Here is a 57,671-nt window from a genome sequence, read left to right as displayed (position 1 = left end):
TGACTCAACATGCTCTCCCCACCAAGCCATCATTTCCCTACGTTGTTCCAGATATTGAGCTCGATTGTAGGCTCTCCTGACTTCATTAGTATCGATATGCGCTAACGCTGCTTCGATCACATCAGGGGGAAATCCTTTTTCATTGAGGATGGTCGAAGCAATGGCTCTCATTCCATGAGCTACCAGCATATCTTTGAAGCCCATACGTTTGAGTGCCATGTTCGCGGTCTGGCTGTTCATTGGCTCAAGCGGGTTACGATATCCGGGGAAAACATAATCCCTGTGCTTACTGATGGGCTTCATGACTTTCAGAATCCCCAGCGCTTGCTCTGAGAGCGGGATAATGTGCTCACGTTTCATCTTCATGCGACCGGCAGGAATACGCCATTCTTTTGCGTCAAAATAGATTTCATCCCAGCGCGATTCGGCGGCTTCGGCTGGTCTGGTCATAGTGAGTAATTGCCATTCGATAAGACAACGGGTTTGTCTCCCAATGCTGGCAAATGACAGTGTTTTCATCAGAAGTGGTAATTGCTCTGGCAAGAGGGCAGGGCGATGCTTCACCTTCGGCTTATGAAAAGTGCGTCCGATTCGGGCGGCTGGATTTACTGAGACCAGACCAGACCAGAGTTGAGGGCATAATCCATGATTTCATTGATACGCTGACTCAGACGTTTAACAGTTTCAAGTCTGCCTGCGGCATGAGTGGGTTCTAACGCTCCAATAAATCGTTGAGCCGTGATGTTAGCAATCGGCATAGAGCCAATGTGTGGGAATACATACTTGCTCATGGATCGCCAGATATCGTTCAACGTATGTGTTGCCAAACCTGCTGATTCTTTAGTTTTAAACCATTCGGCAGCAACTTTTTCAAATGTGTTCTCTGTGGCATTTTTTTGCCGTGATTGCTCTGCTTGCTTGTGCTCCTGCGGATCAACGTCTTTGCCAAGAAGAAGGCGTGCATCTTCACGAAGCTTACGCGCTTCGGCAAGAGATACCGAAGGGTAAGCGCCAAGGCTAATCATTGCACGTTTGCGAGTGAAGGGTTTGTAGTAGCGAAAACGCCAGAGTTTTGAACCGCTCGGAGTGACCTGTAATTCTAAACCGTCTCCATCGTAGAGGATGATAGCACGGTCAGTTGCCTTGGCGCTTTTGACCTCAGTATTGTTCAGGGGCTTTGTCTGACGTGCCATATCGCTCTCCAATCAAATCCGCAAAGCTGTTTAGGCATAGGATTGAGGCTACATGTTGCGTCGTATGCCTATATCTATGCCTAAAAAGTGTGGATTTCAATGTATCAATATGGAATTCAGTAGACAACAGAAAAACAGCGGGTTTATACAACCCACTGTTTGATCTGTTATTTATAGTCTTGTCTGGACTTCTGTAGACAAAACGTTGGGGGAAATTTGGTCGGCACGAGAGGATTTGAACCTCCGACCCCCGACACCCCATGACGGTGCGCTACCAGGCTGCGCTACGTGCCGATGCTATGGGCATTTATACTACCTTTTCCTGACCTTATTGCAATAGCCTGATGGAACGACTGCTTTAGATTTAGGCAGTTAGTTGGCAATAAAGCGCCTTTCGTTCGTTAGTACCTGCAAGAGTAGGGCAAGCTGCGGTTTTTCATCATTCAGCCGATTTCCTGCCATGTCGTAAGCCCGGTAGTTGCCGTTGCTTTCCAATATGATGAGCTGATCCGGCGTCGTGATGAGCAGCGTGCCGCCGTTGCCGTTAATCAACCACGGGTAGCGTCGTTGGGCAGAGAACAGGTCTTCGCCCTGTGAATAATCATCCGTGCTGTTTTTAACGTGGAGCAGGCGCTGCATTAGCGTAGTCATGACGTCTTTGTTGTCCGTCATTTTGGTAATGGTTTGTGCAGGTGTGTTCGGCCAGTGAACAATGAGCGGCGTTTGCCACAGTGTACGGGCAAAACGTGCCGCGTTGCTGGCATTCGCATTCTGGTTTTGTGCAGTTGTTACGATGACGACTGTGTTATTCAGAATGTTTTTTTCCTGCAGGGTATGAATGATTTGCCCAATCTGGCGGTCAACGTCCTGAATATTCATGCGGCCGTTAGGCTCAGCACCTTTGCCATCTGCGGTTTTCGGTGCGCTGCTCAGTTCAACGTAAGAGAACCAAGGTGCCGGGTTATTATCGCGGCTGAGCCATTCCTGCCATTGCGTAATGATGGCATCGCCGCCTTGCTGCTGCGGTGCAGGTAAGGAGAAATCAGAAAGCAGCGCCTGACGATAAAGCGGACTATTGAAGCCGTTCGCCGAAAATAGCCCAAACTGATAGCCCTGTTGGCTTAACGCGGTGATCAAGGCAGAAGGTTTACGCGCACTCAGGATGCCATCCATATAGGTCGTCGAGAGGCCGTAAAACAGGTTAAACAAGGCGGCGTCTGGCTGAGATCCTGAATCGTAATGGTCACTGAAGCGCACGTTTTCTGCGGCGAAACGCGACAGGTTCGGCATCCGATTTTGAATGGCGTCTGGTTGCGTATCGTCGATCATCACCATCAGCAGGTTGTAGCCGCTGCCGCTATCGCGGAAGGTGATGTTATTGAGCGGATACTCCACTGTCATGGCTTCAGGGTTGCCTTGTTGCGTCAGCCGACGCTGATATTCCTGTGCATCCAGCAGACCGTGTTTTTCCAGAAAACGACGCGCCGTCATCGGATAAGACAGCGGCAGGTTGGCGCGCTGCATGGTAATCGGGCGATAAAAATTCGCATCGGCCCAGATGTACATCAGATGTGACGCGAAGAATGCCGAGATGAAAACGCCCGCTAACGGTTTGCCAAAGTGGCGGCGGTTCAGGCTGCGGAGTTTTTGCCAGCACCAGGTGCCGAACAGCATTTCTGCCATGAAAATCAACGGAATGCCGATAAACATCCACTGCCAGTCGCGGGCAATTTCACCCTGTCCCGGATTGACGACGAGTTCCCAAACGGTGCTGTTGAGGTGCAAGTGAAAGCGTGTAAAGACCTCAACATCCACTAACAGTATCGTCAGCCCGGCCGTTGCCAGTGCCGCAGACAGGAACCGTAGCAAGCGCTGTGACATCACAATAAACGTGAGCGGGAAGATGACCAGCAGATAGGCGGCAAAGACGATAAAGCTAAAATGACCAAGCCAGCTAACCAGCGCGTAAAGTCGACCGAACAGGGAGGTCGGCCAATCGGCAACAAACAGGTAGCGGCTACCCAGCCCCAAAGTGAGCAAAATGTTGAATAAGGCGAACCAGTGTCCCCAACTGATCATCTGGGAGACTTTTTCGCGGTATCGCTGACGGTTGGTTACCATACGTTGGTCAAAACTTAGTGAGCTTTATCGGCTTTTTTAATCGAAGCCTGTAAGGCTTCAGCGAAAGAACGCGCCAGAACCTGACGTTGTGCAGGTGCGATGCTGGTGTTAATCAGGTTCGTCACCATGTTACCGAGCACCATCAAAGCAAGATCGGTTGGGGCGTGGTGCTTTTCCAGAACATTGACCATCTCAGAAAGCAGTTGTTCAACGTGTTCGTCACTATAACGGGATGATTGTGGCATAAAATGGCGTATCTCAAGCTGGTAAAGTCGCTTATCTTACCGTATAGGCTTATGCTTTTCTGCACTTTTATCATTAACGTACTTTTATCACTGGCGTACTTTTATCAATAAGTAGTGTAGACGCTTAGTGCGCGTACAGATGTAAAGGGCCAGCTTTAATGTGTTGCGGGTCGTTCGTATCAGTGTTTGAATACGCGCCTTGCCAAAAGGAGAGTTTATCATGAGTCTGGATATCGCCCAGATTGCCCTGCATCAGCTAATTAAACGTGACGAACAAACGCTGGAAATGGTGTTACGTGATTCCCTATTGCCAACCAATGCGGCAGTAGAAGAGATGATGGCTGAACTGCATCGCGTCTACAGCGCCAAAAGTAAGGCCTATGGGCTGTTTAATGAGCAAAGCGAGCTGGCGGATGCGCTGCGAGCTTGTCGCAAAGGGGATGAGGATTTTCTAAGTTTCTCACGCGCCGCGACCGGACGCTTGCGTGACGAGCTGGCGAAGTACCCGTTTGCTGAAGGCGGTATCGTGTTGTTCTGCCAGTATCGTTATCTGGCGGTCGAGTATTTGCTGATATCGGTGCTCAATAGCTGCAACAGCATGCGAGTTAATGAACAGCTGGATATCAGCACCACGCACTATCTGGATATCAATCATGCCGATATCGTTGCGCGTATCGATTTGACGGAATGGGAAGTTAATCCAGAATCCACTCGCTATCTGACGTTCCTCAAAGGCCGCGTCGGGCGCAAGGTATCTGACTTCTTCATGGATTTTCTGGCCGCGTCAGAAGGGCTGGACACCAAAGCACAAAACCGTGGCTTGCTGAAAGCGGTCGATGAGTATTGTGACGAAGCGCAGTTAGATAAAAACGAACGCCAAAATTATCGTCAGCAGGTGTATAGCTACTGCAATGAGCAGTTGCAGTCCGGTGAGGAAATCGAGCTGGCATCGCTGTCGCAGGAGCTGCCACCGCTCGGAGAGAAAACCTTTCAGCAGTTTTCAGCCGATCAGGGCTATGAGCTGGAAGACAGTTTCCCTGCCGATCGTGGGACGCTGCGCCAACTGACCAAATTTGCTGGCAGCGGCGGCGGCATCAGCCTGAATTTTGATGCGCTATTGCTCGGTGAGCGAATTTTCTGGGATCCGGCGACGGATACGTTGACGATTAAAGGCACGCCGCCGAATCTGCGCGATCAGTTACAGCGTCGGACGAGCAGCGGTAAGTAGTCGGCGCCAGAAGATGCTGCCCTTTTTCTTACTTCAGGAAAAGGGCAGTGGCTGATAACGGTTTGAAACGATAGTGATTAGAAGTATTTAAGCCAGCGGATGTCTCTGCGGCGGGCTTTTAGGCGGGCAAACGCGCGAACGGGCGAAAATAACACGACCATCAGCACCAGAGTACACACCCACAATTGCCAGACGGCGGAAAAGCCGAACCACTCCCCCTGATTTTTCCCCCACATCGCGACAGCGGTTAAATACATCCCTTTTAAAACATACAGATGCAGTAGGTAGAAAAACATCGGTGCGGCACCGAAGCTCGCTAGCATCACCAACCAGCGCTTTTGTTGCCGACGCTCGAATATGGCAAGCAGGCAAAGCCCGATGCTCAGCGTCAGACAGAGGAACAGCAGTGATGGCGGGTATTTCATGATGTTGAAATAGCTCATGAGCGTTTGTGTGATGACATCACCCTGTTGCCAGGGCTTTTCGCCATACCGATTGATGCTACGCAGAACGAAGAACAGCGCTAGCGTGATCCCAGACAGAGCGAGCAGGGCTTTCTGACGCTGAAGCGGAAAGACCTCTTTTCGATATAGTGCGCCAGCCGCATAGCCAAGTGAAATGACACCAATCCAGGGAAGTACCGGATATGAAGTACGCATACGGAATGTGTCGCCGATGTCTATCCAACCGCGATCGTGCAGAATCGCCCAGGGAATGGACCAGATGGAGCCTGCGGAAGCCTGCAGAGGGTCCAGTAGGTTATGTCCGCCCACGATAACGATGCCCAGTATCAAAACCAGCCCGGCAGGGAGCCAGAACAGCGCACTGAGGGCCAGCATGCTCATGCCGATTGCCCAGATTACTTGTAAATAGATAACCTGTGGCGGGAATTGGAACGTCCACGCGAAGTTGATTAGCGTGAGCTCAAGAAGGATAAGAATTAAGCCGCGCTGAAATAGAAAGAGGGCGGTTTGTCGGCGATCTTGCACTTTCTGATAGTAAAGCGCTGCGGAGAGCCCAGTTAAAAACACAAACACGGGGGCACACAGGTGCGCCAGCGTACGGTTGATGAAGAGGATGGGGTCGGTACTGGTTACATCAATCGGATCGGCGAGTTGCAGGTGCAGATAAAAGGTTTCCCGCACATGATCCAGTAGCATAAGTACCATAACCAGACCGCGCAGGGCATCGATAGCGATAAGTCGCTGTGAGATATCACGAGACATGTTCACATTCCTTTGTGAATGAATAAATTTTTATAAAAAAAACGCCGCATAAGCGGCGTTCTTCTTTTCCGGCGTCCCGGAAAACAACTTCAGCGCAAACTAAACGCGAACGAAGTCGATGTGAGTCAGTTTTGGCTTGTAAACGTGACGTTGTACAGCCTGAACTTTAACTTGAACTTCTTTGCCATCGATAGACAGGATCACTGTTTCACCATAGAAGCCATCTTTCACTTCTTGGTTTTTTACTGAATCGTGATCCAGTTCGATAGATACTGGTGCTTCTGAACCACCGTAAACGATGGCTGGGAATTTACCAGCTGAACGCAGGCGGCGGCTCGCACCCTTACCCTGACCTTGACGTGCTTCTGCTTTGATAGTAATCATTTTCTTCTCTACTTATATAAAGTAATCCTGCTACAGGCGACCCAGCAGCAGGTTGGGTTATTCAGCTTTTGCGAACAAAAGCGGGCTGAATTCTAGCGGAATATGGCTCTGCGGGCAAATGAATCCCAAAATTACTTAGCCGCGGAGCTCGTTGGCGCGGCGGAAGCGCCCCTGATAATCAAAGAGCTTTTCGCGTATTTGCCAGAATTTTCCGTGTTTGCGGGCGACGACAAAATCAGGCGCGCGTAATAAAGGTTGCTGTGCGATGACGTCAGCGGCATTGTGCCAGTTAAACGGGGTTCCCGGTGCACGTTGGTGAACACGCAAAAATTGTTGCAGGAAGACGTGGCGCTGAGCGGTAGTGTGCAGACGAAAACGTTCGCTAACTTCGGCACCTTCCTCATCGTGGTAGGTAATCTTCAGCCATTCTCCTTTCGCATCCTGCCCCTGCTCGAAACTCATGCCGCTACAGCGCAGAACTAGCGCATCTTTCAGTTTCAGCGCCGCTTTTAGCATATCGTCAGGATCAACCAATACCTCGTCACACTGGTGGCAGCGCCGTGCGGCAATATCATTTTCCGCACCGCAGTGTGGACACACTTTAAACCGAAACCGGAAATTACACTGCTTGCGTTGGCCGCTTTCCGCCATTTCCCAACCCTGACAGCGGCGGCCATAGTGTTCGATGATGTCGCCATCTTGGGTGGTTTTTCCCCAGAATAGATTGGCAAAGCCACATTCAGGGCAGAAGACCTGTACCGGTTGGCTACCAGCATGCGGTTTACTGTTGCCTACCTCGGGCGTATAGAGATCGTGCGGATTACCAGCGTAATCCAGTATCAGGCAGTCCGTTTTCTCCGGATACAAACGTAAACCGCGCCCGACGATTTGCTGATACAGGCTGACGGATTCTGTTGGGCGAAGGATGGCGATGAGATCGACATGCGGGGCATCAAAACCAGTTGTCAGCACCGCCACGTTGACCAGATACCGCAGCGACTGCTGTTTAAAAGCCTCAATCAGCGCATCACGTTCCGCTGCTGGCGTATCGGCGCTGACCAGCGCAGCCTGACCGTTTGGTAGCAAGGCCGTAATTTCTTTGGCATGTTCGACGGTGGACGCAAAAATCATCACGCCGCGCCGCGTTTGCGCATAATCGATGACCTGGCTGATGATGTGCGGCGTAATACGCTGCTGACGTTTGAGTTCGAGGTTCAGGTCGGCTTCGCTGAATAGCCCGTTGCTGCGGGCGACGAGCTTACTGAAATCATATTGCACCACTGGCATATCCAGTCTGTCTGGCGGCACCAGAAAGCCATGCTTGATCATATAACGCAGCGGCAGCTCATAGATGCAGTCGCGGAACAAACTGCGTTCGTCGCCACGGATCATGCCGTGATAGTGATACTGATATATCCAGCCTTTGCCAAGCCGATAGGGCGTGGCGGTTAAGCCGAGCAGCCGAAGCTGTGGGTTAGTCTTTTGCAGGTGCTGAATGATTTGTTGATATTGGCTGTTATCGTCGTCGCTAATGCGGTGGCATTCATCAATGATCAGCAGGGAGAAGGCATTGTCGAACTGGTCGAGATTACGCGCAACGGACTGCACGCTGCCAAAAACCACCTTTCCCTGACTCTCTCGCTGCTGTAGCCCCGCCGCGAAGATATCCGCTTCCAAATCCAAGGCACAGTATTTGGCATGGTTCTGTGCGACCAGTTCTTTGACGTGAGCGAGCACCAGTACGCGACCACGAGCAAGCCGCGCCAGCTCGGCAATCACCAGGCTTTTCCCCGCACCGGTAGGCAAAACAATGACGGCCGGTTGGGTGTGACGGCGAAAATAGTCGAGTGTGGCGGAAACTGCCTCACGCTGGTAAGGCCGTAGTGTGAACGAGGCAGACTGTGTGAACGACATAACTAGTGCTGGCAGATTTTACTGGCGCTGGTGGTAAAGCCTGCATCGTGCGGGATGAATTTCCCGCGCTCAGACAGAAACTGTACCAGCATTGAGGCCGTCATATTTTCGGCGGAACAGGTGTGAAAACGCGCTGCGCGGCCGAAGCGGGCTTCTATAGTGCTAATCAGCTGTTCGGTGGTAAACGACTCATTGGATGCGAGCATCATTTGCAAAACTTCATGACCGTGAATAGATGACATGCGATTGCCCTCAAAAGATAGAAAATTGCCCCTATTATGCCTGTTGATAATACCCGGCGCGAGAGATAAGCAAGGGGAGTGCAGCCTGAAGGTTGGCTAAAAAGAGCAAGTTATGGACGGTGAATTGCAGGACGAGCAGGCAAAGCCCCGTTATACTACGATCTCACAATTTAGGGTCTCACGATTTGAGACTGGCAGTTATTTGAGACAGGTAGTGAGTTTTAATGCGATTGGACAAATTTTTATCCCAGCAATTGGAAATTAGCCGCTCACTGGTAGCGCGTGAACTCCATGCACAGCGTGTTACCGTTGATGGTGAAGTGGTAAAAAGCGGCGCGTTCAAGTTATCCCCTGAGCATAATGTTGAGTTTGATGGCGAACCGCTGAAACAACAGAATGGCCCGCGCTATTTCATGTTGAATAAGCCTCAGGGCTATGTCTGTTCAACGGACGATCCCGATCATCCCACCATTCTGTATTTCATGGATGTCCCGGTGGCGTACAAACTGCATGCAGCGGGACGTCTGGATATCGATACCACCGGATTGGTACTGCTAACTGACGACGGGCAATGGTCGCATCGCATTACCTCGCCTAAGCACCAGTGTGAAAAAACGTATCTGGTGACGCTGGAACAGCCGCTGGCCGAGGACACCGCCGCACAATTTACGGCGGGCGTGCAATTGCATAACGAGAAGAACCTCACCAAACCTGCTACGCTTGAGAAGATAACGGATTATGTCGTTCGACTGACGATTAGCGAAGGTCGCTATCATCAGGTGAAAAGGATGTTTGCTGCGGTGGGGAATCGGGTCGTTGAGCTGCATCGTGAACGAATCGGTGGCATCTGTCTGGATAGCGAACTGGAACCGGGGGAATACCGAGAGTTAAGTGCAGAGGAGATCGCCAGCGTAAAATAATGCATGCATAGCATGACCTTTTTTCTAATCTGGAGTTATTAGTGCAATTACGCCGCTCTTCTCATTTCGGGCTGATTTTTATTCTCGGCCTGATTTCGATGCTAATGCCATTAGCTATCGATATGTATTTACCTGCGTTGCCGACCATTGCTAACGAGTTTGGCGTGGGGGACGGTCATGTCCAAATGACGCTCAGCACCTATGTGCTGGGTTTTGCGATTGGCCAGATGTTTTACGGGCCGATGGCGGACAGTCTGGGGCGCAAGCCTGTCATTCTCGGCGGTACGCTGGTTTTTGCGTTTGCAGGCGTGGCCTGTGCGCTGGCACAAACGGTAGAACAACTGATCTACATGCGTTTTCTGCACGGCGTCTCCGCTGCGGCGGCTGCAGTGGTGATCAATGCCCTGATGCGCGATATGTTCTCGCGGGATGATTTTTCTCGCATGATGTCGTTTGTCGTGTTGGTGATGACCGTCGCACCGCTCATTGCGCCCATTGCCGGTGGCTGGCTGCTGCTGTGGTTTAGCTGGCATTCCATTTTTTGGACGATCTCTGGTGCGGCTTTTCTGGCGTCAGCGCTGATTTTCTTTTTTATCAAAGAAACCTTACCGCCTGCGAAGCGACAGAAATTTCATTTGCGCACCACCATCGGGAACTTTGCCATCTTGTTCCGCCACAAGCGGGTGTTCAGTTATATGGTGGCAAGTGGGCTTTCGTTTTGCGGCATGTTTTCCTTCCTGAGTGCCGGGCCGTTTGTGTATATCAACCTGTATGGCGTTTCTCCTCAGAATTTTGGTTACTATTTTGCCCTTAACGTCGTCTTTCTGTTTGTGGTGACGCTGTTTAACAGCCGTAATGTACGACGGTTGGGTGCGATGGCGATGTTCCGCACGGGGCTGGTCATTCAGTTTGTGATGGGGATATGGCTGGTTATTGTCTGCCTGTTCGATCTCGGCTTCTTACCGCTGGTGTTTGGCGTGGCTCTGTTTGTCGGCTGTATTGCGATGGTGGCGTCGAATGCGATGGCGGTTATTCTTGATGACTTTCCTCATATGGCAGGGACGGCATCGTCATTGGCTGGCACACTACGCTTTGGTCTGGGCGCGATTGTGGGGGTTATCCTTTCTCTGGCCTCATTCAACAGCGCCTGGCCGATGGTGTTATCGATGGCAATCTGTTCGATAGGTGCCTTTATGCTGTATCTGTACGCAACCCGTTCTCCCGCGTCCTGATTTTCCCTTCTTCTCAGATGCAGGAAAGGTGTTCCTGCATCTGAGTCTGTGCTCTCTTATTCCTCATTGTCCTTCTTAAGGCGATACCCAGGCATGGTTTTTTGTTTTGTTAATGTAAAATATTTGACCCAAAAGTGAACGGACGGGCTAAAAAGGGTTGAGATATTAAATGGAAAAGGTTACATATAGCCGGAAAAGAAGAAAGATTCGTGATCGATTTGGCATTAATAGTCCTTGCAATAAAATCTGTTAGCCACTATCACGATATGAAAAAAGTGTGTTTGTTGTTTTTTTGTTCGCTAAAAGTGGCAAGAAATGGTGTGAACACGCTACTATGATAAATATGTTACTATTTTGTGAATTATTACCTGAGGAAAACAGTAGTGGACAGTTTCCAACTTTCGGTAGTTCATCGTTTGCCGCAAAGTTATCGCTGGTTATCGGGTTTTACAGGTATCAATGTTGAACCGATTCCGCTGAGCGGCAGAGAAGAAGAAAACAACCTGATTGGTCTCAAACTATTGAGCCACGATGGCGATATTGCATGGAACATCATGCGCCAGCTGAATCAATCCCTGTCTGAAATACAGGTTGAATGCGCCGTTCTGGAATGGGAAGGCGAGCCGTGTCTGTTTTTACATCGCAATGATGAAAGCACAGCAATGTGCCGTCTTAAGAATGTCGGTGTCGCTATCGCTGAGTCCGTATCGGCACAATATCCCTTTTAAATCGCAGCGTCAGCAGATTGGCGCTGCGGTATCCCCGCATTTTATTCCGACTGCGTTTCCACCGTGTAGGATGAAAACTGTAGCAGTTCCTGCGTGTAATGTTTGGCAGGGTGCGCGAATACCTGTTTGCATTCTCCCTGTTCGACCACTTCGCCTTGTCGCAACACAATAACCTGGTGGCACAGAGAACGGATAACCTGTAAGTCATGGCTGATAAACAGGTAGGCGATTTTGTGCTTTTCCTGTAATGATTTCAGCAGCGCCAGAATTTGCGCCTGAACCGTTCTGTCCAGCGATGACGTGGGTTCATCGAGGATCAGCAGCTCGGGTTGCAGTATCAGGGCGCGAGCGATAGCGATACGCTGACGCTGACCACCGGAAAACTCGGATGGATAGCGGTAGCGGGTTGTGGGATCCAGTCCGACTTCCTGCATCGCCTCAACCACGCGCTGGTCGCGTACCTCTTTGCTCAACTTATGATGGACGGTCAATCCTTCCGCAATAATCTGCTCCACATTCAGCCGCGGGTTTAGCGCGGAATTTGGATCCTGAAAGACAACCTGAATCCGGTGGCGGAAAGGCAGCATTTGCTTGCGGGTTAGTCCTTGCAAGGGCTGGCCGTCAAACCAGATATCGCCGCGTGATTGAATTAGGCGCAGCAGCGCTAATCCAGTCGTGCTTTTTCCTGAGCCGGATTCCCCCACCAGACCCAGACTTTCGCCACGTCGCAAGGTGAAATTGATATTGCTCACTACCTGCTTTTCGTCAACGGTACGGCGCAAAAGGCCACGTTTGATGGGAAACGAAACGTGCAGTTTTTCCACCCGCAAAAGAGGTTCGCCGTCATCCGTTACCGGAAGCGGCTCGCCCGACGGCTCCGCATCCAGCAACTGGCGCGTGTAGGGGTGCTGCGGTGCGCTGAAAAGCTGCTGGCAGCTATTGTGTTCCACTGCCTGACCCGCTTTCATAACCGACACGTTATCTGCCAACTGACGGACAATATTCAGGTTGTGGGTGATGAACAGTAAACTCATCCCCAGTTCCTGCTTCAGCTCGTTCAGCAATTTTAATATTTGCGCCTGAACGGTCACGTCTAGCGCCGTTGTGGGTTCGTCGGCAATCAGCAAATCCGGCTGTGTCAGCAGCGCCATCGCAATCATGACGCGCTGGCGTTCCCCGCCGGAAAGCTGGTGCGGGAAATCATTCAATCGACTTTTAGCCTGCCGAATACCCACGCGATCCAGACAGGTGATGACTTCGCTGCGGGCGGCCTCGGTGAGCATGCCCCGATGGAGCGAAAGCACCTCAATCAGCTGTTTCTCGATGCTTTGCAAAGGGTTAAGCGACACCATTGGTTCCTGAAAGATCATCGCGATCCGATTGCCACGTATCTGACGCAGTGTTTTTTCATCGGCGTGCAGCAACGATTGCCCCGCAAAGCGGATATCCCCTTGCGGATAAACCACGGGCGGGGAGGGGAGCAAGCGCAACACCGATAGCGCGGTGACGCTTTTCCCCGAACCTGATTCACCGACCAGCGCCAGCGTCTCACCTGCGTTTACCGCCAGTGAAAGCTGGTCGACAACGCGCTGCTCCTGACCGCCTTTGCGGAAGGCAATGCTGAGATTATCTATCTGCAATAAAGGTGAACTGGACATATTAATGCGCCTTGCTGGGGTCAAAGGCGTCGCGCACCGCTTCGCCGATAAAAATGAGTAAGGAAAGCACGATGGAAAGCACCATAAATACGGTAATGCCCAGCCACGGTGCCTGAAGGTTATTTTTCCCTTCCAACAATAAGGTGCCTAGTGATGGCGAGCCCATCGGCAGACCAAAGCCGAGAAAATCCAGCGATGTCAGCGTGGTAATCGAGCCGCAAAGAATAAAGGGCAGATAGGTCAGCGTAGCGACCATCGCGTTTGGCAGCATGCAGCGGAACATAATGGCACGGTCGCTGACGCCCATCGCCTGCGCCGCACGAATATAGTCAAAATTTCGGGTACGCAGAAATTCCGCCCGTACCACGCCAACCAGACTCATCCAGCCGAAAAGCACGGTAATGCCTAATAACCACCAAAAATCCGGCTGAATCACGCTGGACAGCAAGATAATCAGAAATAGCGTCGGCATGCCGGACCAGACTTCGATAAAACGTTGCCCCCATAGGTCGAAACGTCCGCCGTAATAGCCCTGCGTCGCCCCGACGACGATACCAATCACGCTGGACAGGATCGTGAGCGCCAGACCGAATAGCAGTGAGATACGGAAGCCGTACATTACCTGGGCGACCACGTCTTTCCCCTGACTGTCCGTGCCCAGCCAGTTCTGCCCGTCTGGTGCAGAGGGGAAGGACGCTGTCGTGGCGTAGTTTATGGTGTCGTAGCTGTAGTGAATCAGCGGCCAAATAGCCCAGCCGTGGCTGCTGATATGCTTGGCGATATAAGGATCGCGGAAGTCAGCGGTGGTATCCAACTGTCCGCCGAACGTCCGCTCGCTGTGGTCAACAAGCACCGGCGTATAGAACTGGCCGTCATACTTCACCAGCAGCGGTTTGTCATTGGCGATCAGTTCGGAAAATAGGCTGACGATAAACAGCACCATGAAAATCCACAGCGACCAGTAACCGCGACGATTACTTTTAAAACGCGCCCAGCGCGCCTGATTAATCGGGCTTAAGCGGCTCATTGGCGTCCCTCAAAATCGATCCGCGGATCCACCAGCGTATAGGTTATGTCGCTGACGATATTCAGCAATAAGCCGATCAGCGTGAAAATGTACAGCGTGCCGAACATGACAGGATAGTCACGTTGCAGCGTGGCGTCATAGCCCAACAAGCCGAGCCCGTTGAGCGAGAACATCACCTCAATCAGCAGCGAACCGGTGAAAAACATACTGATAAACGTGGCGGGGAAACCTGCAATGACTAGCAGCATGGCATTACGGAACACGTGGCGGTAGAGAATGCTCTTTTCATCCAGCCCTTTAGCGCGCGCGGTAACCACGTACTGCTTGCGAATCTCATCCATAAAGGAGTTCTTGGTGAGCATGGTTAAGGTGGCGAAACCGCCAATGACGGAAGCCAGAACCGGTAGGGCGATATGCCACAAGTAATCGGTAATCTTGCTGTACCACGGTAGGGTGTCAAAATTGCTGGAAACCAGCCCTCGAAGCGGGAACCAGTCCAGATAACTGCCGCCTGCGAACAGTACAATCAAAATGATCGCAAACAAAAACGCGGGAATGGCATAGCCGATAATGATTAACGTGCTGCTCCAGGTGTCGAACGGTGTGCCGTTCTTCACGGCTTTTTTGATGCCAAGCGGAATGGAAATCAGGTAAACAATCAGCGTACTCCACAGCCCCAGCGTGATAGAAACCGGCATACTCTCTTTAATGAGTTGCATCACCGAAGAACCCCGGAACAGGCTGTCGCCGAAGTCAAAACGCACGTAATCCCACAGCAGGGTAAAATAACGTTCATGGATCGGCTTATCGAAGCCATAGCGCTTGGTGATTTCCTCGATGACTTCTGGGTCAAGCCCGCGCGAACCTCGGTAAGCGTTCTCGATATTCGGTGCGCCGCTGGTGCCTGTTCGTGCCATTCCGGCATCCATTCCGCTACTGGCGGTGTAACCACTGCCGTGTCCCATTTCAATTGCCGCGATGGCTTGATCTACCGGGCCGCCGGGGGCAATTTGCACAATGAAGAAATTAATTGTGATGATCGCCCACAGGGTTGGAATGACCAGCAAGAGGCGGCGTAACAGATACGTTCCCATTTTTATTCCTTAACGTCGCTCTGCGGGCAGCGTAGCCGCCTGTTTGGTGTCAAACCACCAGCCATCAAAGCCAAGCGAATAGGCCGGGCGTACAGCAGGCATGGCAAACTTGTTCCAATAGGCGAAACGGTCATGATTGAAATACCACATCGGGATCATGAGCTGATTCCAGGTCAAGACCCTGTCCAGCGCGCGGCCTAATGACAGCAGGGGGACTTTCTGCCCTTGATGCTTAACGATTTCCTCGATGAGAGAATCAATCGCGGGATCGCTGACGCCCGGTCTGTTGTAGGTCGAATCGATATACTGCGAGCTCCAGCGGATTTGCAGGTCATCACTGGGGTAAAGGAATGCGCTGTAAACCGTGGCCGTCATATCGAAATCCCGCTTACGGATACGGTTGTTAAACTGCGTGCTGTCGATGTTACGTACGTTCATGGTGATGCCCAGCTTTTTCAGGCTCTGCTGAAAGGGCAGGACATACTGCGAGTTGCCAGCGCTGGGCAATAGCAGTTCAAAGGTAAACGGCTGTCCGGTTTTGCTATTGACCAACTTTTGATCTTTCAATTCCCAGCCAGCCTCTTCTAGCAGCTTGAGTGCCTTCAGCCAGTTTTGCCGATCATAGCCGCTTCCGTCGGAGGAGGGCGGTTGATAACTGGGGCCAAAAACCTCGGCTGGCACCTTGTCCTTCAGCGGCGTCAACCATGCCAGTTCCTCTGCACTGGGTTCGCCTTTAGCAGCATACTCTGTATTCTGGAAATAGCTGTCGGTACGTTGATAGGCGTTGTAATACAGCGCCTTGTTCATCCAGTTGAAGTCAAATGCCAGTGCTAACGCCTGACGAACTCGGCGATCCTGAAACAGCGGTCGCTGGATATTGAATGCCAGCCAGCGCGTATCCTGAGCGGATTGGTTGACCTGATCCTGTTTGATGATGTAGCCGCGCGCAAAGTTGCCGCCCTGATATTGCGTCGCCCAATGCTTTGGCGAGCCTTCTTCACGCAGATCGAAAGCGCCAGCTTTAAAGGCTTCCAGTGCAACGCTGTCGTCGAGATAGTAGTCGTAGCGGATTTTATCGAAATTGTACTGGCCTTTATTTACTGGCAAGTCGGCACCCCAATAGTCTTTCACGCGAGAGTAGGTGACATATTGTCCGGTACGATAGGCGGTGATGCGGTAAGGCCCACTGGCCGGAGGTGGATACGATAGCGGATCGCTGAGTTTATGATTCTTCCAGAATTTCTCTGGCATGATAGGCAATGTCATCAGACTGAACATGCGGTTTTTGTCGGATACGGGAAAATCGAAGCGTACGGTCAGCGGTGCAACGGCCTTGGCGGTGACATCTTTAAAATAGAGGCGAAACTGTGGCACGCCCTGCGTCATAAACATGTTGTAGGTAAACGCGACGTCAGCAGCGGTGATGGGTGAACCGTCATGAAAGCGGGCTTTGGGATTTATCTCGATCTCAATCCAGCGGAAATCCGCCGAATGACGTGTCGTCAGGGCGACCAGCGGATAATAGCTGCCGGGTTCGTCATCAGAGGAGACAAAGAGCGAATCGTAGAGGCGGTTAGTTCGTGCCGCTGCCACGCCACGTAGCGCGTAACGGTTGAAATTGTCAAAGGTACCCAATGAGCTGAGGGTGATGCTACCGCCTTTGGGAGCATCAGGATTGACGTAATCAAAATGGCTGAAGTTCTCGGCATATTTGGGATCCCCCAAAAGTGCAAAGCTGGTGCTGTTTTCAGTCGTCTCGGCATACGCACCAAGATGGGCCGTGCAAAGCAATACGGCAGCGATAACGCGCTTTAACATCTGACGGTAATCTCCTGCGAGTGGACGTTATCTGGCTAGGCATCGTCTGATGTGGACACACCATATCGTAACGTCAACAATGCCGATTTTCGCGGCATAAAGTTCTTGAAATAATTAACATTCCCATCGGGAAGTTACGTGTTTTCTTTTTATCATGAAATCAGGTGATAATCCTACCTTAATCACGGCCTGCTAATGTTTCAGGTTGTTGAGTCAGTCATATTTTGCGCAGTATGCCGCAGAAGAGGGGGAAGCTGCGGTATTTGGGGGCTTTAAATCGGAAGGGTTCGTCTACAAATGCCAGTTTAATGGGGGCGCAAAGACCCCCTCATTCAGGCTATCACCACGGAGTTGCGAGCACTGGCGACGCCTCGTGCGATGGGAAATGTGGTAGTACGTCCTCAGCCAACTCTTGAATGACCTCCGCGGCTGGCCGCTCCGAGAACTGAATACCCAGCGCAGCATGGTTGACACCTGCTTGTTGCCATTCCTCCAGCAAAGCGATGAGACCTTTACGTCCCGTGCGCAAAACATAGCCACCACGCAATGGGGTGCGCGGGTGATCGGGGTCGTCTACCAAGTCTAGCCATTCGTTGGTCATGTGCGGCCGGAATCCACCATCGGGAATCAGGTTGCGCCAGGCTCGGATCTTTTCTGCCAGGCGTTGTGGCCCCTGACGGTTGTGTGTAGCTTCGGGATAGGTCAGCCAGCCATCTGCATGATCGGCGATCCATGCTAGGGACTGGCCGGACGAACTGGTAACGATTAGCGGAATTGCGCCAGTGGTGGGCTTGGGTAAGAACTCTGCACCGTCGATTCGGCCCAGAGGAGAATCAATAGACGGGGTGGCCGCTTGCATCAACTGGCGAAAGTACGCCACTGTCTGCGAAAATCGTTCGCCGCGCTCACTATGTTCTAGTCCATACGCGGGAAACTCGCTGGCTCGGTCACCGGAGGCGATGCCCATCACCAATCTGCCACCCGATAGCTGGTCGATGGTCGTAGATGCCTTGGCTAGGTCGATCGGATGACGTAGGGAAAAGACTGCGCTGCCTGTTGCCAGCGCAATCCTCTGCGTTTTTGCTGCAAGGAAAGCCAGATAGGTGAAAGGATCGAATACCTGTCCTGCATCGCCGAATGACGGGTCAAACAGCGGCACATCGCGCACCCATACGGCGGCGAAGCCGCGACGGTCGATGTCCGTCACCAGGTCCGCTTGCCCAGCCAACACACGCATGTCACCTTTGTAGAAGCGTAGCGGCAAGAAGATTCCGATGGTCAATCGGTCAGGAGCGAACATCCGCCGATAACCCAGATGTGTGGAAAATGCGGCAAAAGAAGCACCGCCTGAAACCTGGATAGCTGTCATGATTAGTATATCCTTGCGTAGTCTCTGATTCATGCGCCCGTTGCGGGGGCGGGGAGCGTGATGCCCTTGCGCACGGCGGGTCTTGCCGCCACACGCTCATGCCAGTCAGTCAGGTGCCGATATGCACTGAAGTCAAAATCGATGACTCGCGCAATGTGCGTCCAACCGAAGTGGGCGATATCTGCGATGGAATAGTCATCGCCAGCCAGATAAGGGTGTTCGACCAGTCGGGCATCTAATGTGGCAAACGCGTCATGGGTCAGGTGACGATAGCGTGCGATGTTGGCGGGCTGCCTATCTTGGGCGAACAGCTCAAAATGCACCCTCTGACCCAGGATCGGCCCAACGCTTGCCGCGTGAAATACCAGCCATTGGATGGCCTCCCAGCGTTTCTTGGGCTCTGCCGGAAGTAGCTGCCCGGTTTTTTCGGCCAGATACAGCAGGATGGCTGCGGACTCGAACAAGGTAATGCCTGTTTCGTCGTCTTTGATCACAGGAATACGCCCGTGCGGATTGAGACGCAGGAACTCGGATTTCCGGTGTTCCCCATTGTCGATGTGGATGTGGTGCAAGGTGTACGGTAAGCCTAGTTCTTCCAGAGCAATGGTGATCTTGAAGCCGTTGGGCGAACTGTCGGTGTAAAGCTGAATCATCGTGCAACCTCCACAACGGCCGTCTTACTCGGCAGGACAAGCGCCGCGCAGGCTAAACCGACCACTACCAAGCTAGCAGACACTAAGACGGCATAGCTGAAGCCTTGCGCAGCGCTGCCCCCATTAGCGAGCACCGCGATGCTGACGGCGACGCCAACTGCCAAGCCGATGGCGGAACCGACCTCTTGTGTTGTCGTGAGCATGCCGCCAGCTACACCGTGATCGACGGCATCAATCCCTTCGATACCGGCCACCGTCCAAGCGGGGAATGCGATGCCGTAACCGATGCCTGCCAACAGGGTGCCGGGCAGGATGGATGTGCTCCATGAGGCATCAGACGTCAGTGATGCGCCCAGCAAAGCTAGCCCGCCGATGAACAACGTCAGGCCGCCCAGAATGACGGGTTTGGTGTCCATCTTGGCGATCAGTGCTGGGCCACCCCAGGCACTGGCCAGCGTGAAGGCCGTTGCCATCGGGAGCAGCCCCAGCCCTGTCTGCGTGGCGGTGAAGCCTAGGATTTCCTGCATGTAGAGCGCAATGACCACGAAGGTCGGGCCTAGAGCGGTATTCGCCAGCAATGACACCAGATTGGCCCCTCCCGTCATACGCCGCCAGAAGATAGAGAGAGGCATCAACGGAGCTTCAACCTTACTTTCCACCCAGATGAACAGCGCCAGCAATCCCAAAGCCAGACCGATTAGCCCGAATGTGATAGGAGAAGACAGACCGACATGCTCGCTATTGGCAAAGGCATAGACCAATGTTGCGGCACCTGCGGCGACCAACAGCGCACCCCCAATGTCCAATTGTCGGGCAACTGTCTTGGTCTCGGGCTTACCATGCGGTAAGGCACCAGCCAAGGCGATGACCAACAGGCCGACAGGGACGTTGATCCACAACACCCAGCGCCAGCCCATCAGGTCGGTAATGATGCCGCCCAGAATCAGACCCGCGACAAACCCACTGGCCGCTACAGCTGTCCAGGCCCCAAGCGCACGGTTACGCTGCTTCTGTTCGGGAAACACGGCCAGAAGTAATGAAAATGCAGAGGGTGAAAACAATGCAGCGCCAAATCCCTGTAAGGCGCGGGTGGCGATCAGCATCATAGGGCTCTGTGAGAAACCGCCAAGCAAAGAACCGACAGTAAAGATTGCCAGCCCAATCAGGAACATGCGCCGACGGCCAAACATATCGGCGGCACGCCCACCCAGCAGTAGGAACCCTGCAATGGCTACACCATAGGCATTAATGACCCACTGCAAGGCGCCCGGCGTGAAGCCTAGGCTGTCCTGAATCTGCGGCAAGGGAATCATGGTGATGGAGAAGTCGAGTAAGGCGACGAACTGCGTCGTGCAAAGCAGAATCAGGCAAAGTCGCCAGCGTGGATTGTTCATATAAGCCCCCAAGTTAATATACTTTATCTAAACCTATCTATTGCTTCTAAACAGGCGGTATGATGGGCGCTAATCTCCGTTATCGGAAACGATCATTTCTTCTCTTGAAATTTAGGAAAACTAAATCTGATGACAATATCGCTCCCACTGTTGGCGTTGCGCACCTTTGTTGAGGTTGGGCAGCGAGGTAGCATCAAGGCTGCGGCTGAAGCACTGAACGTAACGTCTGGCGCAGTTAGCCAACAGATTCGGGTGCTGGAAGAGCGGGTAGGGGTGGTGCTTTTCACACGAGAGCGGCAGGGGCTGCGGCTCACTGAGGCGGGGGCTGATGTTCATCCCTCGCTGCTTCAGGCTTTTGAGCAAATCGAAAAGGCAGTGCAGACTTTAGATCAGATTAAGGCCCGCCAGACCCTGACAGTCAGCACGGTTGCCACTTTTGCAGCATCATGGCTAGTGCCGCGTTTGGGCCGATTCAACCATCGCTATCCGCACATCGAGGTACGGGTCGAGGCGACCTCGGCTGTGGTAGACATGCGGCGAGATCGTGTCGATGTCGCACTGCGACATGGGTTGGGTGTCTACCCTGGTCTGGATGTTACCCGGCTGATGGCACCTGTACTGGTGCCGGTGGCTTGTCCTGGATTGGTTACTACGGATGCTACACTCAAAGAACCTGAAGATTGCCTGGCTTACCCGTTGTTACACGATAGCGATCGTGCAGACTGGCCGCTTTGGCTTGCTGCGCATGGGGTTGCAGAAGACCCTCGCGCCGAGCGAGGAACAGCGTTTGAGGATGACTTCCTGTTGATCCGTGCGGCGGAAGCTGGCCAGGGACTCGCGTTAGTGCCGTTAGAGTATGCGGAAGATGAAATTGCTGCGGGGCGCTTGGTGCAGGTGCTCGACAAGCCGTGGCCCGCGCGGTTCGCCTATTATGTGGTGACGAAACCGGGCGCCATGCAGCGGCAAGAGGTCAAGGCGTTTGTGGACTGGATCTTGGAAGAAGCACAGGGCATTGCATGACGCAATCCGTCCGACAGTGTGGTCAGGTATCACCCTAAGATTTTGATAGTCCTGCTGGGGCAAGTCCAGATAGAGTCGAGCGAATTTCGGAACTGGGTCATCATGGTGAAATAAAAAACGCCGCTTATGGTGATAAGCGGCGTTGATGTTGTCTGGTTTCGTTGGCTAACAGCAAGGTTCTTTTACTAATAAAACAATATCACAGCAAGGGAGCGATATTGTTTAGCTGGTTTTTCCTTTACTCAGGACACGGCGTCCTTCCTGATAACGCTTATTCCAGTAGTCTTCGGTCATTTTAGAAATGATGACACCACTGCTGGTTGACGCGTGGACGAACTGATCGTTGCCGAGATAAATGCCAACGTGGCGCCCGGTTGAACCTGCACGGAACAGAACAAGATCCCCAACGCGCAATTTGCTGCGCTGAATTTGCTGGCCCATCTCTTGCTGTTCATAGGTTGAACGCGGTAAATCCATACCAAACTGTTCGCGGAAGGTGCGCTGAACGAAAGCTGAGCAGTCAATGCCACGGCGACTATCACCGCCTAAACGGTAACGAACACCTTTCCAACTGGCATATTGGTTAAGTAATTTAGACTTGATGTCCACGTTACGAACCAGTGCTTCAAATTCATCCTGAGAGGCTTGCAGTAAAAGACCATCTTTATCATTAACTGCATGCATATCAGTTTGAGCTTTATTGTTGTATGCACTATTACTTCCACAGGCGGAGAGCATCATTGCTACCGCGACGGCAGGCACTGCCCGCCAGATATATCTCAGAATCGGTTGAGACTTGACCATTGTTGTTATGTTCCCTTGCTGTCCTTAACGATAAATATCGCTATGTAGTATCCCCATTTCATTGGGGTATAAATGCCAAACGAAAACGAGACTCAGACTAAATCAGAGTTTCTTCTTAGCCAAACACTCATCGGCGAAAGTGTGCCGGAATGCACATTATTTCTCTTGCCGCCGCTAGTTCAGTGTGCGCTAAAAAGCAAACTTGAACGAGACTACCGTAACAGCAGCAGGATTGCGAGCAGTTTTAACTATTTTATTTATAAGATTTAATGATGTGTTCAGCTAAAAAATGTCGATGTAAAAAATCTGAAATCATGTGAATTTATACTGTCGATTTTTTAGGTAATAGTCGGTTTAACAGGGCAATAGCGGCATCGCTTGCTGGTGTTAATAGCCACCAGCTTAGCCCGACTAGAACAACGGAGAGCGAACCGACGGCAATATCGGTAAACCAATGTGCACCAATCATGATGCGAGGCAATGAGAAAATCACCATGATGGCCAGACCGATAGCGAAAGCGGTACGGGTAAAATAGCGCAGCATAAAAGCAGCAAAGATCATCAGCATCATGCCATGGTCGCCGGGGAAGCTGTCAGATGAAGCATCTTTGGTCGGAATACCGGTTAAATCTGAAACGCGGTTGACATCACTAAAATAGAGGGTCGGGCTGGCGTGTTGCACCGGTAATAAATGTCCTGCCTGATTCAGCACGACGGCAGTTAACAGCATGACAAAACCGAGGATCAACAAACGGCGACGTTCTGTGGGCGTAGCTTTTAGATAAAACGACAGGTACAGCAACCCCATCGCAACGAGCGCACAGCCGTCAAACGCGCGGTTATTCGTAATAGCAACCAGATGTAAAAACGTCGGGCTATCAACCAAGAGGCGGTTGAAATAGAAAAAGATATGGCTGTCGAGCGTGAGCCAAAAACCATGATTTTCCGGTAGATACCAGGATAAAAATAGGCCGATGCCCAATACATTGAGCATTAAAATAGAAGAAAAACGAGCAAATGACATAAGGCAAAACATCCAAACAAAGATGAAAAAACTCCAGTTTAGTCCACGTTAGTTAAACGAGCCTTTAACAATGAGGCTTGTAACGTATTCCATTCTGCTGGTGTTTCATTAATGACTTCGATACGGCTATCAATCGGTGCTGCCGATCGGGTTTCTATATGAAGATCGTGTCCCTGACGGTTCACGACGAGCGTCCCTTCTTTTATACGCATTACCCCTTTAACCCGACTCACGGGAGAAAGGCGGACCCAGTCCAGCAGCGCGGCGGTATCAAAAGCGGTTTCAGGTGCGAATATCCAGCCGCAGGCGTGGTAACCCTGTCCCTGATTGAGAGAGCGGCGCCAGGGTTGCCCACCCAGTAATTGCAGCGCGGCCAAGCCATTTTTGGGCTGATGCGCGTGGTGATGTGCACCATCTGGAAGTTCGCGTATACGTTCTTGCGATGAATGGGGGCGCAGTTGGTCGAGCTGCTGCCGGTCAACGTTTCCCTGACTAGCCTCGATAATTTGCCGACCATTGCCGCTTGCCTGCTGCCACTGTTGTAAGGCCGCGAGATCGTCGGCGGTATAAGTATCGCGCTTGTTGGCGATAATAATGTCAGCGGCGGCAAGCTGATCGCGGAAGTTCTCATTTTCCGTGTAACGGGTCTCTCTTAGCTGACGTGCATCCAGCAGACACAGCGTAGCCTGTAATGTCAGCCAGGGCTGATAGATATCACTCGTTAGCAAGGAGAGAATTTGTTTCGGATGGCCGAGCCCCGTGGGTTCGATGAGCAACCGATGAGGCTTTTTCTGTTGCAGCAGCATATTCAGGCCAACCTGCATCGGCAAGCCGTTCACGCAGCACATGCAGCCGCCGGGAATTTCTTTCAGGACGGCACCGCTGTCCGCCAGTAACGCACCGTCAATGCCCACTTCGCCGAATTCATTGACCAGCACCGCCCAAACTTCGTCCTCAGGCTTTTGCGATAGAAGATGACGAATCGTGGTGGTTTTTCCACTACCGAGAAATCCCGTAATCAAATTGACTTTCGTTAGCATGGCAGGCTCCTAATGCGGGGGAGGGTTGACGTGTGCCGGATTGGTCATCCGGCGACAAGTATTGTGCGGAAAGCACAATGTAGACTGTTAGTCTGCGCGACCCATGTAGCGACGTTCTGGAATATGAATGCGGATCTTTTCACCTGCGCTCAGATATTCTGGAACAGGAATAACCAGACCGGTGCTCATGGTCGCAGGTTTGTTGCGTGAACTGGCGGAGGCACCTTTAATGCCCGGTGCCGTCTCAACAATTTCCAGATCGACCGTTTGTGGCAGTTCCAGCGCGATGATTTGGCCGTCCCAGCTCAATACCTGAATTCCCGGCATCCCGCCTTCAGGGATAAACAGCAGCTCTTCTTCTATTTGATCTTTTTTGAAGAGGTAAGGAGTGTAGTCCTCATCATCCATAAAGACGTATTCGTCGCCGTCAATATAGGAGAAAGTAACCGTGCGGCGCGTCAGCGTGATGGTATCGATAATGTCGTCGCCTTTAAAACGCTCTTCCACTTTCAAACCCGTGCGGACATCAGAAAAACGCATTTTGTACAGCGTGCTGGCTCCGCGGGCGCTAGGGCTCTGGACGTCAATGTCCTTTACCAGCAATAACTTGTCGTTATAGTTAACGACCATTCCGCGTTTAATCTCGTTCGCTCTTGCCATAAAAAGTACCTGCTATAAGGAGTGTGATTTTTGTGGCGACACGTTACTCGCGCCGAAGAATTCAGGCAAGCATAAGATACGTGGTCTTATATTGGTTTTTGGTAGAAGGGCTGTTATGGTGGCGCGCTCTACTTCTTGTCAGCCCACCGGAGAGCTTGCTGATGGACTGTCGCCCCCATTGCGGTGCCTGCTGTATCGCGGCATCGATTTCAACGCCGATGCCGGGTCTGCCGCACGGCAAGCCTGCAAACACGCCCTGTATTCATCTTGATGACGCGATGCGTTGCGGGCTGTTCCATTCTCCATTGCGGCCTGCGGTTTGCGCGGGGCTAAAACCGCGCGCGGATATGTGTTTCAGCCATCGTGATGAGGCGATGATTTACCTGCTGAAACTGGAAGCCGACACCGCCCCTTAATGTGCAGCGATCAGGCGTCTTTGATGCGCCACATACAATAGATGGAACCGGTGATCATCAGCAGCGCGAAGAAGAAGACGGCGTGATAGTTCCAGATTTCAGCAACAATCCCAGCCAGTGAGCCAGAGATGATCCAGCCAACGCGTGTCGTATTGGTAAACAGCGTGGTTGCCGCACCTGCCTGTCCGGGCATCAAGTCCTGAAAGTAAAGCATGCCGATTCCGGCCAGAATGCCAATAAAGATCGCGTTCAGTACCTGTAACGCCAGCAGCGCCATTTCGCCATCAAGAACCAGCAAGCCGCCGAAGAATGGCAAACCCGAGGCAACGGCAAGCCGCATCAGGAAGCGTTTACCGAAGCGTTTGGCAACGTAGCCAGCAATCAGCATCACCGGGATTTCCAACCCTGCGGCTACACCCATCATGATGCCCGCTAGTTTTTCTGGCAGATGCAGCTCATGTACTAGATATAGTGGCATGTTAATAAGGTAAATGCCGTTGCAGGTCCACATCAAGGTACACGCCACGAACAACAAGAGCGTGTCACGGCGGTTACGGCGCGGTGATTCCAGCGTAGAGGTGGTCTTTTCCACGGCTTTGGGCATGGAAGGCAGAAAGAGCTTGACCAGAATGCCGCACAAGATAAAGACGACAGCGGCGGTCAGGTACATCGTCGTGAAGCCGAATCCCAGTGCCAGCGCAAAGGCGATAGGCGGGCCGACAACCCAGGCGAGAGAAATTTGCGCGCGGAGAATGGAGCTGAACATCGCCGCTTCACGACCGGTTTTATCCGCGTGCTCTCGCGCCAGTGCAAAAAGCTGCGGGTTAGCGGTCGAGCCAAAGCTGCTCAGTAACACGCCAATAAAGAGCAGAATAAAGTAGTTACGGTTCCATGCAAACAGCATGCAGGCGAGTGCGCCTAACAGACAGCAGACGAAGATCAGTGATTTGCGATCGCCCTGACGATCCGAACGCGTAGCCAGCATTTGGCTGACGACAATGCCGATAACCGCGCTGCCGGTATAAAACATCCCGACTAAGAAAGGACGAGCCTGTACTTCGCTGGAAAGAAAGAGGCTGAGCGTAGGAAGTTGCAGGGCACCGGCCGTTCCGGTCAGGAAGGCTATAACTAAAAATGCTGACGATGTCAGGTCGAGCGGACGTCGCGTTGTGTTTGCAGGAGTGAACATAAATTGATAGCGCTTGGAAAATAGGCAGAGGCTGTCGAGCGCGACATAGTACTCGGGTTTATAATGAAACAGAAATCTTGTTTCATTATTTTTCGTCAGCACGGCTTCAGCCATTGGGTGATTTTTGTTGGCGGGCAGCGCGTCATCCACGTTAAAATGTGCGTGATGTCAAAATTCTGTTACGTCAGCAGCGCAGAAAGCTTGCATAAATGGCGTAATAGAATAAGACTTTTGAAACGTTTCAGCGGATTTTTTTTGAAACGCCCTAACAATCGACACATTTTTTTCTCATAAAAGCTGAAACGATTCAACTTTCAGCAAGAGAGGAGTGCCATGTTCCAGTTGTCACAGCAAGATATTCATTTGGGCGCAGCGGCCAGTACTAAGCAGGAAGCTATCCAGCTTGTTGCTTCAGCACTGACCGAGGCCGGGTGCGTTAACGCAGGGTATGTCGACGGCATGCTACAGCGCGAACAGCAAACATCCACCTATTTGGGAAGCGGCATTGCTATCCCTCACGGCACAACCGATACCCGCGATCTGGTATTGAAGACCGGGGTTCAAGTATTTCAGTTTCCTCAGGGTATTTCCTGGGGTGAAGATCAAACCGCCTACGTGGTGTTGGGGATTGCAGCCCGTTCTGATGAGCACCTTGCGTTGCTGCGTCAACTGACCCACGTCCTGAGCGACGATCGCGTAGCGGCACGTCTGGCAAGTACAACGTCAGCAGAAGAACTGCGTAGCCTGCTGATGGGCGAGCAGCAACTGGCGGAGTTCCGCTTTGATACCTCACTGATCGCGCTGGATGTGGCAACCGATAATCTGTTGACGCTTCAAGCGCTAAATGCGGGTCGTCTTCAGCAGGTTGGTGCAGCAGACGCCAGCTTCGTCAGCACCGCAGTCAGCAATAAGCCGCTGAATTTGGGACAAGGCGTGTGGTTCAGCGATAGCGCTGTCGGTAACCTCAGCAGCGCGGCTGCGGTGGCACGTCCGGCTACGCCTTTCAGCGTTGACGGCGAAAACGTCGCCTTACTGGTGACGGTAGCTGCGGCTGACGATCAGGCTTTTGCGCCGATTGATTACCTGAGCAACCTGCTGATTGCGCAAAAAGCGGAACGTCTGCTGACGGCTGACGCGCCGACGCTGCTGGCCCTTTTGACCAGCGACGTACCGGAAGAGAGCGAAGTGCTGACGGCAGAATTTAGCATTCGCAACGAACACGGCCTGCACGCGCGTCCGGGCACCATGCTGGTGAACGTGATCAAGCAGTTCAGCAGTGAGATTACCGTCACCAATCTGGACGGCACAGGCAAACCGGCAAATGGCCGCAGCCTGATGAAAGTCGTCGCGCTGGGCGTGAAGAAAGGTCACAAATTACGTTTCACCGCGAGCGGTAGCGATGCAGAACAAGCACTGGCCGCGATTGGCGAAGCGATTACGTCCGGTTTGGGCGAGGGGGCAGCATGAGCAGGAGAGTAGCCACAATCACCCTGAATCCAGCTTATGACCTGGTTGGCTATTGCCCAGAAGTTGAGAAAGGCGAAGTCAATCTGGTTCAGACAGCGGGTCTGCACGCCGCAGGCAAAGGTATCAACGTTGCCAAGGTGCTGAAAGATCTCGGGATTGATGTCACGGTAGGTGGCTTTCTGGGTAAAGACAATCAGGATGGTTTTCAGCAATTGTTCAGCGAGCTGGGCATTGCCAACCGTTTCCAGGTTGTGCCAGGACGTACGCGTATTAATGTCAAATTAACCGAAAAAGATGGCGACGTAACTGACTTCAACTTTTCCGGTTTTGAAGTGACACAGCAGGATTGGCAGCGTTTCGTCAATGACTCGCTGAGCTGGCTGGGGCAGTTCGACATGGTCGCGGTGAGCGGCAGTCTGCCTGCTGGCGTCGATCCTGATGCGTTTACCGACTGGATGTCGCGTCTGCGCACGCAGTGTCCTTGCATTATTTTCGACAGCAGCCGTGAAGCGCTGGTGGCGGGACTGAAAGCCTCTCCTTGGTTGGTGAAACCAAACCGCCGGGAGCTGGAGATATGGGCTGGGCGTAAATTACCTACGCTGGCTGATGTGGTGGATGCCGCCCACGCGCTGCGTGAGCAGGGTATCGCGCATGTTGTGATCTCACTGGGTGCGGAAGGCGCCCTGTGGGTGAATGCATCGGGCGCGTGGCTAGCAAAACCACCGGCTTGTGATGTGGTAAGTACGGTAGGTGCGGGCGACTCCATGGTTGGGGGGTTGATTTATGGCTTATTAATGCGTGAGTCCAGTGAGCACACTCTGCGTTTGGCTACGGCGGTTTCAGCGCTGGCCGTCAGCCAAAGTAATGTTGGTATTACCGATCGTCCTCAGTTGGCCGCAATGATGGCGCGTGTCGACCTCAAACCCTTTAACTGATACAGCAGGAGATAAAAATGAAAACGCTGCTGATTTTGGATAAATCACTGGGCCTGGCGAGAAGCCAACTGGTGAAGAACCTACTCGGCGCTGCCGCTGCGAAAGCAGGGGTGACGTTTACAGAACAGGCTAACGACGCTGAACTGGCGATCGTTCTGGGTGCATCCGCCGCGGCGGATAGCGCACTGAATGGCAAGCAGGTGTATGTCGGTGATATCGAACGGGCTGTTTCGCAGCCGGACGCCTTCTTGGCGAAAGCGCAGGCTGAAGCCACGGTCTATCAGGCTGCGGCGTCAGCTCCCGTTCAGCAGCCCGCAACTGCCAAACGTATTGTTGCGATAACGGCGTGCCCGACGGGCGTCGCGCACACGTTTATGGCGGCAGAAGCGATTGAAAGCGAAGCGAAAAAACGCGGCTGGTGGGTCAAAGTGGAAACGCGTGGCTCTGTTGGCGCGGGCAATGCGATTACCCCTGAAGAAGTTGAACAGGCCGATCTGGTGATCGTCGCGGCGGACATTGAAGTCGATCTGGCGAAATTTGCTGGTAAGAAGATGTATCGCACCTCGACCGGACTGGCACTGAAGAAGACGGCGCAGGAGTTAGATAAAGCGCAGGCTGAAGCTAAAGTATATCAGCCATCCGGGCAAGCCAGTACGTCAAGCGCTAGCGAGTCTGGCCAAAAAGGCGGAGCAGGCCCGTATCGTCACCTGTTGACCGGCGTGTCTTACATGCTGCCGATGGTGGTGGCGGGCGGTCTGTGTATCGCACTGTCGTTTGTCTTTGGTATTGAAGCCTTTAAACAGGAAGGAACGCTGGCAGCGGCGCTGATGAAGATCGGCGGCGGTTCTGCTTTTGCGTTGATGGTGCCAGTGCTGGCGGGCTACATCGCGTTCTCCATTGCGGATCGTCCGGGCTTAACGCCGGGTCTGGTTGGCGGGATGTTGGCGGTGAGTACGGGAGCGGGCTTCCTCGGTGGGATCATTGCCGGTTTCCTGGCGGGTTATATTGCCAGAGCGATCAACAATAAACTGATTCTGCCGCAAAGTTTGACTGCGCTAAAACCAATCCTGATTATTCCGCTGTTCGCTACGTTGATCACCGGTCTTATCATGATTTACGTCGTTGGTACGCCAGTGGCGAAAATCCTGACTGGCCTGACAGGCTGGCTGCAATCCATGGGCACGGCGAATGCGGTGATTCTGGGTGCGATCCTGGGGGCAATGATGTGTACGGATATGGGCGGGCCGGTTAACAAGGTGGCTTACGTCTTCGGTACGACCTTGCTCAGTAGCCAGATTTACGCGCCGATGGCCGCGGTTATGGCTGCCGGTATGGTGCCACCGCTGGCAATGGGCCTGGCGACGGTGCTGGCAAGCAAGAAATTCAACCCGACCGAGCGTGAAGGGGGTAAAGCGGCGTTTGTACTGGGCCTGTGCTTTATTTCCGAAGGGGCGATTCCTTACGCGGCGCGTGATCCAATGCGCGTTCTGCCTTGCTGCATCGTCGGTGGCGCACTGACTGGTGCATTGTCGATGGCGGTGGGCGCTAAGCTGATGGCACCACACGGTGGTCTGTTCGTGCTGTTGATTCCTGGCGCGATTACCCCAGTTATTGGCTACCTGTTAGCGATCATTGCGGGAACCGCAGTGGCTGGCGTGCTGTACGCGCTGCTGAAACGCTCTGATGAACAACTGGCGAAAGTCGCGTAAGCCTGATTATCATCGTGAATAAAAAGTAATGCCATAACACAAGGATGTGGATGAGAGAGCGCCAGTTGGGTAAATCAACTGGCGCTTTTTACTATTATGGAGTCAAGAAGCTAGTTAGCGCTGCGCTTCGGATTTGAGCCAGGCGATTTCGTCGGCCCAGATATCGGGATTGATCGTTTCCAGAATCATCGGGATACCATCAAAGCGGGCATCTTTCATGATATAGCTGAAAGCGGTTTTGCCGATATTGCCTTCCCCTAGGCTATGGTGTCGGTCAACGCGACTGGCGAACGCGCTTTTGGCATCATTCAAATGCATTCCGCGCAGATAGCGAAAACCAACAATGCGATCGAATTCAGAGAAGGTGGCTTCGCAATCGGCTTCTGTCCGCAGGTCGTAGCCACCGGCGAAGGCGTGGCAGGTATCGATACAGACGCCGACGCGGCTTTTATCTTCTACGCCGTCGATGATGGCTGCCAGATGCTCAAAGCGGAAACCCAAATTACTGCCTTGTCCGGCGGTATTCTCAATCACGGCGGTGACGCCATCCGTTTCCGCCAGCGCGATGTTGATAGACTCGGCGATACGTGCCAGACAGTCAGCTTCCTCGATTTGCTTTAGATGGCTGCCGGGGTGAAAATTCAGCAGGCTTAGCCCAAGCTGCTGGCAGCGCGACATTTCATCAATAAACGCGATGCGTGATTTCTCCAGTGCCTCGGCGTCTGGGTGACCCAGATTAATCAGATAGCTATCGTGCGGCAGAATCTGTGCGGACGTATAGGCGTACTGCTCACAGGCGGCTTTAAAACGGTCGATAACCTCTGTGCTGAGCGGCGAGGCCTGCCATTGGCGCTGATTCTTGGTAAATAAAGCGAAAGCCGTCGCCTTTATCTCATGTGCGCGAATCACGGCCTGATCGACCCCGCCAGATGCGCTAACGTGCGCCCCGATGTATTTCATGTTGGTCTCCTCTGGTAACGGAGACATTATGCAGGTTAATGAGACGTTAACAGGTAAATAATTTATCGTTAGCCGAATAAATGTTCGAAAAACAAGTTAATGCCTGCACCGCCAACGACCAGCCAGAGAAACAGAACGAGTGCCAGCAGCAGCGGCTTTGCACCTGCCTGCTGGATGGCGCTGAAGCGGGTCGTGAGCCCTAGCGCAACCATTGCCATGGTCAACAGCACATTATCGAGTTGTACCAGCTGTGTGACGAGTGCAGGAGAAAGTAGCTGGAAAGAATTGAAGGCGGCTACGGCAATAAACCCTAGCGCAAACCACGGAAACATCAGTGGAATAGCATCTTCCTCGTCATTTTTTTGCGTCGTTTTTTTCAGATAAAACCCAAGAATGAGAAGGAAAGGGGCCAGCATCATCACGCGCAGCATCTTGCTGATGACGGCGATGTTCTCTGTTGCACCATCAATGGCATGTCCTGCGGCAACAACCTGAGCGACTTCGTGTATTGTTGAGCCAAAGTACAGGCCGACGATCTGGGGTGTGACGTCAATCCAGTGATGATCGAGATTGAGCTGATAAAGCCACGGGTACAAAAACATCGCCGTCGTACCGAAAATCACCACGGTAGAAACGGAGACTGCAATCGCATTGCTGGATGCTTTGACCACGGGGGCTGTTGCCATGATCGCCGCCGCACCGCAGATGCTGCTGCCAGCACCGATGAGCATCACGGTTTCATTGTCGAGTTTCAGCCAGCGCTTGCCTATCCAGCAGGCGAATAGAAACGTCAACGTGACGACGGTAAGATCGACCACGACACCGGTAAAGCCAACGGCAGCAACTTGCTGAAAGCTGAGGCGAAAACCATAAAGGATGATACCCCAGCGTAGTAAGTGCTGTTTTGCCCACTGTACGCCCGGATCGCACAGAGGATGAAGACGCGGATAAACGCTATTTCCCAGCACGATCCCAATCAGGATCGCTAATGTCAGTGAACCGGGTCCCCAATGAGCGATTTTCGGAATATTTGCCAGCCAGAGGAGCGAAAAAGTTATTAAACTGACTAACAGCAGACCGGGCAATCGCGCTTTTGCTCCATCGAGTGGGGTTATCGTAGGTAATGTCGCAGGAAGAGCCATGGATGTAGTGCCTATTCTGACTGTACCGAAAATTGAGAAGCCAGCTTATAATCCACGAGATTAAAAGAGAAATTGATTATATATTTATAACCTATAAGTATTTTAGATAAAGAGCGCACTATGCATATCACGTTACGTCAACTGGAAGTCTTTGCCGAAGTCCTGAAAAGTGGTTCAACGACACAGGCCTCCGTTGTGCTTGCCCTGTCTCAATCAGCCGTCAGCGCTGCTCTGGCGGATTTAGAAGGGCAGTTGGGTGTTCAACTTTTTGATCGCGTCGGCAAGCGTCTGGTGGTTAATGAACATGGCCGCCTGCTATATCCCAAGGCACTGGCACTGCTTGAACAATCGATGGAAATTGAGCAACTGTTCCGGCGTGATAACGGAGCGCTGCGTGTGTATGCCAGCAGCACCATCGGCAACTATTTATTGCCTGCGATGATTGCCCGCTATCGTCATGACTACCCTGACATTCCGCTAGAGTTGCATGTTGGCAATACGAAAGATGTGATTACCCGCGTGTCTGAATTCAGTGTCGATTTGGGCTTGATCGAAGGGCCTTGCCATCACCCTGATTTGATTACGCAGCCCTGGCTGGAAGATGAGCTGGTGGTGTTTTGTTCTCCTGAACATCCGCTCAGCCGGGGTTCTGTATCATTAACGGCGCTGGCGGATGCGCACTGGATCCTGCGTGAACGTGGATCAGGCACGCGTGAAGTGCTGGATCATCTGCTGCTGACGCACCTGTCGCATTTCCATCTGGTGATGGAATTAGGTAATTCAGAGGCGATTAAACATGCGGTTCGCCACGGGATTGGCATTAGTTGCCTGTCACGGCATGTCATTGCCGAGCAGTTGGCGTCAGGTTCGCTGGTGGAGTTGAAGGTGCCGCTGCCTAAACTCACACGGACGCTGTATCTGGTTCATCACCGACAGAAACATCTTTCAAATGTGCTACAGCGTTTCTTGAGTTATTGCTGCGAAACGGCATAGCGAAAATATTTTCTGCTGCTAATGATCGAGCGCGAGTTATTAACCTCTCTTATAACTCGACGATCTTAACTATTCAGCACAACGCTATTTGCTACAATCCCGCCTCGATTTTTAGCACGAGCACGCAGGATAACAATGGCTCAGCACGATATTCAACAACCTACACAGGGCGCACCGACCCTGCGCCGTGAACTGAAAGCACGGCATTTAACGATGATCGCCATTGGCGGATCGATTGGCACTGGGTTATTTGTCGCTTCGGGTGCAACGGTTTCACAAGCAGGCCCTGGCGGCGCACTTCTGTCTTATGCGCTGATTGGGCTGATGGTTTACTTCCTGATGACCAGTCTGGGTGAATTGGCGGCGTTCATGCCGGTTTCTGGTTCGTTCTCCAGCTACGGTTCCCGCTATGTAGAAGAAGGGTTCGGTTTCGCGCTGGGCTGGAACTACTGGTACAACTGGGCGGTGACCATCGCGGTTGATCTGGTGGCGGCGCAACTGGTGATGGGATATTGGTTCCCCGACGTCTCCGGTTGGATCTGGAGTGCGCTGTTTCTGGCGCTGATGTTCCTGCTTAACTACATTTCCGTGAAAGGATTTGGCGAAGCAGAATACTGGTTCTCACTGATTAAAGTGGTCACAGTCGTCGTTTTCATTGCTGTTGGCGTGATGATGATTACGGGCATCATGAGCGGTGCGGAAAATGCTGGATTCCACAACTGGGAAATTGGCGATGCGCCCTTTGCTGGTGGTTTCTCTGCCATGATCGGTGTGGCGATGATCGTCGGCTTCTCTTTTCAGGGAACGGAACTGATCGGTATAGCTGCTGGGGAATCTCAGGAGCCGAGTAAAAACATTCCGCGTGCCATCCGTCAGGTTTTCTGGCGTATTCTGCTGTTCTACATCTTCGCGATTCTGATTATCAGTTTAATCATTCCGTATACCGATCCGAACCTGCTGCGTAATGATGTAAAAGACATTACGGTGAGCCCGTTCACGTTGGTGTTTGAGAACGCGGGCCTGCTGTCTGCGGCGGCGGTGATGAATGCGGTCATTCTGACGGCGGTGCTGTCGGCGGGTAACTCCGGGATGTACGCCTCTACACGTATGCTGTTTACGTTAGCATCGGAAGGGAAAGCGCCGCGCATTTTCGCCAGGCTGTCAAAAGGCGGCGTGCCGCGTAATGCGCTGTACGCCACCACCGTGGTGGCGGCGCTGTGTTTCCTGTCTTCTTTATATGGCAACCAAACGGTTTACCTGTGGCTGCTGAATACCTCCGGTATGACAGGCTTTATTGCCTGGCTGGGGATCGCGATCAGCCATTACCGGTTCCGTCGCGGCTATGTTATGCAAGGTCATGACCTGAATCGTCTGCCTTATCAATCGAGCTTCTTCCCGCTGGGGCCGATCTTTGCGTTTGTGCTCTGTCTGATCATTACGCTGGGTCAGAACTATCAGGCGTTTCTGGAAGATAAGATCGACTGGTATGGCGTGACGGCAACGTACATCGGTATCCCGCTGTTCCTGCTGATTTGGTTCGGCTATAAGCTGTATCGTGGAACGCGTTTCGTTAAGTATCAGGATATGACGTACCCCGATCATAAAGACTAAATCGTAAGAACGCGGTTAACGGGCGACTCCCAGACGGGCGTCGCCTTTTTTATTTTTTCCGTTTCAGCGTTGCTCTCCATGTTTTTCCTCATCTTGATGTGTTTATTTAAATCAAATTTATTCACCTTGATTTTTCGGGTTATTTCTCATTAACTCTATTTAATAATTATTTTTTAAATTTAACTTATTGTTTTATATGAATAAATAATAAAAACGCCTTCCTTTTATTGCGTATGCAAATGATTTTAGTTTTCATTTACAAATTTTCTTTGCTCATTACAATGTGTCAGACAAAAAAATTCAATGTGAATGATTCGTTTTTGAGGACACAGACGCATGGCAATAAGTATAAGAAAATCGGTGGTATTGGCGCTTGCTACAACTGTATCTACACCCGTTATAGCCGCACAGGACGATACGCTGGTTGTAACGGCTTCTGGCTATGAACAAAAAATCACTGAGGCAGCGGCGAGTATTTCCGTTGTCAGTCAGGATGAACTGACGAAGCGTAAATATAACGATCTTGGCGAAGCGCTCAGCGACGTGGAAGGCGTAGATGTGCGTAGTTCAACGGGAAAAACGGGCGGACTGGACATCAGCATTCGTGGTATGCCAAGTGACTACACGCTGATTCTGGTTGATGGTATTCGCCAGAATGGTTCATCGGATGTCACCCCGAATGGGTTTGGTACGATGAACACGGGTTTCATTCCACCGTTGGCGGCAATAGAACGTATTGAAGTTATTCGTGGGCCGATGTCAACGCTATATGGCTCTGATGCGATGGGCGGTGTGGTTAATATCATCACCAAAAAAGCGTCGAAAGAGTGGGTTGGGAATATCACGCTGGATCATACCTTCCAGGAAGACAGAGACTATGGCGATGCTTCCAAGTTTTCGATTTATTCCAGCGGTGCGCTGATAGAAGACAAACTGGGGCTTTCCCTGCGCGGCAACATCTTCCGTCGCGATGCATCAGAAGTGAAATCTTCAGAGGGGGTTTTACTGAATCAGCGTGGCGCTAACCCTGTAAAATCAGATAATTACTTGCTAGGCGGTAAGTTAACCTGGATCCTAAATGATAAGAATTCTCTATGGTTGGATGGGGAAGTTGCCAACCAGCAATATGATAATAAGGAAAACCAGTTAGGAACGATTGGTGCTACAGGCGGCTATGAAGACTCATTACATTATCAACGTCGTAAGTTAACGCTGGGGAGTGATAATCAACTGAGTTTTGGCTCATGGAACTCTAGCTTGTCTTATAGCGAGACGAATAACAAAGGCCGCCTCATTACAACCGATTCTGTTCCTGTGGGTTCACCAGCGGCAGGTCAAAAACGTCGTCTGGAAAATACCAACATTATTCTTGACTCGAAGCTGGTTGCTCCAGTAGGTGAAAGCCACTTGTTTACTATTGGTGGTCAGTACTGGAATGCAACGATGAAAGATGGTGTCGTTTTGGCTAACGATGGGAATAAGTTTAAGCAAGATTCATGGGCGCTGTTTAGTGAAGATGAATGGCGCTTGCTGGATTCATTGGCTTTAACCTATGGTGCACGCTATGAGTACCATGAAACCTTCGGTGGTCATGTCAGCCCACGTGCTTATGTCGTTTGGAATGCATTGGATGACCTGACGATAAAAGGTGGTGTCAGTACGGGTTATAAAACCCCGTCACTGGCGCAACTCCATAACGGCGTTAGCGGGGTAACGAATCAGGGAACGGAGACTGTCATTGGGAACCCGAACCTGAAACCAGAAGAGAGTACAAATACTGAACTGGGCGTTTACTATGAGAACTATACTGGGTTCGCTGCGAATGCAACGCTGTTCAATAATCATTCCCGCAATAAAATTGACAGCTATGATGTGGCGACTAATCCTGCGATTAGAAGTTACCGAAACATCGGCAAAGCAGTGACTCAAGGGGTTGAGTTGGGCTCCACAATTCCACTGTGGTCAGAGGATTGGACGCTGAATGTAAACTATACCTTTACGGATAGTGAGCAAAAAGGTGGCTTAAACCCAGGAGCGCCTCTTACCAACACGCCGAAGCACATGGCTAACGCACGGCTTAACTGGAATGTTAATGATAAACTCTCAACGTGGTTGAAAGCAGAATATCGCGACAAAACTGCACGCTATACGCAGAATTATAGTAGCTTGCCTGCTTCTCAGAAGGCTGCATATGATGATAAAGGTGCCTACTTTAAGTCTTTCACGGTGGTTAATTGGGGCGGTTCTTACAAGGTTTCAAAAGATGTGACCTTGAATGGAGCAGTAAACAACCTGTTGGATAAAGATTTCACCAGCGGTATCCGCACTTACGGTTCAGGGAGAGGGGCATTTACTACGGCTGATTATTATTCTTTCAGTCGAGTGACTTCAGGCTCTGTACTACCAGGTCGTAACTACTGGCTATCAGTAAACGTCAACTTCTGATGTAGCACCTTCCCGGAATGGGTCAGCTCATTCCGGGGCATTATGACCCTCGCTTGCTTCCTCTCCCCAACGACATGTCACCACTTCTGCGTTTTTTCTCGCGCATTTATTCTTTCTGATTAACGATGGTGCTTCGCCGTTACCCGTTATTACTATTATCGCTTTTCCGATATCATGAGAACAATGAGCAATTATCAGCAGAGATTTATTGTTTTTGTGATATTTCTGAATATCGACGCTAACAATGTCGATGAATGAAATTCATTATATTAGGTATTGTTAATTGCTTTAATGCTGACTACGCTTCACGTTACGGAGTGATGGATTTCCAATGAGGCAGGAAGTGTAACGTTATTAATACGTTCGTTGTCTTGTGTCATACAGAGAATTTAATTCATTATTTTTGTATGAGAATACCTGTCGTGATTGCCGACTGCGGAGCCCTTGATATCTGCAAGCGGAAATCAGTGTATGAATAGCAACCAGGGCACGATGATGTTAAAAATTACCTTTTTGGATAAAGGCTCACTGCCTGAGACCATTTTCCTGAAAAAGACGAGTTTTAGGCGTCCACAGTGCCGCCATGAATGGATTGAATATAACTATACCTCGCCCGATCACGTTATCGCCCGAGCAAAAGACACCCACGTTATCATCACGAATAAAGCCCTATTAACGCGAGACACCTTGGCCGCGTTGCCTGCGTTGAAGCTGATTGCCGTAACGGCAACGGGAACTGACAATATCGATCTTGTTGCTGCCAAAGAACTGGGCATTACGGTCAAAAATGTACCGGGCTACTCGACGCAAGCCGTATCCGAGCACGTAATTGCCATGATTTTTGCGCTAAAGCACAGCCTGATGGCGTGGTATCGCGATCAACTGAGTGACCGCTGGGCCAGCCAGTCGCAATTTGCGTATTTTGATCATCCGGTTAAGGACATCGCAGGCGCTACGCTGGGCATCATCGGCGCGGGTACGATTGGGCGAGAAGTCGCGCGGTTGGCGCAGGCGCTGGGGATGAAGGTGATTTTTGCCGAGCGCAGAGGTGTCTCACAGTGTCGCGCTGGGTATCTACCGTTTGAAGACGTTCTGCGATTAGCGAATGTGATTTCACTCAACTGCCCGCTGAATGCGAGCACGCAGCATCTGATTAATGCGGAGACGCTCGCTCTGTGTAAGCCCACCGCGTTTATTATTAACACCGCCAGAGGCGGGCTGATTGATGAAAACGCGCTAGCAGCGGCATTGCAGCAGCGCATCATTGCGGGCGCAGCACTAGACTGCCTGACGCAAGAACCGCCAGCAAAAGATAACCCATTAATGGTTGCGGCGAAAACCCTGCCTAATCTTCTGATTACTCCGCATATCTCCTGGACTTCTGCCTCATCGTTGCAGTTGTTGATGGAAAAGACGATTGAAAATATTGATGAGTATGCTCAGCAGAATGGATACAAATAAGCTGTAATTTGATTTCGCCGGGTATGAAGGAATATTGCCCGGCAGAGGTATTATGATATTCATCAATTTTAATTGGTTATCAAAGTTTAACGTTTCATCGGATTGATTCTTTCATGGTCGATTATCTATGCCATTCTCGCTTTATCGACAGGAAATGAAAACAGCGCATGCCAGACCTAAAGTGAAAACATTATTATTTGTGATTATTCCGAATATCCTCTTAGTTGTGTGAGGAAATATTTATTTTTTAATAATAACGAAGGTAAACAATAGAGTGAATGCAGTGATATTTTTCGGCGGCAAAACGCCGCGTAATGAAGAAGGTATTGGTGAGTTGTATTATGAATCCGCCCCGAATTCGGATGAAGGGGGCGGAAGCGAGAAGGTACTAAAAGCGAGACGTTACTGAAAACTATAGCTATTAGCGCTTCTGGATATACGTCATGGCTAGCGCGAGTGCCAGAACCAGACCTTTGATGATATCCATCGCGTAATAAGGCACGGAGAGCATCACCAGTCCATTCTGCAAGACACCAAGAATAACGGCACCGAGCAGCGTACCCAGCGCGTTCGGCTTGCCGGATCCCGCCAGCGAGAAACCGATGTAGGCCGCGGCAACGGCATCCATCAAATAGCCGCCCCCTGCATTGACCTGCGAAGAGCCGATGCGTGATGCAAGTAATATACCGCCTAACGCCGCGAGCAGTGAGGAAAACACGTACGCCTGTACCCGATAACGTGCCGTGCGAATGCCCGCCAGCCGCGCGGCTTCTGGGTTGCCGCCGATGGCATACATCCGGCGGCCGTGCTTGGTGAGGGACAGATACAGCTGCACCAGTACCGTAACCGCCAGCATGATGACAACAATGACCGGCACCTGGCCCAGCGTGGCAAAGAATTCAGGAATGAGGCCTTCCGCCATTTCGCCACTCGGCAGCACCATGTTCTGCGTGATGGAACCGCCGTAGCTGTAGGTCATCGCCACGCCCTGAATGACGAACAAACTGGCGAGCGTCGCCAGCATATCGGGAATCTTCAGCACGACGATGAGGAAGGCGTTGAATAGCCCGACCAGCGTACACAGCAGCAGCGTCAGGACAATCGCGCCTGTGGTGCCAAATCCATGCCAGACGAAAAGCGAGATAACCAGCGCATTAGCCAGCGAGGCGGTCGATCCCACGGAAAGGTCGAATCCGCCCACGGACAGCGAAATAGAGACGCCAATGGCAATCACCGTAACGATGGCGATAGAACGCAGAATATTGATGATGTTATATGGGTCGAGAAAGTTGTCCGACGCCAGCCCAAAGAGGGCAATCAGCGCGACAACCGTAATCAGCATGCCCCACTTATAAAGAAACTCGAAAACGTGGTGACGGAAGGGGAGCGCCCCGTTAGATGAAAGTGGCTGACTCACGCGGGAGTTCCTCCAGTTGAATATAAAAGTAGGGTTTCTTCGTCAATCTCAGCGGCATTCAGTTCAGCGACAATGCGTCCATCCCATAGCACGCAGATACGGTCGCAGAGCCCGACCAGTTCGGAAAACTCGCCCGAGGCATAAATAATGCCTTTGCCCTGACGAGCAAGGCCGTCAATCAGCGTGAACAAGTCCTGTTTGGCCTTGATATCGACGCCTTTGGTGGGTTCATCAAAAATCAACACCTGTGCTTCACTACGTAGCCACTTGCCGATCGCCACTTTCTGTTGATTCCCACCCGACAAGCGTGCCAGCTTTTGCGCCGGACCGGTGGTGCGAACGGCAAGTTGCTCAACGATCTGTTTCGCCCAGTTCACTGCTTTGCCACGGCTAAATAGGCTCCAGCGGGAAAAACTATCGGTGGCGGTGATACTGAGATTCATGGTGACGGATTCGTCGATAAAAATGCCTTCCTTGCGCCGTTCTTCGGGAACCAGCGCCAGACCTTGCTCGACGGACTGATGCGGTGAATGTGGTCGCCAGGGTTTGCCGCGATATTCTCCCTGTGCGATCTGGCAGGGTTCCGCGCCGAACAGCGCTTTACACAGCTCGGTTTTACCCGCACCCGCTAAACCGGCAATGCCCAAAATTTCGCCTTTGCGCAGCGTGAGAGAAATATTGTGCAGCAGGGTTTCGTCGTGCAAACCGGTGACCTGAAGCAGCGTCTCTGCGGCAGGTGTCGTTCGGCGCGGAGGGAAGATATCGTCGAGCCGATGCCCTAGCATTCTCTCTACAATCTCTTCGCCGCTGAGCCCCTGCATCGCACCGCTGCTGACAAACTCGCCGTCACGCAGAACGGTCAACGTATCGCAGATTTCGCTCAGCTCATGAATACGGTGGGAAATAAACACGATCCCGATGCCATCAGCCTGTAAACGGCGTACCACCTGAAAGAGACGCGCGCTTTCGGCCTGATCCAGTGGCGCGGTGGGTTCATCCAGAATCAGGAAACGACACTCGTGGGATAACGCGCGGGCGAGCAGAATTTGCTGTTTCTCCGCGAGCGAGCAGGTATCGAGTCGTTGGCGAACATTGAGGTGAACGCCAAGCTGATCAAGTAGCGCCTGCGCCTGACGATAGATCTGCGGCCAACTCAGCAGATGTCCGTCCTGCGCCAGCGTATCCAACATAATGTTTTCCGCCACGGACAGCGTAGGAACCAGCGCGACATCGACTTCCTGCTGTACCAGATGAATGCCGTATCGCTTGGCATCACGCGGTGAGTGGACGTCGACCTGCTTACCATTAATCAGAATGTCGCCCTGATAGTGATCGTAAGCGCCTGATAAGATCGTCATGAGCGTGGATTTACCCGCGCCGTTTGCGCCAGTCAGGGCATGAATCGAACCACCTTCCAGTGTGAAATTAACCTGCTTGAGGGCGTGGAAACCAGAAAAGGAGATGGAAATGTTGTGCATTTCCAGTCGGCTTTGGGAGGTAGGAATCATGGTCGGTAACGCTCTTGGCGGTCAAGGTCATGAAATAACGGAAAAGAAAGGTAGCACATATCTCAGAGAATTTAATACAGCTTCAAGTGCTTGAGAGGCATCGGCTATGAACGAAAAGGCATAAATTAAATAAAAAAGTTCTTAAGCTGGCGCAGGCAAGTGAATAAGATGGGATTATCAATAGAGTAGCGCAGCAGATTCGGCTGTCAGACAAACATAAGATAAGAACCGTGCTCAAGAGAGGGCACGGCGAGGAATATTCAAACATGCACACAACGACAGTCCGCGTACAGGTTGGCCCTGCCAACTATTTCTCTTTCCCCGGCGCTATCGATAAGCTGCTGGAGTTTTATCCGCCAGACGTGCTGAAAAACGCGCTGTGGATCTACGGCGAGCGGGCGATTGCTGCGGCTCGACCGTATTTACCGGCCGAGTTCGATGCGCCTTCAGCCCGCCGTGTGCAGTTTGGCGCGCATTGTAGCGAAGGGGAAGTGGCAAAGCTGGTGGCGCAAGCGGGTGATGAGTGTCAGGTCGTCATTGGCGTCGGCGGCGGAGCGGTGTTGGATACCGCGAAGGTCGCCGCGCGTCATATTGGCGTGCCGCTGGTGGCGATTCCGACTATTGCAGCGACCTGTGCGGCCTGGACGCCGCTGTCCGTGTGGTATAACGATGCCGGGCAGGCGTTGCGCTTCGAGATTTTCACTGATGCTAACCATCTGGTGCTGGTGGAACCACGGATTATGCTGGCGGCACCGGTGGAATATCTGCTGGCTGGCGTCGGTGATACGTTGGCGAAGTGGTATGAAGCTGTCGTTCTCAGTCCACAGCCAGAAACGCTGCCGCTTTCTGTTCGGCTGGGCTTACAGGCCGCGCTGGATATCCGCAATGTATTGCTGCAACAAAGTGCAGCGGCGCTGGAAGCCGTCGAGCGTGGAGAATTGACGCAGGATTTTCTGGATGTCGTGGATGCGATCATTGCCGGAGGCGGCATGGTTGGCGGGTTGGGTGAGCGCTACACCCGCGTGGCTGCGGCGCATGCGGTTCATAACGGTTTAACGGTGTTGCCGCAAACCGAACGCTTCCTGCACGGCACCAAAGTGGCTTATGGCATTCTGGTACAAAGCGCGTTACTGGGCGATAACGACACATTGCTCCAGTTGAAGGAGGCGTTTAAGGCGTTTGGTTTACCGACCTCGCTGGCTGCGCTGGATGTGGATATTCACGATCGCGCTGCGATTCAGGCTGTTATTGCTCGCACGTTGCAGGCGGGTGAATCCATTCATTATCTGCCGTTGACGCTCAATGAAGAGGTCTTGCTGGCCGCGTTTAACACCGTTGAGTCTACCGGGAAATAAGCGGATAGGAAGAGGAGGGCGGAGAGGATTCCCCGCCCCAAAGACTTTATCTTTAAAAACTATGTTTTATCTCTAAAAACCATGTTTTATCTTTAAAAACTACTGCGTTTTCTCGTAGGGGAATGAATTTTTGATGTAGTTGGCGTAGTAACGATACTTCGTCTTGCTGGCCATCAGCTCTTCATAAATCATGCGTGCGACGCCGCTATAGAGATAGATGCTCCCATTCAGCAGTTCGACTTCCAACTGGCTTTTTTCTGCATCGTACCCGACTGAAAACAACTCTGTTGATGAAACTCGTTTTCTCTGCAAAATTAATCACTCCCAACGTATCAATACCGCATCCTGACGATATACCACCTTTTGGGTTTTCTAACCATATTGTGTTATAGCTCGAAATATATCGGGGTTAAACAGCAGCATATCTTTATTAGATCATGAATAATCAGTAAACGCTCACAGAATTCTTGCTCTGTCGCCCATCGACCCGCTTTGTTTGTCGTCGATGAGGTGATATTCCGATCGCACCATTAATCCTGAGCAATAGCCCGCTGAAAAGCTGGCTGGCTTTCTATCCGCTCAATGTATTGTTTGATGTGCGGGTAGTGGCTGAAATCCAAACGTGTTTTCGCCAACACCAGCGGGACGGCCATTTGGATATCGGCACCGCTGAGCGACTCCCCCGCAAACCAATCTTGTTTAGTTAAATGCTGTTCGATGAACTGAAGTTGCGTCGTCAACCGTGGCACAATAAAGGCCTGCTCGATGCTTTGCACAATTTTGCGCGCGATAGGGCGGATGAAAAACGGCATCGGCGCGGACTCTGTTTTCGCCAATACTAAACGCATCACCAGCAGCGGCATGAAGGAACCTTCGGCAAAATGCAGCCAGAAGCGATAATCCAGCAGGGCTTGCCCGCTCTGTGGACGGAGCTTGCCGTTGCCGTAAGTCTCAATCAGGTATTCCACAATAGCCCCGGATTCGGCAATCGTCAGTTCGCCATCGGTAATCACCGGCGATTTCCCTAGCGGGTGAATCTGCTTGAGCGACGCTGGGGCACTAAACGTTTTTGGGTCACGGGCGTAGCGAATGATTTCATAGTCAACGCCCAGTTCTTCCAGTAGCCAGGTCGCGCGGGTTGAGCGGGATTTTTCGAGGTGATGAACGTGTATCATCAAGATTTCCTTTTTATTTGTCTTGGTTCCGTTATTCAGTACGGTGCAGGTGTGTGATTGTTTTACTGAGATTTGCTGTAACAGGGAAGTGAAAATAGCACTCGGGAGATATCCCCGAGTGCGGTTATCAGCTAGATGAGCAGAGCCCATTATTGGTATCGCGATTATGCATACAACTATTTATGCGTACAAATAGTGGGCGTGGAAGTGCAGGTGATCTTCGATGAAGCTAGCAATGAAGAAATAGCTGTGGTCATAGCCGGACTGTGTCCGCAGCGTCAGCGGCCAGTCATACTGGCTTGCCAGCGCTTCCAGTTTCGCCGGTTGCAGCTGATCGGGGAGGAACTGATCGCAATCGCCCTGATCGACCAGCATGGGCAGCTTCTTCTGGCTATTCGCCAGCAAATGGCAGCTGTCATACTGCAACCACTGTGTTTCATCCTCGCCGAGGTAGGCGGTAAGCGCCTTGCGCCCCCACGGAACCTGGCTTGGGTTAACGATCGGTGCGAACGCCGACGCAGACAGAAATTGGTCTGGGTTGCGTAGCGCCAGCATCAGGGCACCGTGCCCGCCCATCGAATGCCCACTGATGGACTGACGGCCGTTCACGTTAAAATGTTGCTGGATCAGCGCCGGTAATTCGCTGCTGATGTAGTCATACATCCGGTAGTGTGCCGCCCAGGGCGCTTGCGTGGCATTCACGTAGAATCCCGCACCCTGACCCAGATCGTATCCCGCATCGTCCGCTACGTCATCGCCGCGCGGGCTGGTGTCCGGCATGACCAGCACCAGACCCAGCTCGGAGGCAACGCGCTGCGCGCCGGCTTTCGTCGTAAAGTTTTCGTCATTGCAGGTTAACCCTGACAGCCAGTAAAGCACGGGCGGCGGCGTGTCATCCTGTGTCGGTGGCAGATAAATGCTGAATATCATGGTGGTGTTCAGCGTTTCTGACACATGGCGGTAGCGCTGTTGCCAGCCACCAAACATACGGTGTTCTTCCAGCAGTTCCAGTGATGAATTCATCGCTGTACAGCCTCCTTATTTTGTTCCTGACGGTGGTGCAATTAACCGAAATGAATCACTGAGCGAATCGATTTGCCTTCATGCATTAAATCGAATGCCGTGTTGATGTCGTCCAGCCCCATGGTGTGGGTGATGAAGTCATTCAGCGGGAATTCGCCTTTCAGGTAACGATCGACAATACCTGGCAGCTCGCTACGGCCTTTCACGCCGCCGAAAGCGGAACCGCGCCATACGCGACCGGTCACCAGTTGGAACGGACGGGTTGCGATTTCTTCGCCAGCGCCTGCCACGCCGATGATGATGGATTCCCCCCAGCCTTTATGACAGCACTCTAGCGCGGAACGCATGACATTGACATTACCGATACACTCGAAGGAGAAGTCAACGCCACCATCGGTCAGTTCAACGATGACGTCCTGAATCGGCTTATCGTAATCTTTCGGGTTGATCAGATCGGTAGCACCCAGTTTACGCGCCAGATCGAATTTGCTGGTGTTGAGATCGATACCGATGATGCGTCCGGCACCTGCCATTTGCGCCCCGATAATCGCCGACAGACCAATGCCGCCGAGACCGAAAATCGCAACCGTATCGCCTGCTTTCACTTTTGCGGTATTCAGCACGGCACCCATACCGGTGGTGACGCCACAGCCCAGCAGGCAGACTTCTTCCAGCGGCGCTTCTTTATTCACTTTCGCCAGAGAAATTTCAGGCACGACGGTGTGCTCTGCGAAGGTGGATGTGCCCATGTAATGGAAAATCGGCTGGCCGTTTTTGGAGAAACGGGTAGTGCCGTCCGGCATCAGACCTTTACCCTGCGTGGAGCGAATAGCCTGACACAGGTTAGTTTTGCCGGAGCGGCAGAATTTACATTCGCCACATTCTGGGGTGTATAGCGGAATAACGTGATCGCCGACGGCAACGCTAGTTACGCCTTCCCCAATCGCTTCCACAATCCCGCCGCCTTCATGGCCAAGAATCGCTGGGAACACGCCTTCAGGATCTTTGCCGGACAGCGTGTAGGCATCCGTGTGGCACACGCCGGTTGCGACGATGCGAACCAACACTTCACCTTTCTGTGGTGGCATTAGATCCACTTCTTCAACCGACAGTGGCTGGTTGGGACCCCAGGCGATGGCGGCGCGGGTTTTAATCATTTGCATGGTGGAGACTCCTAATGGCATTCCGTTATGGGTTGTAAGTTGAATGACAGGACGTAGCATTGCTCACTGTATCGTCCTCTCTTGAAAAAGGTCGTTCATGGAAAATAATGGGTTCATTCCGACTGAGCGGATGGTTCAATCATGCTGCTCTGTTCAATAATGAGCTTTTTAAGCGCCTCGACATTCGGGCCGAAGGCGTCGCGTCGCCAGACGAGCCAGGTGGACGCGGCGGCGATATCGGGCGGTAACTCATGTATCTGAACGCGCGCGCCAGCGGGCAGCGATTCAAGGACGGCATACGGGAGCATGGCGAGCCCGGCACCGCTGGCTACACAGGCAAGCATGGCATGGTATGAGTGGATTTCCATGATAGTGCCGGGCACCACGCCATCCTGCCGGAACCAGTTTTCAAGGCGCTTTCTGTAAGAACAGCTGGGGCGGAAGGCAAACAGCGTATCGTGACTGGCATCCCGAGCATGGGCAATCGGCGCGTGCGTCGTGTCCGATATCAGGACGAGTTTTTCCGTAAAACATGAACACCCATTTAGCTCATCGTAAACAACGGGGCCATCGACTAACGCGGCTGCCAGCGTTCCCGCCCGCACGCGCTCAATAATTTCCCCAGATGTACCGGTATTCAGAGACAGTGAAACATTGGGATAGCGCTGATGATAAGCCGCCAATAGCGCAGGCAAACGGGTTGCTGCGGTGCTTTCCATCGAACCGAGCGCGAAATTACCTGCGGGTTCACCCGTGCGCGTCATGCTGATCGCTTCTTCGCTAAGTGCTAGGATGCGCTGTGCATAACATAAGAAATTGTGCCCAATAGGTGACAGGCGCAGGCGCTGTTTCTCACGGATAAACAGATCGGTGCCCAGTTCCAGTTCCAACTGGCGCAACCGCGTGGTCAGATTGGAGGGTACCCGATGAAGCTGCTCTGCGGCGCGTGCGACGGAGCCCGTTTCGGCGACGAGACAGAACATGCGGAGCTGGGTCAAATCCATATCTTTCTCTTTTTGTAATGAACTGGTGTTTGATTATTCATTTTTTGTGAAGTGTAGCGGCAAGCTGCGCATTTCGCAACTGGCTTACGCCACACTAAATGCGAACGCAACGTAAACCCAGCGCGATGAGATGTGCTCGCAATCATGAAAATGACGGACGTAATCATCATCAGGATTAATATTCGGACGGAGAAAGAGAAGAACGCGATAAAATGATCGCGGCCGGAATTAATAGCACCACAATCAACTATTGTTGCGAATAGGGACATATTTTCTAATGAATAGGGCAGAATGAAAAAATAAGAATAATCACAGAAAAATAAATCCGTATTTTCCCTGACGCAATAGCGAAGGCGTGAAAATAAATAGACAATTAAAATAAACAGTTAAATGCACATGTGAATTGTTGTATCAGAGCAATAGCCAGAAGCTATCGCAATTCTTCATTTTGATCGCATTTATTGATGTAAGAGCGTAAAGTGCCCGCCTAAAGTGCCGATAATGTTAATGTATAGTAGGAATATCTTATCGTTATTGTAAGGAAGTGTATCTTTTTGTCATTAAAGGAAAATAACTCTAACTAATGAGAGCCTCTGCTCTTCATTAAATGACGTAACACCCGGCGTATTTCCAATTAAAAATGTGCGGCTATCTTGCAGAAAGCGCAGAGGAAAATCGCCAGATAATTTATAGGAGTCTTCTGTGAATTTTTTAAAAAATATCACCATCAGGGCAATGCTTTTAACAATATTGGGTCTGTTTCTGGCTGTATGGGGGGGAGCGTCTTTCTTTACTACCACCTCATTAAGCAGCATGACCAAACTATTGGAGTCCGGCGAAACTCAGCGTAAAAACGTAGAGATGCTGGTAAAAGGCAATGACCAGTATTTTCGTACGGTTACTCGCTTGTTGCGTTCTATGGATTTCCAGCAAACAGGTGAAACTGCTGAAGCAGAAAAAGTATTTACGGCAGCAACAACCGCGTTTAAAAACACGTCAGATCAACTGGCTGCGTTTAAAGCCGCCGGGCATGTTGGCGTCGATAAAGAAACGGCAGACAATATGATCGCCGCGTGGACCCTGATATTAGATAACGGGTTGACGCCGATGCTGAACGCCGCGCGTGAGAATCGTCAAGAGGAGTTTCGTCAACTTTTCCGTAAAACCTACCCGCCGCTGAGCGTGGCGTTTGGCGCGAATATGGATAAATACCAAACCGCGATGATTTCGTCGTCAGAGAGATCAATGAGTGAGGTCTACGGTCTGGTTGGCTGGAGCAACCATATTCTGCTGGGCGCGATGGTTCTTGGATTGCTCATCCTGCTGCTGACGGATCGCTATCTGGTTCACTATCTGGTCAAGCCGTTGAATATGATCAAAGGGTATTTTCAGGTGCTGGCTGCCGGTCAGCTTGGTCACCCGCTTGAAGAGTTTGGCCGCAACTGTGCCGGACAGCTGATCCCTTATCTGAAAGAGATGCAGGGCAGCCTGGTTAATACGGTGTCCATCATCCGAGACAGCTCTGCATCGATTCATCAGGGCTCAAGCGAAATTAAAAGCGGCAACAACGATCTGTCAGCACGTACCGAGCAGCAGGCCGCAGCACTGGAGCAGACCGCTGCCAGTATGGAAGAGCTGAGCGCGACGGTGAAACAGAATGCCGATAACGTCCATCAGGCTACCAAGCTGGCGCAGGACGCTTCCGTTGCGGCGAAGAAAGGCGGTGACGTGACGGCAGATGTGATGGCGACGATGGCAAGTATTACGACCAGTTCGAAGAAAATTGCCGACATCACCAGTGTCATTAACGGTATTGCCTTCCAGACCAACATTCTGGCGCTGAACGCAGCGGTAGAAGCTGCCAGAGCCGGTGAACAAGGCCGCGGCTTTGCGGTCGTTGCGGGCGAAGTTCGTAATCTGGCGCAGCGCAGTGCTCAGGCAGCGAAAGAAATTGAAAGCCTGATTACCGAATCGGTTGAACGTGTCACCATGGGGTCAAATCAGGTCACACAAACCGGCGAAGCGATGGATTCCATCATTTCCGCCATTACCCGAGTGAACGATCTGATGGGCGAAATCGCATCGGCATCGGATGAACAGAGTCGCGGTATTACTCAGATTGGTCAGGCTGTTACCGAGATGGATGGCGTGACACAGCAGAACTCCGCACTGGTACAGGAATCTGCCGCCGCTGCTGCATCGCTGGAAGATCAGGCTCGTCAGTTAACTGAAGCGGTATCGGTGTTCCAACTGTCAGGTTCAGAGGCACTTCGTCGTCCTCAGCAGCGTCTGGCGGAGAAAGCGCCAGCAACGCAAAAACCGATGTTATTAGCGGCCGCTGGCGGTAAGAAGGGTAATGCTAACGACAACTGGGAAACCTTCTGATAGCTTCATAGCACGGAACGTCAGGGCGCTGACGACCGCAAAAATCAGATGATTTATCGTTAAAAGCACTGGGATAGCCTCTCGGTGCTTTTTTGTTTATCGCTGACTTTTTTGTTTATCACTGAATAGCTACGACTGAATAGGCGTTTTTCTGTGCATATGATTCGACCTTGTCACGACACACGCGCACATTCGCCACGCTTGATAACTTGAATCTATTTCAACCATCATGACATACAATCGCTGGATAATCGTGACTCTCTCAACTAGAGTGTTGACGGCGCTAGGGTCTGACCAAGACCGTGATAGTGCGATAGGCATAGTTACACCTGCAGGAGAATAATAATGTCATCACTGAGTAAAGAAGCCGTTATGGTGCACGAAGCGCTGCTGTCACGCGGTCTGGAAACGCCGCTGCGCGGCGCGTTGTTGGAGCGGGATACGCGTAAGCAACGTATTGCCGAACATATGACGGAAATTATGAATTTGCTGAGCCTCGATCTGGGCGATGACAGCTTGGCTGAAACACCGACGCGTATCGCCAAAATGTACGTTGATGAAATATTCTCCGGTTTGGACTACGCCAACTTCCCCAAAATCACCATCATTGAAAACAAAATGAAGGTCGATGAAATGGTTACTGTGCGGGATATCACCCTGACCAGCACCTGTGAACACCATTTCGTGACGATCGATGGAAAAGCCACGGTGGCGTATATTCCGAAAGATGGCGTCATCGGTTTGTCGAAGCTCAATCGAATCGTCCAGTTTTTCTCTCAGCGCCCTCAGGTGCAAGAGCGCTTAACGCAGCAGATTCTGGTCGCGCTGCAAACGCTGTTGGGAACCAACAACGTTGCGGTCTCGATTGATGCGGTGCACTACTGCGTGAAGGCTCGCGGTATCCGTGATGCGACCAGCGCCACGACTACCACATCGCTCGGCGGGCTGTTTAAGTCCAGCCAAAATACGCGTCAGGAATTCTTGCGCGCGGTGCGTCACCACAATTAAGCCCTCTCTTATTGGCGATGATGAAGGAAATGCGCTTTGTCATCGTCAAATCGGTCACTGCTAAATCAGCAAGCATCTTCGCTTTTTCTCCGTCTGTGCATACAATCGCTACTTCGATGATTTGAAAATGTAATTTGTATGCTTTCTCACACTATACCGTCACCTCTATTACTCCCTTCGCGGATCGTTGCGCTGGATTTCGCGCGCGGCGTCGCCATCTTGGGCATTGTGCTGCTGAATATTACGGCGTTTGGTTTACCGCATGCGGCCTACCTGAACCCAGCCTGGCAGGGACAAACCACATTATCTGATGCTTTGACCTGGGCGGCGATGGATCTGCTGGCGCAGGCGAAATTTCTGACGCTGTTTTCTCTTCTTTTTGGTGCGGGGCTACAGTTGCTGCTGTCGCGGGGAAAACGCTGGGTACATGCACGTCTGTTCTGGTTGATGATCATCGGGCTGATTCATGCCATTTTCCTGTGGGATGGCGACATTTTACTCGACTATGCACTGATTGGGCTGGTGTGTTACGGCATGATTCGCCATGCGGAAAGCAGCCGGTTGTTAATGCATACCGGGGTGGTTCTGTATCTGGTGGGGATCGGCGTGCTGTTTGTGCTGAGCCAAATTTTGAGCCTACAGCCGGGACGTTTCTGGCTGCCGGGCATGGCGGACATCGCCTACGAGGCCTACTGGCGGGCGTTAGGTGGGCCGGAAGCGTGGGGGAACCGTGTCGATCTGCTCACGGAAAGCCTGCTGTCACTGGGCGTGCAGTACGGCTGGCTGCTGGCTGGGTCGATGCTGCTAGGTGCAGGGTTAATGCGCAGCGGCTGGTTGAAAGGTGAATTCAGTGCGGCACACTACCGTAAGGTTGCGCTGTGGCTGATTCCGCTGGGTATGGTAATTAACAGCATTGGGGTGGTAGGACAGTGGCTGGTGGGGTGGGAGTATCGCTGGAGCGGGCTGTTATTGCAGATTCCGCGTGAATTGAGTTCACCGTTGCAGGCGATAGGGTATCTCGCACTGTGCTACGGCTTTTGGGCCACGCTGTGCCAATGGCGCATCACGTACTGGGTTACGGATGTCGGGCGCATGGCGTTAACCAACTATTTGCTGCAAACGCTGATTTGCGTCGCGTTGTTTAATCAACTTGGCCTGTTTATGGCGTTCAGCCGCCTGCAACTGCTGGCACTGGTTCCCGCTATTTGGATCGTCAATCTGGTCTTTTCTCACTACTGGCTGCGCTATTTTCGTCAGGGACCGCTCGAATGGCTATGGCGCAAACTCACCGATGCGATAGGGAAAACGGCGTAGAGAAAGACGCTACGGTGCAGTGTGCTCATTGCGCGATTCGGCTTTCGTCGGTTGGTCTAGTTTAGCCTGCTGCGCTGGTGCGGGAAGCACCTGTTCCGGCAGGACGGCAGGATAATCCGGAGCATCCTCTGGAATGGTATGCTCAGCAGGAATCGGCACCTGTGGCCCTAAAAAGCGCGGCTCGCGTTTGAGGATATATAGATCGAACAGCGCGCCCAAGCGAGCGCCAAATTCACGAACTCGCACCGTCATCATATTTTTCGGGGAAGGCACGGCGTAACACTGCGCCTGAATGCCAAGATGCAGCGCGATGAAGAGCGCCCGTTCGCAGTGAAAACGCTGGGTGATGATGGTGAAATCGTTGGTATCAAACACCTTACGCGTTCTGACGATGGAATCCAGCGTGCGGAACCCTGCATAGTCCAGCACGATATCCGAAGGCGGAACGCCTGCGGATATCAAATCACGACGCATCGTCATCGGTTCATTGTAACTTTGTAGCGCGTTATCACCGCTTAATAGCAGATAGCTGACCTTACCGCTGTTATAAGCGTTAATCGTCCCTTGCATACGGAACAGGTAATACTGATTGATCACGCCGGTACGGTAGTATTTCGCCGTTCCCAAGACGACGCCGACCTGACGTTTCGGCAAGGTCTGAAGCTCATCGTAAATAAATGGCGCGGTTTTCCAACTGATCCAACGATCGAGGGCAAAAGCAGAGAGCAGCAGCACGCCAATGAGGGCTAACAAACCGAATGTCAGGCGTTTCCACATGCTTATGCCTCAGGTAAGGCGAGTAGACTAATCATGCCTCAAGGCTACTTTACCTGACAGGGGGACGCAAGACGCAGGCGAGGAATGGGCGGTTTATTGATTGAATTTTCAGCGTTCGGGGCGAGGTGGTGTAAAAATAAAACGCCAGCTTTTCGGGCTGAAAAGCTGGCGTGATAAGCGTATTAAACGCGGCTACCCCACAGATCGTACTCGTCTGCGTGTTCGACCTTCACCTTAACGATGTCACCGACTTTCACGCCGGTTTCGCCGTTCAGGTAAACTGCGCCGTCAATTTCAGGGGCGTCAGCCATGCTGCGGCCAATCGCGCCTTCTTCGTCGATTTCATCGATCAGTACCAGCACTTCACGGCCAATTTTATCCTGCAAACGCTGGGTGGAAATCGCCTGCTGAAGTTGCATGAAACGATGGAAACGCTCTTCTTTGACCTCTTCTGGCACCTGATCTGGCAATTCATTTGCCGCTGCGCCTTCGACCGGACTGAATTTAAAGCAGCCTACGCGGTCAAGTTTGGCTTCTTTCAGGAAGTCGAGCAGCATCTGGAAGTCTTCTTCCGTTTCGCCGGGGAAGCCGACAATAAAGGTAGAACGCAGCGTTAAGTCTGGGCAGATTTCGCGCCAGCGTTTAATGCGCTCCAGCGTCCTTTCTACCGCGCCCGGGCGCTTCATCAGCTTGAGAATTTTCGGGCTGGCGTGCTGGAGTGGAATGTCCAGATAAGGCAGGATTTTGCCTTCGGCCATTAATGGGATCACATCGTCTACATGTGGGTAAGGGTAGACATAGTGCAGGCGCACCCACACACCCAGCGAAGCCAGTTGTTCACACAGGCTGACCATGCTGGTTTTGACCGGTTGACCGTTCCAGAAACCCGTACGTTGCTTCACATCTGCGCCGTACGCTGAGGTATCCTGAGAAATCACCAGCAGCTCTTTTACCCCAGCATCAACCAGACGTTTCGCTTCATCTAGCACCGAACCGATTGGGCGGCTATCTAAATCGCCACGCATGGAAGGGATGATGCAGAACGTACAGCGGTGGTTACAGCCTTCTGAGATTTTCAGATAGGCGTAATGGCGTGGCGTGAGTTTCACACCTTGCTCGGGAACCAGACTGGTAAACGGGTTGTGCGTTGGTTTGGGAACATATTGATGCACGTGCGACAGCACTTGCTCGTAGCTGTGTGGGCCGGTAATTTCCAGAACTTTTGGATGCACTTCGCGTATTTGGTTTTCTTTGGCACCCAGACAGCCCGTGACGATGACTTTACCGTTTTCATTCAGCGCTTCGCCGATGGCTTCCAGCGACTCTTGCACGGCGCTGTCAATAAAACCACAGGTATTGACGATCACCAGTTCAGCGTCGTCATAACGTGGGACGACCTGATAACCTTCAGTACGCAGTTCGGTCAGAATCCTCTCGGAGTCGACGAGGTTTTTCGGGCAACCGAGGGAAACAAAGCCGATACGTGGTTGTTGCATATTATTCGCTCACAAAATAAACAGAAAATAAAAACCGGAGGATTCTACACCATAGTTGATTATCCTTATAGTCAGTGGTGTAAAACTCAGCATTTTATCGCTGTGGCGATGGTATTTTTAACGGCTGAATTTCTTCAATAAATGTAAACCTTGCCCCGTTTTTTTGCACAAATATCGCCTGCCGCCTAAATTTACAGGACTTTTTGTTGGATGGAGACAACGCTATGTCCTACTGCCTGATGCCTCGCAATTCTGCTTCCCTTACCCTGTTACGACGATTTTCTGCTGCGCCGCATTGGTTGCTGCTTAGCGCAACGTTGCTGTTTTCCAGCCAGACCTTGGCGGCGGAACCGAAGGTGACGGAATTGCAGGATAAGCTGGATCATCCGTGGTCATTAGCGTTTTTGCCGGAAGAACAGGGGATTCTGATTACGGAGCGCGCCGGAAATTTACGCTTATGGAAAGCGGGCAGCGCGCTGTCTGCGCCGATAGCCGGTGTACCGAAGGTTTTTGCTAAATCACAAGGCGGATTGCTGGAAGTCGCGCTATCGCCGGATTTTGCGCAGAATCGGCGCATCTACCTGAGTTTTGCCGAAGAGGGGAGTGAAGGTAAAGCGGGAACCGCTGTCGGCTACGGAAAACTCTCCGAGGATAATAAACGGTTAGAGAATTTCACGGTCTTCTTCCGTCAGGAACCGAAGCTGTCGACGGGTAACCATTTCGGCGGCAAGCTGGCCTTTGATCGACAAGGGCATCTGTTTATTGCGCTGGGTGAAAATAACGAGCGTCCGACAGCACAAGATCTGGATAAATTACAGGGCAAAATTGTTCGCCTGACTGCGGAGGGTAAAGTGCCGTCCGATAACCCGTTTGTGAATACGCCTAACGCGCGACCGGAAATCTGGTCTTACGGCCACCGCAACCCACAGGGATTGGCGATTAATCCGTGGTCTGGTGTGCTGTGGGAAAATGAGCATGGCCCGAAAGGCGGCGATGAAATCAACATTCCCAAAGCGGGCGAAAATTACGGCTGGCCGATTGCGACACACGGTATTAATTATTCCGGGCTGAAGATTCCAGAAGCGAAAGGAAAAGAGATCGCTGGGATGGTGAACCCCGATTTTTACTGGGAAAAATCTCCGGGAATCAGTGGAATGGCGTTCTATAACAGCGATCGTTTCCCGCAGTGGAAAAACTCCGTCTTTATCGGTGCGCTGGCAGAAAAGAACCTGATTCGTCTGACGCTTGATGGCGACAACGTCGTGTCCCAAGAGCGCTTGCTGGGCGACCGCGGTGAACGCATCCGTGACGTAAGGCTGGGGCCGGACGGCTATATCTATTTGCTGACCGATCATGACAATGGCAAATTGCTGAAAGTCGGGCTGGAGTAAAAAATCAGGCACCTTGCGGTGCCTGTTTCACTTAAGACAGTGGAATCATGACGTGTTTCTGATACGCCGGACGTTCTGTGAGTTGCTCATACCAGCGTTCCAGATGAGGATGTGACTGCTGCTCAATCGGCATATTCAGCCAGCCGTAAGCAATGCAGCCTAGCGGAATATCGCCAACGCCAAACTGTTCGCCAGATAGCCACGGCTGATTAGCCAGAACGGTATCAACAATATCGAACAGACGTTCGCATTCGGCGATGCCTTTCTGTACTAACGCCATATCGCGTTTTTCCGGCGCGACGCGCACCATATTAATGAACACCGGCCCGAAAGAGACGGCGAAGGAGGTGGCCCAGTCCATCCACTTCTCGGCACTGGCGCGTTTGCCTGCATCGGCAATATACAGAGAATCCTGACCATACTGTGCCGCCAGATAACGCACAATGGTGTTGGATTCCCACAGTACCAGATCGCCGTCCCGCAAACAGGGGATGAGGCCATTAGGGTTCATCGCCAGATAATCGACCTCATGGTTAAGACCGAATTGTCCGCCCGCTGCAATAGGCTGATAAGGCAGTGCAAGTTCTTCCGCACACCACAGGACTTTCTTTACGTTGGTCGAGTTATCACGACCCCAAATCGTTATCATAGTTGCCCCTTTCTTCGTGAAGCCTGTCCCGATTATCCGCGACAGCCGATGAGAAATAATGATATGCCTTTTTAGTCTTTATGATTTAACTTGTCATTCCTAATAATGACAGCAAGTTACATTCAGACAGGAAAGTTACACAATGACATTGACGCATTCTGTTCGCGCCGCTCTCGGCATCACACTGCTTGCTGCTGGGATGCAACTGGCGCTGGCCAGCAGCGATCCACAGACGATCACGTTTGGCGTGGCACCCGGGCCGTATGGCGATATGGTAAATCTGGCGATCAAACCTGAGCTGGTGAAAAAAGGCTACAAGGTCGTCGTGCGTGAATTCAGCGATTACGTTCAGCCCAATCTGGCGCTGGCCAACGGCAGCATTGATGCCAACCTCTTCCAGCATACGCTGTATCTGGAGAAATTCGCTGCCGATAAAGGGTTAAAAATTTCCCCACTGATTATCGTACCTACTGCCAGCATGGGCTTCTATTCGAAGAAGATCAAATCGCTGGATGAGCTGAAAAAAGGAGACGTAGTCACGCTCTCTAACGATGCCACCAATCTGGCACGCGGTCTGCGTTTCCTACAATCGATGGGGCTGATTACGATCAAGGCTGATATCGATCCGACCAAAGCATCTGAGAAAGATATTCTTGAAAACCCGCGCGGCTTGGTCTTCAAACC

The 57,671-nt window shown here is 51.9% G+C and carries 49 protein-coding genes, 1 tRNA gene and 1 pseudogene (2 of these 51 only partly in view); 19 read left to right on the top strand and 32 right to left on the bottom strand.

Translation table 11 applies throughout. The annotated features are described in order from the left end of the window. From EO763_RS23620 to EO763_RS13345, 4 genes and pseudogenes are all read right to left on the bottom strand, one after another. Window positions 1-1,193, bottom strand: a pseudogene (locus EO763_RS23620) (integrase domain-containing protein); it reaches 42 nt to the left of the window's first position. Between the two features lie 217 nt (window positions 1,194-1,410). Beyond that, a tRNA-Pro gene (locus EO763_RS13355) sits at window positions 1,411-1,487 on the bottom strand. A gap of 78 nt (window positions 1,488-1,565) precedes the next feature. Beyond that, on the bottom strand, window positions 1,566-3,314 hold the full coding sequence (gene yejM / locus EO763_RS13350; RefSeq protein ID WP_161529233.1) for an LPS biosynthesis-modulating metalloenzyme YejM: 1,749 nt from the start codon (window positions 3,312-3,314) through the stop codon (window positions 1,566-1,568). Between the two features lie 14 nt (window positions 3,315-3,328). Beyond that, window positions 3,329-3,559: a YejL family protein gene (locus tag EO763_RS13345; RefSeq protein ID WP_005967239.1), complete on the bottom strand. Its 231-nt coding sequence runs from the start codon at window positions 3,557-3,559 to the stop codon at window positions 3,329-3,331. A 220-nt stretch (window positions 3,560-3,779) separates the two neighbouring features. On the opposite strand from EO763_RS13345, the gene yejK reads away from it, so the two are divergent. After that, window positions 3,780-4,787 (top strand): nucleoid-associated protein YejK, encoded by a 1,008-nt coding sequence (yejK, locus tag EO763_RS13340; RefSeq protein ID WP_103860962.1) that lies wholly within the window; start codon window positions 3,780-3,782, stop codon window positions 4,785-4,787. A gap of 77 nt (window positions 4,788-4,864) precedes the next feature. Here yejK and EO763_RS13335 read toward each other — a convergent pair whose 3' ends face one another. The 4 genes from EO763_RS13335 to EO763_RS13320 all read right to left on the bottom strand — a co-directional run bounded on the left by EO763_RS13335 (window position 4,865) and on the right by EO763_RS13320 (window position 8,553). Continuing rightward, window positions 4,865-6,013: an acetyltransferase domain-containing protein gene (locus EO763_RS13335; protein ID WP_161529232.1), complete on the bottom strand. Its 1,149-nt coding sequence runs from the start codon at window positions 6,011-6,013 to the stop codon at window positions 4,865-4,867. A 99-nt stretch (window positions 6,014-6,112) separates the two neighbouring features. Beyond that, on the bottom strand, window positions 6,113-6,397 hold the full coding sequence (rplY, locus tag EO763_RS13330) for a 50S ribosomal protein L25 (protein WP_161529231.1): 285 nt from the start codon (window positions 6,395-6,397) through the stop codon (window positions 6,113-6,115). Between the two features lie 135 nt (window positions 6,398-6,532). Then, a complete protein-coding gene (radD, locus tag EO763_RS13325) occupies window positions 6,533-8,311 on the bottom strand; it encodes a DNA repair helicase RadD (RefSeq protein ID WP_161529230.1) in 1,779 nt (592 codons plus the stop codon). A gap of 2 nt (window positions 8,312-8,313) precedes the next feature. After that, window positions 8,314-8,553 (bottom strand): YecH family metal-binding protein, encoded by a 240-nt coding sequence (locus EO763_RS13320; protein ID WP_161529229.1) that lies wholly within the window; start codon window positions 8,551-8,553, stop codon window positions 8,314-8,316. A gap of 224 nt (window positions 8,554-8,777) precedes the next feature. Between EO763_RS13320 and rsuA the strand changes: the two genes are divergently transcribed. From rsuA to EO763_RS13305, 3 genes are all read left to right on the top strand, one after another. Further along, entirely contained in the window at window positions 8,778-9,473 is a 696-nt protein-coding gene (gene rsuA / locus EO763_RS13315; RefSeq protein WP_044204698.1) for a 16S rRNA pseudouridine(516) synthase RsuA, read from the top strand. 41 nt (window positions 9,474-9,514) lie between these two features. Then, entirely contained in the window at window positions 9,515-10,705 is a 1,191-nt protein-coding gene (locus EO763_RS13310) for a Bcr/CflA family multidrug efflux MFS transporter (RefSeq protein ID WP_103940650.1), read from the top strand. Between the two features lie 383 nt (window positions 10,706-11,088). Further along, window positions 11,089-11,433, top strand: a complete 345-nt coding sequence (locus EO763_RS13305; protein ID WP_039489995.1) for a YejG family protein — start codon at window positions 11,089-11,091, stop codon at window positions 11,431-11,433. 41 nt (window positions 11,434-11,474) lie between these two features. Here the strand turns inward: EO763_RS13305 and yejF are convergent, their stop codons facing one another. From yejF to EO763_RS13270, 7 genes are all read right to left on the bottom strand, one after another. Further along, a complete protein-coding gene (gene yejF / locus EO763_RS13300) occupies window positions 11,475-13,091 on the bottom strand; it encodes a microcin C ABC transporter ATP-binding protein YejF (RefSeq protein WP_161529228.1) in 1,617 nt (538 codons plus the stop codon). Between the two features lies 1 nt (window position 13,092). Then, a complete protein-coding gene (locus EO763_RS13295; protein WP_161529227.1) occupies window positions 13,093-14,118 on the bottom strand; it encodes an ABC transporter permease in 1,026 nt (341 codons plus the stop codon). Further along, complete coding sequence (locus tag EO763_RS13290; protein ID WP_010294799.1) at window positions 14,115-15,212, bottom strand: microcin C ABC transporter permease YejB; 1,098 nt, start codon at window positions 15,210-15,212, stop codon at window positions 14,115-14,117. Before EO763_RS13290 ends, EO763_RS13295 begins: the two co-directional genes overlap by 4 nt. Window positions 15,213-15,221: 9 nt before the next feature. Continuing rightward, window positions 15,222-17,030: an extracellular solute-binding protein gene (locus tag EO763_RS13285; RefSeq protein WP_161529226.1), complete on the bottom strand. Its 1,809-nt coding sequence runs from the start codon at window positions 17,028-17,030 to the stop codon at window positions 15,222-15,224. Window positions 17,031-17,370: 340 nt separating this feature from the next. Then, window positions 17,371-18,399 carry an LLM class oxidoreductase gene (locus EO763_RS13280; protein WP_161529225.1) on the bottom strand — a complete coding sequence of 343 codons (1,029 nt, stop codon included), beginning with the start codon at window positions 18,397-18,399 and terminating at the stop codon, window positions 17,371-17,373. A 29-nt stretch (window positions 18,400-18,428) separates the two neighbouring features. Continuing rightward, window positions 18,429-19,052 (bottom strand): glutathione S-transferase family protein, encoded by a 624-nt coding sequence (locus EO763_RS13275; protein ID WP_161529224.1) that lies wholly within the window; start codon window positions 19,050-19,052, stop codon window positions 18,429-18,431. Beyond that, entirely contained in the window at window positions 19,049-20,446 is a 1,398-nt protein-coding gene (locus tag EO763_RS13270; RefSeq protein WP_161529223.1) for an MFS transporter, read from the bottom strand. Before EO763_RS13270 ends, EO763_RS13275 begins: the two co-directional genes overlap by 4 nt. A 129-nt stretch (window positions 20,447-20,575) precedes the next feature. Between EO763_RS13270 and EO763_RS13265 the strand changes: the two genes are divergently transcribed. Continuing rightward, a complete protein-coding gene (locus tag EO763_RS13265) occupies window positions 20,576-21,466 on the top strand; it encodes a LysR substrate-binding domain-containing protein (protein WP_208851953.1) in 891 nt (296 codons plus the stop codon). A 222-nt stretch (window positions 21,467-21,688) separates the two neighbouring features. Here the strand turns inward: EO763_RS13265 and mepS are convergent, their stop codons facing one another. The 4 genes from mepS to yeiP all read right to left on the bottom strand — a co-directional run bounded on the left by mepS (window position 21,689) and on the right by yeiP (window position 24,994). After that, window positions 21,689-22,270: a bifunctional murein DD-endopeptidase/murein LD-carboxypeptidase gene (gene mepS / locus EO763_RS13260; protein ID WP_039357661.1), complete on the bottom strand. Its 582-nt coding sequence runs from the start codon at window positions 22,268-22,270 to the stop codon at window positions 21,689-21,691. Between the two features lie 322 nt (window positions 22,271-22,592). Then, window positions 22,593-23,294, bottom strand: coding sequence for a phosphatase PAP2 family protein (locus EO763_RS13255; protein WP_039532795.1), 702 nt, complete (start codon window positions 23,292-23,294; stop codon window positions 22,593-22,595). Window positions 23,295-23,332: 38 nt separating this feature from the next. Next, on the bottom strand, window positions 23,333-24,334 hold the full coding sequence (locus EO763_RS13250; RefSeq protein ID WP_161529222.1) for a CobW family GTP-binding protein: 1,002 nt from the start codon (window positions 24,332-24,334) through the stop codon (window positions 23,333-23,335). A gap of 87 nt (window positions 24,335-24,421) precedes the next feature. After that, window positions 24,422-24,994, bottom strand: a complete 573-nt coding sequence (gene yeiP / locus EO763_RS13245) for an elongation factor P-like protein YeiP (RefSeq protein WP_010277377.1) — start codon at window positions 24,992-24,994, stop codon at window positions 24,422-24,424. 161 nt (window positions 24,995-25,155) lie between these two features. On the opposite strand from yeiP, the gene EO763_RS13240 reads away from it, so the two are divergent. Next, a complete protein-coding gene (locus tag EO763_RS13240; RefSeq protein WP_010294776.1) occupies window positions 25,156-25,410 on the top strand; it encodes a hypothetical protein in 255 nt (84 codons plus the stop codon). A 10-nt stretch (window positions 25,411-25,420) separates the two neighbouring features. Here EO763_RS13240 and setB read toward each other — a convergent pair whose 3' ends face one another. Then, entirely contained in the window at window positions 25,421-26,599 is a 1,179-nt protein-coding gene (setB, locus tag EO763_RS13235) for a sugar efflux transporter SetB (RefSeq protein WP_161529221.1), read from the bottom strand. Between the two features lie 333 nt (window positions 26,600-26,932). Between setB and fruB the strand changes: the two genes are divergently transcribed. The 3 genes from fruB to fruA are packed head-to-tail and all read left to right on the top strand — an operon-like array spanning window position 26,933 to window position 30,710. Next, window positions 26,933-28,066 (top strand): fused PTS fructose transporter subunit IIA/HPr protein, encoded by a 1,134-nt coding sequence (gene fruB, locus EO763_RS13230; RefSeq protein ID WP_161529220.1) that lies wholly within the window; start codon window positions 26,933-26,935, stop codon window positions 28,064-28,066. Then, on the top strand, window positions 28,063-29,001 hold the full coding sequence (gene fruK / locus EO763_RS13225) for a 1-phosphofructokinase (RefSeq protein ID WP_005967280.1): 939 nt from the start codon (window positions 28,063-28,065) through the stop codon (window positions 28,999-29,001). The genes fruB and fruK overlap by 4 nt, the downstream gene beginning before the upstream one ends. 17 nt (window positions 29,002-29,018) lie before the next feature. Continuing rightward, a complete protein-coding gene (gene fruA, locus EO763_RS13220; RefSeq protein ID WP_044204721.1) occupies window positions 29,019-30,710 on the top strand; it encodes a PTS fructose transporter subunit IIBC in 1,692 nt (563 codons plus the stop codon). A 114-nt stretch (window positions 30,711-30,824) separates the two neighbouring features. Here the strand turns inward: fruA and nfo are convergent, their stop codons facing one another. Together nfo and EO763_RS13210 are read right to left on the bottom strand one after the other, a co-directional pair. Then, window positions 30,825-31,670 (bottom strand): deoxyribonuclease IV, encoded by an 846-nt coding sequence (gene nfo / locus EO763_RS13215; RefSeq protein ID WP_161529219.1) that lies wholly within the window; start codon window positions 31,668-31,670, stop codon window positions 30,825-30,827. A gap of 68 nt (window positions 31,671-31,738) precedes the next feature. Further along, complete coding sequence (locus EO763_RS13210) at window positions 31,739-32,812, bottom strand: YeiH family protein (RefSeq protein ID WP_161529218.1); 1,074 nt, start codon at window positions 32,810-32,812, stop codon at window positions 31,739-31,741. Window positions 32,813-32,932: 120 nt separating this feature from the next. Between EO763_RS13210 and yieE the strand changes: the two genes are divergently transcribed. From yieE to EO763_RS13190, 4 genes are all read left to right on the top strand, one after another. Next, window positions 32,933-33,805 carry a DNA-binding transcriptional regulator YeiE gene (yieE, locus tag EO763_RS13205; protein WP_039489967.1) on the top strand — a complete coding sequence of 291 codons (873 nt, stop codon included), beginning with the start codon at window positions 32,933-32,935 and terminating at the stop codon, window positions 33,803-33,805. Window positions 33,806-33,940: 135 nt separating this feature from the next. Then, a complete protein-coding gene (locus tag EO763_RS13200; protein WP_161529217.1) occupies window positions 33,941-35,416 on the top strand; it encodes an amino acid permease in 1,476 nt (491 codons plus the stop codon). A 336-nt stretch (window positions 35,417-35,752) separates the two neighbouring features. Continuing rightward, a complete protein-coding gene (locus EO763_RS13195; protein ID WP_161529216.1) occupies window positions 35,753-37,861 on the top strand; it encodes a TonB-dependent receptor domain-containing protein in 2,109 nt (702 codons plus the stop codon). A 471-nt stretch (window positions 37,862-38,332) separates the two neighbouring features. Further along, window positions 38,333-39,322, top strand: a complete 990-nt coding sequence (locus EO763_RS13190) for a 2-hydroxyacid dehydrogenase (protein WP_039489961.1) — start codon at window positions 38,333-38,335, stop codon at window positions 39,320-39,322. Between the two features lie 421 nt (window positions 39,323-39,743). Here the strand turns inward: EO763_RS13190 and EO763_RS13185 are convergent, their stop codons facing one another. Continuing rightward, entirely contained in the window at window positions 39,744-40,664 is a 921-nt protein-coding gene (locus EO763_RS13185) for an ABC transporter permease (RefSeq protein ID WP_219614339.1), read from the bottom strand. 71 nt (window positions 40,665-40,735) lie between these two features. Then, window positions 40,736-42,247 (bottom strand): sugar ABC transporter ATP-binding protein, encoded by a 1,512-nt coding sequence (locus EO763_RS13180; protein ID WP_161529214.1) that lies wholly within the window; start codon window positions 42,245-42,247, stop codon window positions 40,736-40,738. A gap of 266 nt (window positions 42,248-42,513) precedes the next feature. On the opposite strand from EO763_RS13180, the gene EO763_RS13175 reads away from it, so the two are divergent. Beyond that, a complete protein-coding gene (locus EO763_RS13175; RefSeq protein ID WP_161529213.1) occupies window positions 42,514-43,602 on the top strand; it encodes an oxidoreductase in 1,089 nt (362 codons plus the stop codon). A 99-nt stretch (window positions 43,603-43,701) separates the two neighbouring features. Here the strand turns inward: EO763_RS13175 and EO763_RS13170 are convergent, their stop codons facing one another. From EO763_RS13170 to ptrR, 5 genes are all read right to left on the bottom strand, one after another. Continuing rightward, window positions 43,702-43,914 carry a KTSC domain-containing protein gene (locus tag EO763_RS13170; protein ID WP_039532822.1) on the bottom strand — a complete coding sequence of 71 codons (213 nt, stop codon included), beginning with the start codon at window positions 43,912-43,914 and terminating at the stop codon, window positions 43,702-43,704. Between the two features lie 218 nt (window positions 43,915-44,132). Next, window positions 44,133-44,777 carry a glutathione S-transferase family protein gene (locus EO763_RS13165; RefSeq protein ID WP_161529212.1) on the bottom strand — a complete coding sequence of 215 codons (645 nt, stop codon included), beginning with the start codon at window positions 44,775-44,777 and terminating at the stop codon, window positions 44,133-44,135. Window positions 44,778-44,957: 180 nt separating this feature from the next. Beyond that, on the bottom strand, window positions 44,958-45,800 hold the full coding sequence (gene fghA / locus EO763_RS13160; RefSeq protein WP_039489952.1) for an S-formylglutathione hydrolase: 843 nt from the start codon (window positions 45,798-45,800) through the stop codon (window positions 44,958-44,960). A 41-nt stretch (window positions 45,801-45,841) separates the two neighbouring features. After that, on the bottom strand, window positions 45,842-46,963 hold the full coding sequence (locus tag EO763_RS13155; protein WP_161529211.1) for an S-(hydroxymethyl)glutathione dehydrogenase/class III alcohol dehydrogenase: 1,122 nt from the start codon (window positions 46,961-46,963) through the stop codon (window positions 45,842-45,844). Between the two features lie 113 nt (window positions 46,964-47,076). Continuing rightward, on the bottom strand, window positions 47,077-47,967 hold the full coding sequence (ptrR, locus tag EO763_RS13150) for a putrescine utilization regulator PtrR (RefSeq protein ID WP_161529210.1): 891 nt from the start codon (window positions 47,965-47,967) through the stop codon (window positions 47,077-47,079). Between the two features lie 702 nt (window positions 47,968-48,669). Here ptrR and EO763_RS13145 point away from each other — a divergent pair. The 3 genes from EO763_RS13145 to yeiB all read left to right on the top strand — a co-directional run bounded on the left by EO763_RS13145 (window position 48,670) and on the right by yeiB (window position 52,674). Next, window positions 48,670-50,352: a methyl-accepting chemotaxis protein gene (locus EO763_RS13145; protein ID WP_161529209.1), complete on the top strand. Its 1,683-nt coding sequence runs from the start codon at window positions 48,670-48,672 to the stop codon at window positions 50,350-50,352. Window positions 50,353-50,697: 345 nt separating this feature from the next. Then, entirely contained in the window at window positions 50,698-51,360 is a 663-nt protein-coding gene (gene folE, locus EO763_RS13140; RefSeq protein WP_039489946.1) for a GTP cyclohydrolase I FolE, read from the top strand. A gap of 138 nt (window positions 51,361-51,498) precedes the next feature. Next, window positions 51,499-52,674, top strand: a complete 1,176-nt coding sequence (gene yeiB / locus EO763_RS13135; RefSeq protein WP_161529208.1) for a DUF418 domain-containing protein YeiB — start codon at window positions 51,499-51,501, stop codon at window positions 52,672-52,674. A gap of 9 nt (window positions 52,675-52,683) precedes the next feature. Here yeiB and sanA read toward each other — a convergent pair whose 3' ends face one another. Further along, window positions 52,684-53,451 (bottom strand): outer membrane permeability protein SanA, encoded by a 768-nt coding sequence (sanA, locus tag EO763_RS13130; protein ID WP_161529207.1) that lies wholly within the window; start codon window positions 53,449-53,451, stop codon window positions 52,684-52,686. A gap of 182 nt (window positions 53,452-53,633) precedes the next feature. Continuing rightward, window positions 53,634-54,947, bottom strand: coding sequence for a 30S ribosomal protein S12 methylthiotransferase RimO (gene rimO / locus EO763_RS13125; protein WP_161529206.1), 1,314 nt, complete (start codon window positions 54,945-54,947; stop codon window positions 53,634-53,636). A gap of 224 nt (window positions 54,948-55,171) precedes the next feature. On the opposite strand from rimO, the gene EO763_RS13120 reads away from it, so the two are divergent. Beyond that, complete coding sequence (locus EO763_RS13120) at window positions 55,172-56,338, top strand: PQQ-dependent sugar dehydrogenase (protein ID WP_161529205.1); 1,167 nt, start codon at window positions 55,172-55,174, stop codon at window positions 56,336-56,338. Window positions 56,339-56,369: 31 nt separating this feature from the next. Here the strand turns inward: EO763_RS13120 and EO763_RS13115 are convergent, their stop codons facing one another. Continuing rightward, window positions 56,370-56,987 (bottom strand): glutathione S-transferase family protein, encoded by a 618-nt coding sequence (locus EO763_RS13115; protein WP_161529204.1) that lies wholly within the window; start codon window positions 56,985-56,987, stop codon window positions 56,370-56,372. A 142-nt stretch (window positions 56,988-57,129) separates the two neighbouring features. On the opposite strand from EO763_RS13115, the gene EO763_RS13110 reads away from it, so the two are divergent. Continuing rightward, on the top strand, window positions 57,130-57,671 hold the 5' portion of the coding sequence (locus tag EO763_RS13110; RefSeq protein WP_039489936.1) for a MetQ/NlpA family ABC transporter substrate-binding protein. 304 nt of this gene lie beyond the right edge of the window; 542 of the gene's 846 nt are visible here — the first part of the coding sequence; it begins with the start codon at window positions 57,130-57,132; its stop codon lies off the right edge, out of view.

Source organism: Pectobacterium odoriferum (assembly GCF_009931295.1).
GTDB classification, from domain to species: domain Bacteria; phylum Pseudomonadota; class Gammaproteobacteria; order Enterobacterales; family Enterobacteriaceae; genus Pectobacterium; species Pectobacterium odoriferum.
Note: the sequence above shows the minus strand (reverse complement) of the source record. Positions and strands in the feature narration are given on the sequence as shown.

What these genes read in the sequence shown, in the direction of transcription:
- fruB (WP_161529220.1), top strand. Translation starts at nt 26,933, where the DNA reads ATGTTCCAGTTGTCACAGCAAGATATTCATTTGGGCGCAGCGGCCAGT.
- EO763_RS13200 (WP_161529217.1), top strand. Translation starts at nt 33,941, where the DNA reads ATGGCTCAGCACGATATTCAACAACCTACACAGGGCGCACCGACCCTG.
- EO763_RS13115 (WP_161529204.1), bottom strand. Translation starts at nt 56,987, where the DNA reads ATGATAACGATTTGGGGTCGTGATAACTCGACCAACGTAAAGAAAGTC.
- yejF (WP_161529228.1), bottom strand. Translation starts at nt 13,091, where the DNA reads ATGTCCAGTTCACCTTTATTGCAGATAGATAATCTCAGCATTGCCTTC.
- EO763_RS13180 (WP_161529214.1), bottom strand. Translation starts at nt 42,247, where the DNA reads ATGATTCCTACCTCCCAAAGCCGACTGGAAATGCACAACATTTCCATC.
- EO763_RS13295 (WP_161529227.1), bottom strand. Translation starts at nt 14,118, where the DNA reads ATGAGCCGCTTAAGCCCGATTAATCAGGCGCGCTGGGCGCGTTTTAAA.
- yejK (WP_103860962.1), top strand. Translation starts at nt 3,780, where the DNA reads ATGAGTCTGGATATCGCCCAGATTGCCCTGCATCAGCTAATTAAACGT.
- EO763_RS13285 (WP_161529226.1), bottom strand. Translation starts at nt 17,030, where the DNA reads ATGTTAAAGCGCGTTATCGCTGCCGTATTGCTTTGCACGGCCCATCTT.
- rplY (WP_161529231.1), bottom strand. Translation starts at nt 6,397, where the DNA reads ATGATTACTATCAAAGCAGAAGCACGTCAAGGTCAGGGTAAGGGTGCG.
- setB (WP_161529221.1), bottom strand. Translation starts at nt 26,599, where the DNA reads ATGTTCACTCCTGCAAACACAACGCGACGTCCGCTCGACCTGACATCG.
- fruK (WP_005967280.1), top strand. Translation starts at nt 28,063, where the DNA reads ATGAGCAGGAGAGTAGCCACAATCACCCTGAATCCAGCTTATGACCTG.
- EO763_RS13335 (WP_161529232.1), bottom strand. Translation starts at nt 6,013, where the DNA reads ATGTCTCGTGATATCTCACAGCGACTTATCGCTATCGATGCCCTGCGC.
- mepS (WP_039357661.1), bottom strand. Translation starts at nt 22,270, where the DNA reads ATGGTCAAGTCTCAACCGATTCTGAGATATATCTGGCGGGCAGTGCCT.
- fghA (WP_039489952.1), bottom strand. Translation starts at nt 45,800, where the DNA reads ATGAATTCATCACTGGAACTGCTGGAAGAACACCGTATGTTTGGTGGC.
- EO763_RS13185 (WP_219614339.1), bottom strand. Translation starts at nt 40,664, where the DNA reads ATGCTGATTACGGTTGTCGCGCTGATTGCCCTCTTTGGGCTGGCGTCG.
- EO763_RS13345 (WP_005967239.1), bottom strand. Translation starts at nt 3,559, where the DNA reads ATGCCACAATCATCCCGTTATAGTGACGAACACGTTGAACAACTGCTT.
- EO763_RS13120 (WP_161529205.1), top strand. Translation starts at nt 55,172, where the DNA reads ATGTCCTACTGCCTGATGCCTCGCAATTCTGCTTCCCTTACCCTGTTA.
- EO763_RS13265 (WP_208851953.1), top strand. Translation starts at nt 20,576, where the DNA reads ATGACAATATCGCTCCCACTGTTGGCGTTGCGCACCTTTGTTGAGGTT.
- yeiP (WP_010277377.1), bottom strand. Translation starts at nt 24,994, where the DNA reads ATGGCAAGAGCGAACGAGATTAAACGCGGAATGGTCGTTAACTATAAC.
- yejM (WP_161529233.1), bottom strand. Translation starts at nt 3,314, where the DNA reads ATGGTAACCAACCGTCAGCGATACCGCGAAAAAGTCTCCCAGATGATC.
- EO763_RS13195 (WP_161529216.1), top strand. Translation starts at nt 35,753, where the DNA reads ATGGCAATAAGTATAAGAAAATCGGTGGTATTGGCGCTTGCTACAACT.
- EO763_RS13280 (WP_161529225.1), bottom strand. Translation starts at nt 18,399, where the DNA reads ATGACAGCTATCCAGGTTTCAGGCGGTGCTTCTTTTGCCGCATTTTCC.
- fruA (WP_044204721.1), top strand. Translation starts at nt 29,019, where the DNA reads ATGAAAACGCTGCTGATTTTGGATAAATCACTGGGCCTGGCGAGAAGC.
- yeiB (WP_161529208.1), top strand. Translation starts at nt 51,499, where the DNA reads ATGCTTTCTCACACTATACCGTCACCTCTATTACTCCCTTCGCGGATC.
- EO763_RS13190 (WP_039489961.1), top strand. Translation starts at nt 38,333, where the DNA reads ATGAATAGCAACCAGGGCACGATGATGTTAAAAATTACCTTTTTGGAT.
- sanA (WP_161529207.1), bottom strand. Translation starts at nt 53,451, where the DNA reads ATGTGGAAACGCCTGACATTCGGTTTGTTAGCCCTCATTGGCGTGCTG.
- folE (WP_039489946.1), top strand. Translation starts at nt 50,698, where the DNA reads ATGTCATCACTGAGTAAAGAAGCCGTTATGGTGCACGAAGCGCTGCTG.
- EO763_RS13250 (WP_161529222.1), bottom strand. Translation starts at nt 24,334, where the DNA reads ATGCTAACGAAAGTCAATTTGATTACGGGATTTCTCGGTAGTGGAAAA.
- EO763_RS13275 (WP_161529224.1), bottom strand. Translation starts at nt 19,052, where the DNA reads ATGATTCAGCTTTACACCGACAGTTCGCCCAACGGCTTCAAGATCACC.
- EO763_RS13165 (WP_161529212.1), bottom strand. Translation starts at nt 44,777, where the DNA reads ATGATACACGTTCATCACCTCGAAAAATCCCGCTCAACCCGCGCGACC.
- EO763_RS13270 (WP_161529223.1), bottom strand. Translation starts at nt 20,446, where the DNA reads ATGAACAATCCACGCTGGCGACTTTGCCTGATTCTGCTTTGCACGACG.
- EO763_RS13255 (WP_039532795.1), bottom strand. Translation starts at nt 23,294, where the DNA reads ATGTCATTTGCTCGTTTTTCTTCTATTTTAATGCTCAATGTATTGGGC.
- nfo (WP_161529219.1), bottom strand. Translation starts at nt 31,670, where the DNA reads ATGAAATACATCGGGGCGCACGTTAGCGCATCTGGCGGGGTCGATCAG.
- rsuA (WP_044204698.1), top strand. Translation starts at nt 8,778, where the DNA reads ATGCGATTGGACAAATTTTTATCCCAGCAATTGGAAATTAGCCGCTCA.
- EO763_RS13210 (WP_161529218.1), bottom strand. Translation starts at nt 32,812, where the DNA reads ATGGCTCTTCCTGCGACATTACCTACGATAACCCCACTCGATGGAGCA.
- EO763_RS13290 (WP_010294799.1), bottom strand. Translation starts at nt 15,212, where the DNA reads ATGGGAACGTATCTGTTACGCCGCCTCTTGCTGGTCATTCCAACCCTG.
- EO763_RS13175 (WP_161529213.1), top strand. Translation starts at nt 42,514, where the DNA reads ATGCACACAACGACAGTCCGCGTACAGGTTGGCCCTGCCAACTATTTC.
- yieE (WP_039489967.1), top strand. Translation starts at nt 32,933, where the DNA reads ATGCATATCACGTTACGTCAACTGGAAGTCTTTGCCGAAGTCCTGAAA.
- EO763_RS13155 (WP_161529211.1), bottom strand. Translation starts at nt 46,963, where the DNA reads ATGCAAATGATTAAAACCCGCGCCGCCATCGCCTGGGGTCCCAACCAG.
- rimO (WP_161529206.1), bottom strand. Translation starts at nt 54,947, where the DNA reads ATGCAACAACCACGTATCGGCTTTGTTTCCCTCGGTTGCCCGAAAAAC.
- EO763_RS13240 (WP_010294776.1), top strand. Translation starts at nt 25,156, where the DNA reads ATGGACTGTCGCCCCCATTGCGGTGCCTGCTGTATCGCGGCATCGATT.
- EO763_RS13320 (WP_161529229.1), bottom strand. Translation starts at nt 8,553, where the DNA reads ATGTCATCTATTCACGGTCATGAAGTTTTGCAAATGATGCTCGCATCC.
- ptrR (WP_161529210.1), bottom strand. Translation starts at nt 47,967, where the DNA reads ATGGATTTGACCCAGCTCCGCATGTTCTGTCTCGTCGCCGAAACGGGC.
- radD (WP_161529230.1), bottom strand. Translation starts at nt 8,311, where the DNA reads ATGTCGTTCACACAGTCTGCCTCGTTCACACTACGGCCTTACCAGCGT.